Source organism: Curtobacterium sp. Csp2 (assembly GCF_013347165.1).
Window position 1 is genome coordinate 3,816,890 of the sequence record NZ_CP054593.1, and the last position, 56,701, is coordinate 3,873,590.

A 56,701-nucleotide genomic window follows, 5' to 3' on the forward strand; every position below is an offset into this window, starting at 1 on the left:
GCCGCGATCCTGTTCGGGTGAGCGGCGGGTGCCGTTCCGCGCGTGGGGTGCCGATCTGCGCATCGGAGGCCGTTCCGCGCATGGTGGGTCGTTCCTTCCGGCCCACCATGCGCGGATCGTCCTCCCATCGCGGACGCGATGGGTCGGAACGACGGACTGGAGGATCGGGGTAGCGTCCGACGCATGACGCGCGCAGTCCTCGTCTCCCGTTCCACCCCGCCCGCCGTCACGCAGGTCGACGTGCCCGAGCCCGACGAGGGCGAGGCCCTCGTCGACGTCACGTACTCGAGCGTCAACTACAAGGACGGCCTCGCCCTCGCCGGCAACCCCGGCGTCGCCCGGGTCGACCCGCTCGTCCCGGGCATCGACGTCGTCGGCACGGTGTCCGCGCTCGGCCCCGGGGTGCACGACGTCGCGATCGGCGACCGGGTCGTGTGCAACGGCGCGGGCCTCGGCGAGACGCGGCACGGCGGCTGGGCCGAGCGCGCGGTCGTCCCCAGCGACGCCCTCGTCGTGCTGCCGGACGGCATCGAGGACTCCTTCGCCGCCGCGATCGGCACGGCGGGCTTCACGGCGATGCTGTCGGTCCTCGCCCTCGAGCGGCTGGTCGCGCCGGACGACGGCCCGGTCCTGGTCACCGGCGCCTCGGGCGGGGTCGGCACGGTCGCGATCGCGCTGCTCGCGGCGCGTGGGTACCGGGCCACCGCCTCGACGGGGCGCACGACGAACGAGGCCTCGCTCCGCAGGCTCGGTGCGACCGAGGTCGTCGACCGGAGCACGCTCGCCGAGCTCGGGAAGCCCCTGCAACGGGCGACGTGGGCGGGCGCGGTGGACAGCGTCGGCGGCGCGACCCTGGCGAACGTCCTCGCCGCGACCCGGTGGGGCGGCGCCGTCACGGCGTGCGGTCTGGCGCAGGACTCGGCGCTCCCGACGACCGTGATGCCCTTCATCCTCCGCGCGGTGTCGCTCCTCGGCATCAACTCCGTCGAGGCCCCGCTGCCCCTGCGGCAGCGGGCGTGGGACCGGCTCGCGACCGACCTCGACCCGGCGCTCCTGGCGGACGTCACGCGCACGGTCGACCTCGAGCGTGCGATCGGCGTCGGCGCGGACGTCGTCGCCGGGCGGGTGCACGGCCGGACGGTGGTCGACCTCCGCGCCTGAGCAGCGGCGGCGCGGGTGAGAGTTCGGCTCGCGGGTGATTTGCCAAACGCTTGCACACTGACACGCTAGGTTTGGTACACGGCACACACCGGACCCGTGAGGAGCACCATGCCCGTCCCCAAGTCGACCGTCGACAACTCGCCCCGCAAGCTCCTGCGGGACGTGGTGCTCGAGAAGATGCTCGCCGCGATCCAGGACGGCACCCTGCAGGCCGGTGAACGCCTGAACGACGACGAGCTCGTCGCCTGGCTCGGCGTCAGTCGGACCCCGATCCGTGAAGCCATCGCGAAGCTCGTCGACTACGGCCTGGTCGAGATGGAGGCGAACCGCTACACCCGCGTCGCGTCACCGACCCGCGAGCAGTACGACGACGCGTTCCAGCTGCTCTTCGGTTTCGCCGAACTCGCCGCCCGCTGGGCCGTGCCCAACCTCGACGACGCCGCGGTCAAACAGCTCGGCAAGCTCCTCGACCAGGCCCGCAAGCACGCCGACGCCGAAGACCGCTCCCTGAACGACGACGTCGACGCGCTCATCGCGTTCCTCGTCGCGCACTCGGGCAACGAGCTGCTCATCAAGACCGCCGAGGGCATCGTCAACCGCGCGAAGTTCGTCCGCATCGGGCAGCCGGAGTTCGTCTTCTGGGACGTCAAGCACGGGCTCGACTCGTTCCGCGCAGCGGCGAAGGCCCGCGACGGCGAGGCCGCCGGAGCGGTGATCCGCAGCATGTCGCGCGCGATGGCCGAACACCTGGTGGAGATGCGCGCCGCGAACGCGAGCGCCTGACACCCGCGGACCGGGTCGCCCGACCGGGCAGACTGGTCGGGTGACCGACGTCCTGCTCCACGCCGAAGCCCTCCGTGTGACCCGGTCCGGGCGGGACCTGCTGCACGACGTGTCGTTGACCGTCCGCGGCGGGGAGCACTGGGCGCTGCTCGGGCCGAACGGCGCGGGCAAGTCGACGCTCCTCGCGGTCCTCGGGGCGACGAGCCACCCTTCCGCGGGCACCGTCGACGTGCTCGGCCGACGGCTCGGACGCGTCGACGTCCGGGAGCTCCGCGAGCACATCGGGCACGTCGACCCCCGCCACCGGGTGACGTCGCCGCTGACCGTGCTCGAGGTCGTGCTGACCGGCGCCACCGGGACGACCGACCTGATGATGCGGTGGTCACCCACCGCGGACCAGCTCGCCACCGCACGGGGTCACGTCGCGGACGTCGGCCTGGAGGCGCGGGTCGACGCCGCCTGGCCCGTCCTGTCCCAGGGCGAGCGCGGTCGTGCACTGATCGCCCGCGCGCTGATGTCCGAGCCCCGCCTGCTGCTCCTCGACGAGCCGGCCACGGGACTCGACGTCGCCGCACGGGAGCACCTGCTCGACACCGTCGACGCGCTCCGACTCCGGCGTCCCGGCCTCGGCAGCGTGATGGTCACCCACCACCTCGAGGACCTGCCGACGTCGACCTCGCACGCGATGCTGCTCCGGGACGGTGCCGTCGTGGCCCAGGGGCCGGCCGACCGGGTCATCACGTCCTCCGCCGTCTCGCACGCCTTCGACTTCCCGCTCGCCGTGGTGCGGACCGAGGGCCGCTGGCACGCACGCCGGGCGGCCTGACCACCGATCCCGCCCCGGGACCCCGCGAAACGCAACGTCGGCGAGTTCGCGCAGCGGTACGGCGCTGCGAGGAACCGCCGACGTTGCGTTCTGCGAACGCCGCCGTCGATCGGCCCCTACGCCGTCGCGGCAGCGGCCGCCTTCGCCGCTGCCGGCAGCGCCTCGAGCACGCGGCCGACTGCACGGTCGTCGTGGGCGGCCGTGACGAACCACGCCTCGAAGACACTCGGCGGCAGGGTGACCCCGGCGTCGAGCATCGCGTGGAAGAACGGCGCGTACCGGAATGCCTCCTGTGCCCGGACGTCGTCGTAGTTCCGCGGCGCCTCGTCCAGGAACGCGAACGAGAACAGGTTCCCCGCGTGCTGCACGGTGTGCGCCACCCCCTCGGCGGACAGCGCGGCGCTCGTGGCCTCGGCGATCGTCGCCGCGGTCCGGTCCAGGTGCGCGTACACCTCGGGCGTCGCGGCCCGGAGCGTCGCGGTGCCGGCGGCGACGGCGAGCGGGTTCCCGGACAGCGTGCCCGCCTGGTACACGGGGCCGAGCGGAGCGAGGAAGTCCATGACCTCCCGACGGCCGCCGAGGGCCGCGAGGGGCATGCCCCCGCCGATGACCTTGCCGAACGTGACGAGGTCCGGCTTCCACCCGATGCCGTCCGGCACGGTGTTGGACGCCTCGAGCCCCCACCAGCCGGCGGGGCCGACCCGGAAGCCGGTGAGGACCTCGTCGACGATCAGCAGCGCGCCGTTCGCCTTCGTGATCTGCGAGAGCGCCCGGTTGAAGCCGCGCTCCGGGGCGAGGACGCCCATGTTCGCGGCGGCGGCCTCGACGATCACGGCGGCGATGCGCTCGGAGTGCTCGTCGAACGCACGGCGCACGGCGTCCAGGTCGTTGTACGGCAGCACGAGGGTCTGCGCGGCGGTCTCCGCGGTGATGCCCGCGCTGCCGGGGAGCGCGAGCGTCGCGACGCCCGAGCCCGCCTCGGCGAGCAGGGAGTCCGAGTGCCCGTGGTAGTGCCCGGCGAACTTCACGAGGAGGTCGCGGCCGGTGTACCCGCGCGCCAGACGGATGGCGGTCATCGTCGCCTCGGTGCCCGTGGACACCATGCGGAGCTTCTCGATCGGCCCGTCGCCGTCGACCTGCACCCGCTGCTTGACGAGCTCGGCGAGCTCGGTCTCCCCCGGGGTGGACGCCCCGAAGGACAGCCCGCGGGACGCCGCCTGCTGCACGGCCTCGACCGTGCCGGGGTGCGCGTGCCCGAGGATCGCCGGGCCCCACGACGCGACGAGGTCGACGTACTCGCGCCCCTCGGCGTCGGTGACGTAGGCGCCCTTCGCGGCGGTCAGGAAGCGCGGGGTGCCCCCGACGGAGCCGTACGCGCGGACGGGCGAGTTCACGCCGCCGGGGATGCTGTTCTTCGCTCGAGCGAAGAGCTGGCCGTTCGCTCCGGACTGCGCTGCCGTGGTCGCCGTCGTGGTGGTCATTCGGGGGCCTTCCCGGTCGAGGCGACGCCGGACACCGCCGCGGTGCTGCCGGTCGTGCGCAGGCCGGCCTCCTGGTTGAGCTGGCGCGCGACGTCCACCGCGAAGTAGGTGAGGATCGCGTCAGCACCGGCACGCTTGATGCCGACGAGGGCCTCCATCGCCGCGGCGTCGCGGTCGATCCACCCGTTCTGGGCGGCTGCCGTGATCATCGCGTACTCGCCGGAGATCTGGTACGCCCACACGGGGACCTCAGAGACGTCGGCGGTGCGGGCGAGCACGTCGAGGTAGCTCATCGCGGGCTTCACCATGACGATGTCAGCGCCCTCCTCGATGTCGAGCAGGACCTCGCGGAGCCCCTGCCGACCGTCGGCGGCGTCGATCTGGTAGGTCCGGCGGTCGCCCTGCAGGGTCGACGCCACGGCCTCGCGGAACGGCCCGTAGAACGCGCTCGCGTACTTCGCCGAGTACGCCAGGAGCGCGGTGCCGCTGTGCCCGGCGCTGTCGAGGGCGTCGCGGGCGGCGGCGATCTGGCCGTCCATCATGCCGCTCATGCAGACGAGCTCGGCGCCGGCCTCGGCCTGGGCCACCGCCATGTCGCGGTAGCGCAGGAGCGTCGCGTCGTTGTCGACCGAGCCGTCGGCCGCGAGCACACCGCAGTGGCCGTGGTCGGTGAACTCGTCGAGGCACAGGTCGGACTGCACGACGAGTGCGTCGCCCACCTCTTCCTTCGCGATGCGGATCGCGACGTTGAGGATGCCGTCGGGGTCGGTCGCGCCGGACCCCTCGGCGTCCTTCGTCGTCGGCACGCCGAACAGGTTCACGCCGCCGACGCCCTGCTCCGCGGCCTCGTTCAGCGCGCGGCGGAACGAGTCGAGGGAGTGCTGCTGCACGCCCGGCATGCTCGAGATCGGGATCGCGGACGCCGTGCCCTCGCGGATGAACATCGGCAGCACGAGCTCGGCGGGGTGGAGCCGGGTCTCGGCGACGAGTCGTCGCATGGCGGGGGTGGCGCGGAGCCGACGGGGGCGGACCTGCGGGAAGCGTCCGGTCACGATGACCTTCCTGTTCTGGGGTTCGGGTGGAGGGTCTCGACGACGGCGTCGAGGAGGGCTGCTGCGGACCGACCGCGGGCGACGACCTGCACGGGCAGCCCGGCTGCACGGGCGGCGTCTGCGGTGGCGGGTCCGATGCACGCGACGAGCGTGCGGGGATCGAGCGGGGTCATCCGGCGGACGACCTGCTGGGCGACGCTCCCGCTCGTCACGAGCACGGCGTCTGGTGGCGGGACGAGCACGACCGGGTCGTCGCCCGTCCCCACGGTACGGTACGCGACCACGTCCGACACGTCGATGCCGCGGGCCCGCAGTCCGTCGACGACCGTGGGTGCGGCGATCTCGGAACGCGGGAACAGGACCGGCCCGGCGGTGTCCGGCAGTGCGGCCACCAGCCCCGCGGCGGACTCGTCGTCCGGCACCAGGTCGACGGGCCAGCCGGCCTCGCGGGCGGCGCGGGCGGTCGCCTCGCCGACGCAGGCCACGGCCACCCCGGCCGGGAGGCGCATGGTGCGTCCGGCGACCACACGGACGGCCGTCGCACTGGTCACCACGAGCCACGGGGCACCGGGCGCGACCCCGTCGTGACCGGTGCGGTCCGCGGGCCGCGCGCCGAGCCTCCTGTCTGGATCCGCCCCGAGGCGGGCGAGGGCCGCGTCGAGGGCTGCCGGGTCCGCCGGCGGTGCGTCCGTGATGAGCGGGACGACGACGGGCTCGAGCCCGCGTGCACGGGCCGCTGCGGCGACCTGGTCGCCCCACGCGCCCCCGCGCGGGACGAGGACGACCGGGGGCCGTGCCTCGTCCGCGACGGGGGTGCTGTCGTCCGTGGTGACCGCCTACTCCGCGGGGGTGGCCAGGCCGGGCCCGGCCGAGTGGTCGCCGTCGGCCGGCTCCCGTGAAACGGACGAGGCGAGGTCGGCCAGCTCGGCCGCACCGTTCTCGAGCAGCTCCGCGGCGACGCGACCGGCGACCGCGAGGGCCTCGTCGAGCCGGTCCTGCGCCGAGCCGTCGAGGTGGGCGGCGTGCGACGCCGTGCGGTACTCGGACCCGTCCGGGCGGTAGACCGTCGCGGAGACGAGCAGCAGCTCGGCGTCCACGACCGCCGTCGCACCGATCGGGGCGGAGCAGCCGGCCTCGAGCTTGGCGAGGACCTCGCGCTCCGCCGTCACCGTCAGGCGCGTCGGGGCGTGGTCGAGCTTCCGGAGTGCGGCGAGCAGGTTCTTGTCCGTCTTCGCCGTGCTGGTCAACACATCCGTCCGGATCTCGACCGCCAGCGCACCCTGTCCGGGCGCACTCGGCCAGAAGCCGAGGTCGAGGAGCTCCGTCGCGGCGTCCAGCCGGTCGATCCGACCGAGACCGGCGGCGGCGAGCACGACCGCGTCGAGGTCGTCCTCGACCCGGCCGAGCCGGGTGTCGATGTTGCCGCGGATGTCCACGACGTCCAGGTCCGGCCGCTTCGCCCGGAGCTGCGCGACCCGGCGGGGCGAGCCCGTGCCGACCTTCGCGCCCTCGGGCAGGGTGTCGATCGTCGCGGCGTTCCGGGCGACCAGGACGTCACGGGCGTCCGCACGCTTCGGCACCGACGCGATCGTCAGGCCGTCGTACGGCGCCGTCGGGAGGTCCTTGAGCGAGTGCACGAGCACGTCGACCTCGCCCGCGACGAGCGCCTCGCGCAGGGCGCTGGCGAACACGCCCGTCCCGCCGAGGCTCGCGAGCGACGCACGGTTCGTGTCGCCCTCGCTCGTCACCGTGACGAGCTCGACGGGCCGACCGGCGGCCTTCGCCAGCCGGTCGGCGACGTCCTGCGACTGCGCGACCGCGAGCCGGCTGGCGCGGGTGCCGAGCCGGATCGGGGCGGGGCCGTCGGACGCTGCCGAGCCGTCGGTCGTCGTCGGCGCGCTGTCCGCGTCCGTCACGGTGCGACGCCGGCCGCCGCGGGCTTGAACCCGGCGCGGACGTTCTCGCAGCAGCCCGGACGGCACACGTCGTACCAGGGGCCGATGTCGGTCAGGTGCGGGCGCTCGCTCGTCGGCGTGCCGTTGACGCGCTCGAGCACGAGGTCGACCAGGCCGGACACGTACGCCGGGTCCACACCGGGCGTCTGCGTGCGGAGCGACCAGAAGCCGAGCTCACCGGCGGTCTCGGTGGCCTCTTCGTCGAGGTCCCACATGACCTCCATGTGGTCGCTCACGAAGCCGAGCGGGACGATGAGCACGGCGCGGGTCGGGCCGCCCTGGAGCTCGTCGTTCATGTAGTCGTTGATGTCGGGCTCGAGCCACGGCTGCGACGGGGGGCCGGAGCGCGACTGGTAGACGAGCTTCCAGGCCGGCTTCGACGTGCCACGCAGGTGCGCGTGCTCGGGCTGCTCGAGCAGTTCGTTCCACGCCTGCTCGAGGACGACCTCGGCCACGGCGAGGTGCTGTGCCTCGTACGCGCCGTGGTCGTCGAACCCGCGGAAGTCCGGGCCGGACTTCGCGGCGTCCGAGGACGGGATGGAGTGCGTCGAGAACAGGACGTGCAGCTCGGTGGCGACGTCGAGTCCGTCGTTCTCGGCGATCGCGCGGGCCATGCCGTCGCGGACGCCGTCGACGAACGGCCGGACGAAGCCCGGGTGGTCGAAGAACTGGCGGACCTTGTCGACCTGGATCGTGTCGATCAGACCGGTCTCGGTGAGCACCCGGGCGTAGTCCTCGCGGTACTGGCGGCAGCTCGAGAACGACGAGTAGGCGCTCGTGGCGATCGCGATGAGCTTCGTGAAGCCCTTGTCGGCGGCCTCGGTGAAGGCCTCTTCGAGGTAGGGCGCCCAGTTCCGGTTGCCCCACAGCACGGGCAGGTCGATGCCACGCTGCGCGAGCTCGGCCTCGAGCGCCGCCTTGAGGGCACGGTTCTGCGCGTTGATCGGGCTGACACCGCCGAAGTGCCGGTAGTGGTGCGCGACCTCCTCCAGCCGCTCGTCCGGGATCCCGCGGCCGCGGGTGACGTTGCGGAGGAAGGGGATGACGTCGTCCTGGCCCTCGGGACCACCGAAGCCGGCCAGCAGGATCGCGTCGTACGGGGTCGGGACCTCGACGTGCTCCGGGCCGTCGGCCGCGGCGGGCGTCGCGGCGAGGACCGTGCCCCGCCCGTTCGAGATCTGACTGGTGTCGGTCACGACAGCACCTCCGGCAGTTCGGCGGTCGTCACCCGACGACCGGTGAAGAAGGGGACCTCTTCGCGCACGTGCAGGCGCGCCTCGGTGTAGCGCAGGTCGCGCATCAGGTCCACGAGGTCGACGAGCTCCGGGCTCTCGAGCGGCAGGATCCACTCGTAGTCGCTCAGGGCGAACGTCGCGATGGTGTTGGTGAGCACCCGGCGGTACTTCGCGCCGGCGATGCCGTGGTCGCGGAGCATCTTCGAGCGCTCTTCCTCCGGCAGGAGGTACCACTCGAACGACCGGACGAACGGGTACACCGTGATCCAGGCCTCGGGGTCCTTGCCGCGCAGGAAGGCGGGGGTGTGGCGCTTGTTGAACTCGGCCTCGCGGTGCATGGCCATGACGTGCCACACCGGCTCGGCGTCCTGGAACAGCCCCGTGCGACGGACCTCGCGCAGGACCGCCTGGATCGCCTGGGCGTCGTCACCGTGCAGCCAGATCATGACGTCGGCGTCCGCGCGGAAACCGGACACGTCGTAGAACCCGCGGATCGTGACACCGCGCTCGGCGGCCGCGGCCACCACGGCGTCGAGCTCGGCGACGGCGTCGTCACCCGGACGGTGGACCGGGCCGAGCGGACGGCGGAAGACCGCCCACAGGGCGTACGCCGTCAAGAGGTTCGGGTCGATGCCCGAGGAAGGGTCTGTCTCGTGTGCGGGGGACTGCACGTCGGAGCTCATGGGTCCTCGTCCTGTCGGTTGCCTGGGTCGTGGGTGCGCGCCGCGTCCGGAGGACCACCGATGGGGCGGTCTCACGCCGTCGGAGCACCGCTACGACGATACTCCCGACCACTGCCACACCGGCTGCGAGCCCCGCCAGGTAGGGCACGGGCTTCTCGTCGATCCCCCGCTTGACCTTCGACGCGGCGATGCCGAGCTGCTTCGGGACGTTGAGCTTGTCCTCGATCGCGTCGAGGGTCTCGAAGAGCTGGTCGCGGTCCGCCTGGACGCGCTTCGCCAGGTCGTCGTGCTGGTCCGTCACGGTTCCTCCGTCGGGGTGCTGGTCGCGGTCGTGCTCGTCAGGACCGGATGCCGGGTCGGCTCGAGGGCTTGTTGCCCATGCCCTTCACCGCGTTGATGTCGTCCTTGACGCTGTCGATCGTGCGCTTCGGGGTGAGCGGCAACGCCTTCTGGAAGCGCTTCCACCCGATCAGTCCGAGGATCGCGGCGACGATCAGCATGACGACGGCGACGATCAGCGCGGCGAGCCACGCCGGCATCACGACGGCCAGGCCCATCACGGCCGCTGTGAGCAGGACGCCGATCGCGTAGAGCAGGACGACCAGGGCGCCGACGAGGAGCCCGGCGGCGAGGCCGATGATCTTCGCCTTGCCGATGAGCTCGGCCTTGAGCAGGTCGATCTCGCCCTTGACCAGGTTCTTGACGAGCTTCGGGACGTCCCCGACCAGACCGAACAGCGAGCGGGACCCACGGGAGCGGGTGTCGCTCATGAGGTGTGGGCGTCCTTCTTCTGACCGACCTTGCGGACGACCTTCTTCGTCTGTTCGCCGACGAACTCGGCGACGTCCGGGGTCTTGTCCTGGATGAAGTCCTCGGCGACGTGCACGCCCTTCTGGACGCCGTTGCTGTTCCAGATCTTGCCGCTGACGGTCTTGATCTGCTCGTACCGCGCCCGTCCGGCTCGCGATCCCAGGACGTACCCGAGTGCGGCGCCGGCGACGAACAGGAGCTTGCCTCGCATGTGCGAATCCTCCGTGGTTTCGGTGTGCGGTGGTCATGCGCCGAACGGAATACGTCCGGCGTCCCACCACAGTAGCCCTCGAGGGGTCCCCGGTCCGCTCAGGATTCCAGGACGCGCTCAGCGGACGCCCGGGCCGCGGCCACGATGCCCGCGAGTCCGCGGCCGCTCGAGGCCTCGCCGATGCCCTCGACACCCTCGGCCAGACCGGCCGCCGTCAGATCCGGCCCGTACCAGCGGACGCGGGCTGCGCCGGCCACCCGGTCCGGGGTCACCGGCACGCCGAGCAGGGCGGTGGCGTCCCGGGTGGCGCGGGTCCCGACCGCGTCGTCCGGGTCGACCGGGAGGCTCGTGGCCACGCCCGCCGGGTCCGTCGCGTCGTCGTGCGGTGCGGTCGCGTAGCTGAGGCGCAGGACGTGGCGCCCGCCGGCCGCCTCGGCGAGCCACGGCCACTTCGCGGTCGCGTGCGTCAGGGCCTTCGCGCTGACGCCGTCGGCCTCCGGGTGCACGAGCATCCCGGTGCCGCGCGGCGCGGCGTCGAGCTCGGGCTGGTCGACGACGATCGTGACGAGCTCGATGCCGGTGCGGTCGGGAGCGGCGGTCCGCATCGGGTCGGCGGTGGACGACAGCACGACCTGCGCCGGGATCCGCTCGCGGGTGCCGCGGGCGGTGACGACCTCGACCGCGTGCCGCTCGACCGCGGTCGCCCGGGTGCGCATCCGGACCTCGACGCCGTACGTCTCGGTGTCCACCACGAGTTCGTCGACGAGCCGGACGATGCCGCCGCGGATGCCCTGGACCGCGGAGCCGGCGGCGGCGCGGGAGCGCAGGGCCAGCACGGCGCGGGCGAGGGACCCCTCGCGCTGCAGGGCCGCTCGGAGCCCGGGGGCGACGCGATCGGGGTCGAGCTGGTCCGGGTGGGTCGAGTACACGCCGCCCGCGACCGGCACCACCAGGTCGTCGAGCACGCGCTCGCCCATGCGCTTCCGGACGAGGCCGCCGAGCGACGTCGCCTTCGCGCCCACCGGGGACGGCAGCAGCGAGTCCATCTGCGCGCGGAAGCCCCCGCCCTGGCCGATCACCGCGGTGACGTCGGCGGCCATCGGGGTCCCGGGGATGCCGAGGAACCCGGTCTGCGGGATCGGGGCCGTGCGGCCGTCGCGGGTCATCAGCCAGGCGCCGCGGGGGTCGGGCGACACGATGTCGTTGCCCAGGCCGAGCTCGGTCGCGAGCCGCGCGACGGCGTCGGTCCGGGTCGCGAACGACTCCGCGCCCATGTCGAGGTCGAGTCCCGCGACCGTGTGCCTGCGGAGCATCCCGCCCAGTCGGTCCCCCGCCTCGACGAGCACCACGTGCGCGCCGCCCTTCGCGAGGTCCCGGGCGGCGACCAGGCCGGCGACCCCGCCGCCGACCACGACGACGTCGGTCACGCGGCGGTCTCCTCGCCGTCACCAGCGCCGTCGGCCGCGCCGCTCCCGAGCGAGTGGGCCAGCTCGACGACGCGGGTCAGCACGGACGGGTCGGTCTCCGGCGGGACGCCGTGCCCGAGGTTCACGACGTGCGCCCGGGCCGCCCCGCCGCGGCGCACGACGTCGCGGACGTGGGCCTCGAGCACCGGCCACGGGGCCGACAGCATGGCGGGGTCCACGTTGCCCTGCACGGTCACACCGGGGCCGACGCGGCGGACGGCCTCGTCCAGGGGCACGCGCCAGTCGACGCCGACCGCGTCCACCGCGAGCGTGTCCGCCGGGTCGCCCATCGTCGTCATCTCGTGCAGGACCTCGCCGCTGCCGACGCCGAAGTGGATCCGCGGGACCCCGAGGTCGGCAACGTGCGCCAGCGCCGTGGCGGAGTGCGGGGCGACCGAGGCGACGTAGTCCGCACGCGAGAGCGAACCGACCCACGAGTCGAACAGCTGCGCGGCGGACGCCCCGGCGGTGACCTGCGCCCGGAGGAACGCCCCGGAGACCCCCGCTGCCCAGTCGAGCAGCCGGGCCCAGGTCTCGGGCTCGGCGTGCATCATCGTGCGGGCGCGGATGTGGTCCTTCGACGGGCCGCCCTCCACCAGGTACGCGGCGAGCGTGAAGGGCGCACCGGCGAACCCGATGAGGGGCTTCTCGCCGAGCTCCGCCACGGTCCGCTGCACGGCTTCGGTGATCGGTGCGAGCGCCGCCGGGTCGAGCGGCTCGAGGGCGTCCACGTCGGCCGCGGTGCGGATCGGCGACCCGAGCACCGGCCCGCGACCGGGGACGATCTCGACGTCGACGCCCGCGAGCTTGATCGGCACGACGATGTCGCTGAAGAAGATGCCGGCGTCCACACCGTGACGGCGCACCGGCTGCAGGGTGATCTCGGACGCGAGCGCCGGGTCGAGGCACGCGTCGAGCATCGCGGTGCCGACCCGCAGCTCCCGGTACTCGGGCAGCGACCGACCGGCCTGCCGCATGAACCACACCGGGAGCGTCTCCGGCCGGTCCCCGCGGAGCGCCCGGACGAGCGGCGACCCCGAGGTCCGACCGGTCACGAGCGGGTGGGAATCGGGCAGCGCGGGGGTGGTGGCGTCGGTCACCGGACGATTCTGCCATCGGTCGCGGGGCTGTCCATGAGCACGCGGTCAGCGAACAGCCCGCGCAGCGATCGCGGGTTACGATGGAAGACGTGCTCATCTGTCTCACGGCGTCGCACCGCAACGCCAGCTTCGATCTCCTGGAGCGACTGAGCATCGGCGCACCGACCGCCGCGAGCCGTCTGGTGACGGACTCCGACGTGCTCGACGGAGCCGTCGTCCTCGCCACCTGCAACCGCTTCGAGGCCTACCTCGACATCGCGGGCGACGACCGCGACTCCGCCGTGTCGGCCACCGTCGACGCCGTCGCGACCGCGAGCGACCTCGTGCCCGCCGAGGTCGCCGAGTCCGTCCAGGTCCTGGGCGGCGGGGACGTCGTGCAGCACCTGTTCGCCGTGTCGAGCGGGCTGGAGTCCGTCGTCGTCGGCGAGACCGAGATCTCCGGCCAGGTCCGACGCGCGCTCGAGGACGCCCGCGCGAACGGCACCACGACCTCCGAGCTCGAGCGGCTCTTCCAGGAAGCCGCGCACACCTCCCGCGGCGTCAAGACCCGCACCCGCATCGGCGCCGCCGGACGCTCGCTCGTCCGCCTCGGCCTCGAGCTCGCCTCCTCGCGCATCACCGACTGGGCGCACACCCGCGTGCTGCTCGTCGGCACCGGCAGCTACGCCGCCACGACGATCGCCGCGCTGCGCGACCGCGGTGCCGCGAACATCCAGGTCTTCTCGCCGTCCGATCGCGCGCCGTGGTTCGCCGCCAAGCACGACCTGGTCGCCGCCACCGACCTGCGCGGGGCGATCGCCTCGAGCGACGTCGTCATCACGTGCACCTCGAGCGAGGTCCCGGTCGTCGAACCGGCCGACCTCGACGACGGACAGCGCCGGATCGTCATCGACCTCGGGCTCCCCCGCAACGTCGACCCCGACGCCGCGGACGTCGACGGCGTCGAGCTCCTCGACCTCGAGACGATCAGCATCCACGCGCCGATCGCCGAGCTGAACGCCGAGTCCGAGGCGCGCCAGATGGTGGACGACGCCGTGTCCCGCTTCCGTGCCCAGGCGCTCGAGCAGTCCACGACCCCGGCGCTCGTCGCGTTCCGGAAGCACGTCTTCGACATCCTCGACGACGAGATCGAGCGGGCGAAGCGCCGTGACGCCGACCCGGAGTCCGTCGAGCAGACCGAGCGCGCACTCCGGCACCTCGTCGGCGTCCTGCTGCACCGCCCGTCCGTCCGCGCCCGCGAGCTCGGCCGTGCCGGGCGCGGCGAGGAGTTCGTCGGCGCCCTCGACGCCCTCTACGGCGTCCACCCCGAACCCGAGGCCGAGCTGCCGTCCCCCGTCGTCCCGCTGGCCGACCGGACCGCACCCGTCGCGGACCGGACCGACGCGGCGGACGCGAGCTGAGCCTCCAGACCGGTCCCCCGACGCTGCGTGTCAGCGCCCTCCTGCTGGTCCGCGACCGGCGCGTCCTGATGGTGCGTGCGCGCGGACGAGACGTCCTCTACCTGCCCGGCGGAAAGGCGGAGCCGCACGAGACCGACGTCCAGGCCGCGCTGCGCGAGGCCGACGAGGAGATCGCGGTGCGGCTCACCGCCGCCGACGTCGAGCCCTTCGGGACGGTCACGGAACCGGCGCACGGACAGGCTCCAGGGACGATCGTCGCGATGGCGCTCTTCCTGGTCCGACCGGGAGGCGCGTCGGACACCGCCTCGCCGGTCGCCTCCGCAGAGGTGGACGAGGTGGAGTGGGTCACGTCCGGGGACGCGGACCGGTGCCCGCCGGCGGGCGTCGAGACGCTCCGCCGGCTGGTCGCCGCCGGTCTGGTCGACTGAGCCCGACCAGGCTGTGGGCTACTGGTCCTTGTCGGTGTAGTGCCCCGCGGCCTCGCCCAGGGTCGGCTCGGCCTCGCCCGGGATGTCCGACTCGACGTACTCGCCCTCGTCGCGGCCGTCACCGGCGCCCTCGGGTCGGGCCTCGCCGGGGATGTCGCTCGACACGAACTCGCCGGCGGGCTCGTTCGACGTGACGTGCTCGTCGCCGGGGATGTCGCTGTCGACGAACGCTCCGGCGCGGGGCTCGACGCCGTCCGCGCGGCCCTCGTCGCCGCGTGCCTGTTCGTGCTTGCCTGCCATGTCCGACCTCCGTCGCTCGTGTGGCGTGGCTGGTGCCTCGTCGTCGCGAGCATGCTCGGCGCGGCTGGGCGTGCGCCGAGACCCGTCCCCCGGGCCGGGTGTTGCGTTGCAGCATGCAGCGGAACGCGAAGACGATCGTCGTGTCCACCGCCACGGGCCTGCTCGCCGTGGTCGCCCTCGCCGGGTGCTCGTCGGGGCCGGCTCCGTCGGTGACCAGGACGGTCACCGCGTCGGCCACGCCCGGGTCCTCCGCGTCCGGGACGCCGTCCGCCGCCGGCCAGGCGGCACCGTCGCCCGGTGCCACGCCGACCGGGACCGGGGGCGCGGCCGACGGTTCCGGGACGACCTGCACGGTCTCCTCGCTCGCCGGCGGGACCGAGGCCGGCAGCGGTGGCGCCGCCGGGAGCACGATCATCCACCTGACCCTGCGGAACACCGGCTCGACGACGTGCACCCTCCAGGGCTGGCCCGGTGTCTCGTTCGTCGGGGACGGCGACGGGACGCAGATCGGTGCCGCCGCGACGCAGGACCGATCGTCGGCGCACCCGACCGTGACCCTCGGACCGGGACAGATCGCGGTGGCTCCGCTGAAGATCGCGAACGCGCAGAACTTCTCGAACGCCGCCTGCTCGCCGGTCGCCGCGGACGGCTTCCGCGTCTACCCGCCGGGGTCGACGGAGTCCCTGTTCGTCCGCGCGTCGGGCTACACCGCCTGCGCCGAGTCGAGCGCGGCGCTGCTCGACGTGCAGGGGCTCGTGCCCGAGGGGCAGGCGACCGACTGACCGCGGTCAGCGGTAGGACGGGGCGTGCACGACCTCGAGCACCTCGGTACCGAGTGTCCGGAGCGCCTCCACCACCCCGAGGCGTCGCTGGAGCGAGGCGTCGTCGAAGGTCACCGTGACGGCGTAGCTCACCGACGACCCCGGCCCGCGGAGGATCCCGGCCTCCGCCCGCACCCCCGTCGACGACCCCGTCACGACGACCGCCTGCAGACCGTGGTCGAGCGCCCGGTGCGCCAGGGGGTCGAGACCGAACGAGCCCGCGACGAGGGACAGGTCGCTCGCCAGGGACAGCCAGCCGAGCACCCGGTTCGACACGGCCTCGTCGACGACCTCGCCGAGCGCCAGACCCCGCATCAGCCAGGCGAGCTCGCCGGTGGGGGCCACCGAGGCGTCCGGGGCGTCGTCCGGCCCGCGGCGGTCCCGGACGCGGTCGATCAGGGCGGTCCGCTCGATCCCGAGCGCCTCCGCACGCTCCCGCACGGCGTCGATGCCGACCGTGGAGAGCAGCGCGTTCATCGCCCAGGAGTCGGCCGTCGCACCGACGAGCGTCGCGAGGTCGGGGACCTGCATGGTCGGTTCCTGCAGGAACTGCCACAGGCCGGCACCCGTCGCCGTGTCCCGCGCCATGCGCTGCAACCGGTCCCCGTGCAGGCGGCCGTCCTCGAGCTGCGCGGCGGTCTCGATGAGGAGCAGGACGCGTCCGAGGCTCGCCACGGGCTGCACGAGCGTGTCGTCCACCGCCAGCAGGGCCCTGCCGGTCGAGGTGTCGATGACGGACGCACTGACGGACGCACCGTCCCGGGCCAACGCACCCAGTGCCTCCAGGCCGGCCGTGAACCGCTCGTCCGCACCGCCGCGGTGCCGTCCGCGCGCACGGACGCCGTCCGCGGCGTCGACGTGCTGTCGACGCCGCGGACGGCGGGTGGAACCCGGTTCGGAGGACGCGGACGCGTCCGGTTCGGTCATCACCAGATCGCGACGCGCTCTGCCGGGTCGAGGTACATGGCGTCCTGCTCGGTCACGCCGAAGGCCTCGTAGAAGCCGTCGATGTTCCGCACGACCTGGTTGCAGCGGAACTCCGTCGGCGAGTGCGGGTCGATCGAGAGCAGGCGTGCTGCCTCTTCCGGGCGGATGGCCATCCGCCAGGCCTGGGCCCAGCTGAGGAAGAACCGCTCGGCGCCGCTGAGGCCGTCGACCACGGGCGGCTCCTGGCCGTCGAGGGACAGCAGGTACGCCTTCCACGCGATCGACAGACCGCCGAGGTCGCCGATGTTCTCGCCGATGGTGAGCGCGCCGTTGACGTGGCCGTCCGGGACCTCGGTCGGGACGAGGGCGTCGTACTGCGCGATGAGCGCCTTCGTGCGGTCCTCGAACGCGGCACGGTCGGCCTCGGTCCACCAGTTCTGCAGGCGGCCGTCCCCGTCGTACTGCGAGCCCTGGTCGTCGAAGCCGTGCCCGATCTCGTGCCCGATGACGGCGCCGATCGCGCCGTAGTTCGCGGCGGCGTTACGGCCTGCGTCGAAGAACGGGAACTGCAGGATCGCCGCGGGGAACACGATCTCGTTGAAGCCCGGGTTGTAGTACGCGTTGATCGTCTGCGGGGTCATGAACCACTCGTCGCGGTCGATCGGCTTGCCGATCTTGCCGAGCTCGCGGTCCACCTGGAAGGACGCGACCGCGCGGACGTTCCCGAGCAGGTCGGTCGGGTCGACGGACAGCGCCGAGTAGTCGCGCCACTTCACCGGGTAGCCGATCTTCGGCGTGAACTTGGCGAGCTTGTCGAGCGCGCGGGCGCGGGTCTCGTCGGTCATCCAGTCGAGCGCGGTGATGCTCTGCCGGTAGGCCTCGACCAGGTTGGCGACGAGGTCGTCCATCTTCGCCTTGGAGGTCTCGTCGAAGTGCTCCTGCACGTAGATCCGACCGACGGCCTCGCCCATCGCACCCTCGACCAGGGAGACGCCGCGCTTCCAGCGCTCGCGCTGCTTCGGCGCACCGGTCAGAGCCGTTCCGTAGAACGAGAAGTTCGTCGCGGACAGCGCGCTCGTCAGGTAGGCCGCGGATCCTCGGACGACCTGCCAGCGGAGCCAGTCCTTCCACGCCTCGACCGGCTCGCGGTGCAGCAGCGCGACCAGCCCCGTGATGAACGAGGGCTCCCGCACGACGACCGTCTCGAAGGCGCCGGCCGGGGCGTCGATGGCGTCCACCCAGTGCTGCAGGTCGGTGCCGCGGGCGAGTCCGGCGATCTCCGCCCAGGGCATCTTGTTGTAGGTCTTCTGGCTGTCGCGGGTCGTCACGTTGTCCCAGTGCTCCGCGGCGAGCGCCGTCTCGAGCGCGATCACGTGGTCGGTCCGCTCCGCCGCGTCGTCGAAGCCCGCGAGCGGGAACATCGCGGCGACGAACTCGCGGTACTTCGCGCGGATGTCGGCGAACCGGTCCTCGCGGTAGTACGACTCGTCGGGCAGCCCGAGGCCGGACTGCTCGAGGAACACGACGTACGACTCGGGGTCGCCCGGGTCGTTGTCGACGAAGAGCTGCAGGAACCCGGGAAGCCCGAGCCGTTCGAAGCGGCCGACCATGCGGACGACGTCCTCGACGGAGTCGACCGCGTCGACCTCGGCGAGCAGGGGCTCGATCGGCTCCGTGCCGAGCGACTCCAGGTGCTGCTCGTCCGTGAAGGACGTGTAGAGGTCGCCGACCTTCCGCTCCTCGGTCCCCGGAGCGGCCTGCTGGGAGCGCTCGACGATCGCGCGGACGGCTTCCTCGGCAGCCTCGGCCAGCACCGTGAACGAGCCGTACCGCGCCTTGTCGTCGGGGATGGGCGTCGCGTCGATCCACGAGCCGTTCACGTGCCGGTACAGGTCGTCCTGCGGTCGGACCGCGGGGTCGAGCTCGTCGGTCGTGATCCCGGAGCCGAGGGCTCCCGAGGTCTGCGTGGTCCCCGTGCTCGGGTTCCCTGGCGTGGGTGCGACGTCCGTCATGCGTCCACGATAGCCACCACCACCGGCTCGGCACCCGGTCAGTGGCCACCCCTGTGGACGACCCCACAGGGTGCCGGCGGCCCGGTACGGTCATCGCATGGGACTCGGCTGGAAGCTGCACGGGGACGGCGCGACCGTCTCCGCCTCGACGATCGTGGCGCCGGACGAGCGCCTGAGCTGGGGGCGGACGATCGGCCTCGGTGTCCAGCACGTCGTCGCGATGTTCGGCGCGACCTTCCTGGTCCCACTGCTGACCGGCTTCCCACCGTCCACCACGCTGCTCTTCAGCGGTGTCGGGACCCTCCTCTTCCTGCTCATCACGGGCAACCGGCTGCCGAGCTACCTCGGTTCCTCGTTCGCCTTCATCGCACCGATCGCGGCCGCGACGAAGATCGGCGGCATCCCCCTCGCCCTGTCCGGCATCATCGTCGTCGGCGCCCTGCTCGCGCTCGTCGGCCTCGTGGTGCACCTGGCCGGTGCGGGCTGGATCGACCGGCTCATGCCACCCGTGGTCTCCGGTGCGATCGTCGCCCTGATCGGGTTCAACCTGGCGCCGGCCGCCCGCGACAACTTCACGAAGGCACCCCTGACCGCGGTGGTCACCCTCGCGGCGATCATCCTGGTGACCGTCCTGTTCAAGGGGCTCGTCGGCCGCCTGTCCATCGTGATCGGTGTCGTCGTCGGCTACGTCGTGGCCGCACTGTCCGGGCAGGTCGACCTGTCGAAGGTGTCCGAGGTCCCCTGGGTCGGCCTGCCGACCTTCACGGCGCCGGCCTTCGACCCCGGGCAGCTCGCCGTGTACCTGGGCTTCGTGCCCGTCGTCCTCGCGCTCGTGGCCGAGAACGTGGGTCACGTGAAGGGCGTCGGGCAGCTGACCGGCCGCGACCTCACACCGCTGACCGGACGCGCACTCATGGCGGACGGCCTGTCGACGGTGCTCGCCGGCGCCGGGGGCGGTTCGGCCACCACGACCTACGGCGAGAACATCGGCGTCATGGCCGCCACACGGGTCTTCTCCACCGCCGCGTACTGGGTCGCGGGCATCGTCGCGATCCTGCTCGGGCTGTCGCCGAAGGTCGGGATGGTCATCTCGTCGGTCCCGGCCGGCGTGCTCGGCGGTGCGACCACGGCGCTGTACGGCCTGATCGGCGTCATCGGCATCCGCATCTGGGTCGAGAACAAGGTGGACTTCGCCAAGCCGAAGAACCAGCTGACCGCGGGCATCGCCCTGATCATGGGCATCGCCGACTTCACGTTCTCGTTCGGTGGCGCCACCTTCGGCGGCATCATCGTCGGCACCGTCGCGGCGATCGTCGTCTACCACCTGATGGACCTGGTCGGCCGGGCACGCGGTACGGAGCAGGCCGCACCGAAGGCCTCGGACGCGGCGCACGCCGCGACCGGTGCGGTCCCGGCGGAGCCGCGCGCGGACTGACGCACGGACTGCCGGACGGGAGGATCGTGGCCAGCCCGCCACGATCCTCCCGTCCGGCGTCCCGCCAGCCCGTCAGCCCACCTGCCCGCCTGCCCGCCTGCCGGGACCGGCCGGGTCAGCGGAGGCCGGTGAGGCCGACCACCAGCTGGACCACCGCCAGCACGACGAGCACCACCACCAGGCCGACGGTGCCCCACCGCTCGATGCCCACCCGCAGGGCGGACAGGGGCCGGTGCGCACGCGGACCGGCGGCAGCCGCGAGGACGACCGGCGCAGCGACCGTCGAGGCGGCGACGACCACGAACAGCACGGCCGCCACGACGGCCTGCCCCGGCGCGGGGTCAGCGTCGCCGAACGCCAGTCCCGCGGTGAGCGCGAGCACGAGCGCCTTGGGGTTGCAGAACAGGAGCAGGCCGAGGCCGAAGCCGTGACCGGTGCCGAGCCGCTCGACGGCGTCCGACCACCGGGCACTCGACGGACGCCCGTCGGGCAGGCGCCGTGTCGTCCACTGCCAGACGGCGAGTCCGGCGAGCACCGCGGCGGCGGCGAGCGCCACGACGGCCTGCACCGACGACCCGCCGGCGGTCTCGAGCGGGAGCCGCTCGCCGACGAGGACCGCGACCACGAGCGCCACGGCCACCGCCGTCGCCCACCCGACCACGCAGGCGATCGCGGGTCCGTACCCGCGGCGGTGTCCGAGCAGGAAGACGACCGACGCGATCGGCAGGGGGCTCAGGGCGATCCCGACGGCACCGGGCACGAGGGCGGTCAGGTCCACGGTCGGAGCGTACCGCCACCAGAATGGTGCGGTGCCCCGTCCTCCCGCGTCCGCCGAGCGCCCTGCTCGCTCCGAGCAGCGCGGGGTCGACCGGGACATCGTCCGGCTCGCGGTACCCGCCCTCGGCGCGCTCGTCGTCGAGCCGCTCTTCCTGCTGACGGACACCGCGCTCGTCGGGCACCTCGGGGCGACGTCCCTCGCGGCGGTCGGCCTGGCGGGCGCCGTACTGCAGACCGTGACGGGACTCCTCGTCTTCCTGGCGTACTCGACGACCCCGGCCGTCGCCCGGGCCCTCGGTGGTGGGGACCGTCGCGGCGCGGTGCACGCCGGTATCGACGGGATGTGGCTCGCGCTCGCGCTCGGCGTCGTGCTCGCGCTCGTCGGGTGGCCGCTGGCCGGGCCGCTCGTCGACCTGTTCGGCGCCTCGCCCGCGGTGTCGGCGGCGGCGACGGCGTACCTGACGGTGTCGCTGATCGGCCTGCCCGGGATCCTCGTCGTGACCGCCTCGACCGGACTGCTGCGCGGCCTGCAGGACACCAGGACCCCGCTCGTCGTCGCGACCGTCGGCTTCGTGGCGAACGGGCTGCTCAACGCCGTGCTCATCTACGGCGCGGGATGGGGCGTCGAGGGCTCGGCGGCCGGCACCGTCATCGTGCAGTGGGCCATGGCGGCGGTCTACGTCGGCATCGCGGTCCGCGCAGCCCGGGCGTCCGGTGCGCCGCTGCGGCCGGGAGCGTCCGGCGTCGCACGCGCGCTGCGGTCGGGGGCGTGGCTGTTCCTCCGCACCGCCTCGCTGCGCGTCGCGATGCTCGCGACCGTCGGGACCGCGGCAGCGCTCGGGACCACCGGGCTCGCGACGACGCAGGTCGGACTCACCGTCTTCTCGACCCTGGCGTTCGCGCTGGACGCCCTCGCCATCGCCGGGCAGGCCCTCGTCGGGCACGGCCTCGGCGCGCGCGATCCCGACCGGGTGCGGCTCGTCACCCGGCGGCTGGTGCTGCTCGGCATCGCCGGGGGCGTGCTCCTCGGGCTCGTGACCGTCGCGGTGAGCAGCCTGCTCGGACCGGTGTTCTCCGACTCCGCCGCGGTCCGGGACGCCCTGCCGCTCGTGCTCGTCCTCATCGCGGTCGGGATGCCCGTCGCGGGCTACGTCTTCGTGCTCGACGGCGTGCTCATCGGCGCGGGTGACGCCCGGTACCTGGCGATCGCCGGCGGGGTGAACCTGGTCGTGTACCTGCCGCTCCTCTGGTGGGCGGGCGGCACGCTCGCGGGACTCTGGGCGGCGTTCGCGCTCGAGTACATCGGGGTCCGGGCGGTGACGCTCGGGCTTCGGGCGCACCGACGAGGCTGGATCCAACAGGCGCTGGCCCGGTGACGCGCTCCGGGGAAGGGACCGCGGTCGCGTCCTCCGCGGTGCTCGCGACGGTCGGCATCGGGGTGCAGGGGGTCGCGAAGCTCCTGGTCACGGTCGTCGTCGGCCGGGTGTTCGGCACCGAGACGCTCGGGCACACCACGGCCCTGCTGTCCCTGTCGGTCTTCGCGGCGCTGCTCTGGCCGAACGCGGCGGGGAACACGGCGTCGCGGTACCTCGCGGTGGCGCTCCGGGCCGGCCGGTCGGACGCCGCGGTGAACCGACTGCTCGGGGCTGCGACGGCGGTGTCGAGCGTCCTGCTCGCCGCGTTGACCGTGCCGATCGCGATCGCGTGGGGCAACGGGCCGTGGACCGTCGTCGGCGGCGTCGCGGTGGTGGTGGCCTACGGCCTCTACTGCCACGCGCGGGGTGCGCAGCTCGGCTACGGTCGTGCGCCGCTGACCGCGCTGTGGGACACCGTCACGAGCGTGCTCGCGCTCGGGCTGCTCGTGGCCGTGTGCGTCGCCCGCCTCGAGCCCCTCGTGCTGCTCCCCCTGGCCGCCGGCTACACGGTGTTCGCGGTGGCGTGCTGGCCCCGGGGCAACCGTGCCGCCGGGCCGCCGGAGCCGACTACCGGGGTGCTCGGCTTCGCGCTGTGGAACGTCCTGGCCGTGACCACCGCGAACGGCCTGCTCCAGCTGACGATGATCGCGGCGCAGGTGAGCGTCTCCGCGCGCGAGGCCGGGGTCTACGCCGCCGCGTTCACGCTCGCGACGCCCGCCTCGATGCTCGGGCAGGCCCTGGGGCAGGTGCTCGTCCCGGCCTTCGCGCACCGGACGGACGGCGGGTCGCTGCGCTCCCGCGGCGCCGCCGTGCTCGTCGCGGGCTTCGCCGGCGGGACCGCGGTCGTGTTCGGACTCGTCGCGCTGCTCGCCGGGTGGTTCCTGCCCATCATCTACCCGGCCGAGGGGGCGGGAGCCGTGGCGGACCTGCGGTACCTGATGGTCGGCGTGTGGGTGTTCACGGTCGGGCTCGTGCCGGCGGCGCTCCTGCTCGCGGCCGGTCGGTCGCGGGCGGTGGCGCTGGCCTCGGTCGCGGGGTTCGTCGTGGGGGCGGTGCTGATGGCCGTGCTCGCGCCGGCCGCGGGGGTCGCGGGCGGGACGACCGGGTTCCTGGTCGGCAGCGCGGTGAACCTGGTCGCGGTGCTCGGACTCGGGTTGCGGCGGCGCTGAGCACGGCTGCCCCGTCAGGCGAACGTCGGCGTGGTCGCCGAGCACCGCACCGGCTCGCCCGGCGCACTCGAGGTGGCGGAGGCGATCTCGCGCCCGCCGTCGAGCAGGATGTGGCAGGTAGCGGTCGCCCCGGCGGCGGGCGTCGCCCGGACCGAGGCCCGGTCCTCCGCGAGCACGACGAGCTCGCGCGTCCAACGCGATCCGCCGTCCGACGCCTTCCGGGTCTTCCGGTCGCCGAGGTCGACCTCGCGAGGCGCGTCCCCGCGGCCGTCGGCGCCCTCGACGTGGACGTCCGCGAGCGTCGCGCCGACGGGCTGGTCGACCGTCACCTCGTACGTCACGGCCCACGCGTCGCCCAACTGCTGGTGGACGACGCTGCAGCCGGTCAGGAGCCCGATGGAGGCGGCTGCGGCGACGAGGGCGGCGGAACGACGGATGGTGGTGCGCGTACTGGTGCTCATGCTCCGAGCCTGTCCGGTCGGCGCCCGGGAATCGTCGGCCCGCGGTCTCGACGGGGTCGGCCGCCGGGTGGACCCTCGGTCATCCGGACGAGGGGGTCGACCACTGCCTGCAGCCGCCGGGGGACCTCGAGGGCATGGCGTCGGAGGTCACACCGGGGGAGGGAATTGCGCGGCAAATCCGCTCAACGCCATGGGGTCGGCGTCGATCTCCACCACTCGTCAGACCAGGCCTTCTTGGCCGGTCGCCCGGGACGGACGATCTCCGCTGCGGTCTACCCTCACCGGTCTCTCGGGTCTGATCGGGTGGTCACGCGTGCTCGGCACCTTCCAGCCAAGCAGAGATCTCCCTCGTCTGCTGTGCGGCACGGGTTGGGCCGCACAACGTCCCCAATGGACGGCGCAAGCGGACTGACCCCTCGTCATTCCTGATGCCGAAAGCCATCACCTTGAGGAATCGGCCACTTCCGTCGAGATTCCCGGCGTTCAAGAAGCCTTCGTAACTCACGGCCCGGCAGCTCGTTATCGCAGCACGATTCCATCGTGACGTACGGAACCAGCTCCGAACAACAAGGACCTGCCCGTTGATGTAGATACCCATGAACAGGCTCCTCACCAGGAAATACCCCATGGCGGACACCACAACACCGAGGATTATCCCGGCCGGAAGCGTGCGCGGCACCGCGGTGCCATTGAGGAGATTCAGAAGGATGACGGACAACGCAGCTGAGTAGATCGGCAACGCAATCCACCGAGCCGTGTTGCCTGAGTGAGCGACGCGTCGCACTACCTTCTCCATCCACGCCCCGGAAGCATCTTGCAGTCCCACACCGAAACGGACCCGCTTGATCTAGTTACCGAAATCCTCCTTCCCATGACCCCTGGTCAAAGTCGCGAACACTCACTCCGGCAACTCTTGTGCATGAGCAATCATCCACACGAACGGTAGTCAGTATCGAATCATGTCGTCTACCATATCTCCTGAATCCGTCGGAGCAACTCCGAGGGACACGCTTCAGCCAGGATCTGTTCGTCGATCACGTGGGTACGGCTTCTCGTTGCCTGAGACCTCAGGGCCAGTATGGCGGTCTCGCGCCAAGAGGATTCTTTTGCGTCTTCACTTCTGGAAGCAAATTCCACAACACCATCAGCCTCCGCAACTATGCTCACCTCCTCGAAATCAGAATCGAAGGCAATTTCCACCTCGAGCGCGAGCTCCCACTCGAAGGCACCCGTGGCGATGTCAGAAAACGCAACGCGGTAGGGGTGATAGTCCAGGTCAAACGCAATCAAGGGGTTTTGGATTATCAAAAGCGTCCCCCAAATTTTCCAGGCTTTTGCCACAGTCGATGCTGCCCAATGTTCCCACTTCCACGACGAGGATGATGGGGTAGATATCTCGGGATTCCACGATTGGAATTCACTGGAGATCCGTGAATGCAGTGCAGCCCGATCGATTTTTGCGGCAATGACCTGAAGATAGGTGCTGCGCAGCGCGAAGCTCGGCGTTCTACCGGAGCTCGCCGTCCGTCACATACACGGCTCCTCCTACCTGCGAGGACGGCTCCTACACTTCTCAAGTTCAACCAATGCTTCCATCGCGCCGCGTCGCGCCGACGCAGCAAGCGGACCCGGAGATACCCAAAAGGCAAAAAGCGGAGAGAAGCGTTTGCGGCCGTGTTGATTCCAGCCAATGAAGGGCAACGATACGACATCTTCAGATTGCGGCATGGCAAAAATTGTCGCATATGCAATTCGCCTATTCCGGATCAAGCCCCGTATGACAAGGTGGTCTCGTGCTACTTCCGCGCCGGTTCGTAGGGCGCGCCAAAACATGCAGCCTCCGACTGTCACGCTGATGGCGGAGAGAACTACCGTAACCCACTCGAGTCGAAGATGATCCCCAATCTGCCGCGCGAGCACGATACCGGCTAGTGCCGCCATTGCGTCACATGCTGCAAGTGAGTGGCGAGTGACAGCCGGGCCAAGAAGAACTATTGCGTCTTTTCTCATTTCCGTCAACGCTCTTTCTGGCATGTCGACTCTACCGATACTTGAGTCCGTCGCGCGCTTTGGCTCGGACCCAACTTGCGCTTTGATAGATACCGTAGCCGGTATCTGCATAATGATGAGGTCGAATCACGTAACGTTTGATCTTGTAAGCTCGCAGCCTCACGGCATGCCGCGCCACGCGATCAGCTGGTCGACCTCTCACGAATCGAGGAATTGGGGCGAGTGCTCGAGCGCGGTATATGCGATTCCCGACGGAGAGCGCCTTGCCAACCAGAAACGAAGCTGCTCCAGCGATATCCAGCCACCCTGAACGATCTCGGTGCGCGACCTTGTAGATACCGCGCCCAAGCGAGGAGCCTTGAGCGCCGCACATTTCACCCTCGGGGCCAGCTGCTCCCGGTCTCGGTCAGTCCGCCGTGCAGATCAGCTCGACTCCGGGAAGGCAGCGATTGCGCTAGCTCGTGACCGGCGTTCCTGTTCGACGCTGACAACCGCTGGCGCATTGATCAGATACTCATCCTGAAGCGCTCTTTCTGCGTGTTCGCGGTTGAAGTCGTCGGGATCGGCAGCAAGGAGTTGCAGAGCTTCACGAGGCCGGTCTACTCGGAAGATGACAGCCCACCGAACTGAGGAAGAGCGATCTGCCGCAAGTGTCATGAGCTGAGCCTCATCGGGGAAGCGCAAGCCGTTGCCGGCCACCGCAGTTCGAACCTCGGCCCTTCGGTCAGTTACGAGCCGCTGCATCTGCTCTCTATTGATCCGGGGATTGCTCGCGCAATAAGCCCGAACCTTCGTCGCAGCATCTTTAAGGAGGTTTTCAAAGATGTCGTTGTCATCGGTGGTTGCCGCTATCCGGCCACGCACTTCTGCCGACGCGTCCGTCGCTAATCGGTACTGAATGCGCGGTGGGAGGGAAAGCTCGAAGCGCTCGAGGAACATGCTCGCAAGAACTGTCCGAACATCTTCATCCAATGATTGGGCAACGACGCTGTAGAGGCGCGGCCTAAGCTCAAGATTTTCGGCCGCCGCCACCAGTCGCACAGTCGGGTCCTTATCCGAAAGCAAGACCTTCACTGCGGCATCGGACGCTGACCGATTGCTCGCCGCTGCGATACGCACGGTTCGCGAGTCATGACGTGACAGATCATCAACCACTTGTCGCTCCGAAGATCGTCGAGCAAGGTCAGCAGCTTCTGAAATCTTCATTGTGTCAGCACTCTTTCCGTCGGTCATCTGCAACTCATCCGCTGGCCAGGAGGGCAATGACCGTATCGCCGTTTGTAATTCTCGATTTAGGAGCTTCCGGTTTGGCGAGCTGAAACCCATCCTTGCGTCACCTTGACTCTCGCCCACGAGCACTGTTGGCCATTGGCCTGACATTTGCTCTTCTGCGCTCGCGGACGCCGCTCCCATGGACTTTGTCGCGTGATGCCATATTCCCGGACATCCTGGCCGCGGTACATAACATAGACAGAGTAAATATGATCCTTATACTTCTCCGCCGTCCGCGATTGCGTATTGACTCGAGGGATGCCGTGAGCGCCCGCTCCAGCAGCCGTACCCATGCCGAACGCTGCACCCGCTTTGCCGCGACCGCTTGGAATGCGGAGCCGTCCACCGCCATAGCTGTGCCCGCCATCAAGAGTCGACATACGCATCTGACCATCGACATCAGACTCATTGAGGGATCGTTGACGCACGTACCCCGCAGAGGTCGCGGGACGGCAGTGAGGAGACCGAGCAACACCACGGCGGCGGGCGCCCCGGACGCGATGGCGAGGGTGACCGCCGCATCGATCGGGTCCGTGGCGAGCTCGCTCGCTCCGCTGAGGGCGAGGACCGGGAAGCCGACGGCGGAGGCCACGATGCCCGCGCCGAACGGGGCGAACGCTCCTGGACGCTGCTCGTCGCCAGCAGTCACCCGCACTCCTCCCGTTGCATAGTGCCGAACTCATATGAGTTGGCAGAGTCCTCAGCGCTATCAACGCACATCTTGTGAAACGCGGTCCTCGCGGCGCGCAGAACCATTGTTCACGAACCTTCGCGAAGGCTCTCCTCCCTGCGCGTTGTAGCATTCCAAGCACGCTCTTGGTAGCACTGCGGATAGTGACCTGCCGACCGCATGATCACTGTATTCAGGGCATCCGCTTTGGGGGGCTGAAGTGCTTCCTGAGATACTTGAGAAATCGCCGCTCCTTGCGGGGAAGGCTAGCGCGTATCCGCTCGTCCATGTCGGCGAGCCACTTGTACGCCCGTTCTATGTCCTCCGCCTCTACCGACCAACGAAGAGGGAGGTCTCTCCGCATGATCTCAAGGACGTCTGCGCTCCCATCCGCCTGAGGAGAATGCTCAGCAGGGAGCAAGATCGGGGCCCCGTTGTCAAGCGATATAGGCAGATCTACCGCGATCACGCGATAGTGTTCCGGGTCCGCATCCCCATACATGGAATCGACGGCTTCAACGACCACCCAGTGGCCCCGAAAGGGGCCACTTTCGTACTGTGCGACAACAACGCCGTCAGGCCACTCACTCGGCATCGACGAACTCGCGAAGCTACTCAAAAAAATCTCCGAGTCCCGTGCATCACGTGCACGTTGCGCATCTGGGCACCCTGTCCATAACCATTCCTCCCTGACATGATGTTCGATTTCCACACACCGGCGTGCTTAACGGGCGCCCTGTATGCCAAGTCACCGGAGCGCGAAACCCGATACCACCCCCTTCCATTCTTCAGTGGCAATTTCGAAGTGCCTCGACCCAACGCTGCCCTCATGCCAATCCGCGTCCCCGATCGCCCGAGGAAGCCGCGCGCATAGAGCCCGAGCTGAGCCGTCCGTTCAGCAGCCTGCCCACCGGCTCGGATCACCTTCGCCGCCCGGTAGACAGCGAAAGCGGTTCGAGCCACTTTGTAACCGCTCGCAATGAGACCCAGGCCCGGAATCGGAATGAACATAGCCACGGTCGCTACTACATCAATTACCTGCCACCAGTTTACCTTTCGGTACCACGCCTTGTTTCCATCAAGGTCGGAGCCGTTGACCGGATCGTTGACATACGCGTAGTCGTTGTCGGTGCCGCCCTCGACGGGGTCGACCTGCAAGAACCGGCCGAGTGCTGCGACGTACTGGCGGGCGCCCATCTCGATGGTCGCGATCGAGCCGAGGTGTTCACTGAGTTTCTGGTGCTGCCCGAGCCACCCGTAGTCGGCGTAGCCCTGCTGCGTGTCCGGTCCCGCCTGATTGGCCGCCGTCGTGCCGAACAGGCCCGTTGTCTGGTCCATTACCTGCCCGAACGGGTCGTAGACCGGCAACGTCGTGCCAGCGAGCTGCCCGGCCGCGTCGGTCGTCGTGATGATGTCGCCGTGGATGTTCGGGTACGACCACACCGCGGTGCTGCCCCGGTACTCGACCGTGACGCCGCCGGCGAGCGGGAGGTCCCACTCGGTCAGCTTGCTGGCACCGTCGTAGACGAAGTCGGGGGTGTCGCCGTCGCCGGTGAACCCGTACCGGGTCACCGTCTTCGTCCCGTCTGGGATCTGTTCGGTGCGCTGCACGATCCGGTTCGACGCGTCACGCACGTAGACGACCTTCGACCCGTCGTCGAGGACGGTCTGCACGTGCCGGTCCTGCCCGTCGTACACGAGCGTCTCGTCGGCGAGCTTCGTGGTGTTCCCGTGCGCGTCGTACGCCAGCTGCGCGCCCGACAGGGACTGATTCACCGGCGTCGCACCCGCGACCGGGTTCGTCACCGTCGTGCCGATCAGGCGATCCGCGGCGTCGTAGCAAGACGCGACCTGCGTCGCCGCGCCCACCGGGTTCCCGGAAGCGTCGAGGAGCTGATCCGACGAAGACGTCCGGTTCCCGTTCTTCCCCGCCGCAGCGACCGCACCCGTCTGAGCGCACGCGGCCTGGCCGAACCCGTACGTCATCTGATGCCTGGGGATGGTCGCAGCCACGAGCCGTCCGGCCGTGTCGTACGAGTACGTCGACGTGTTGGACGTTGCGCCGAGCGTGGCGGTGTCCTTCAGGATGTCGCCGGACTGGGACCGGACGACCTGGTCGGTGAGCTGCGGCTGGTTGTTCGGGAACGACCACGCCAACCCGGTCAGCTGCCCAGCGCCGTCCTTGGACGCCGTCCCGGACGTGCCGTTGCCGGCGTTGCCGTCCCCGGACGGGTACGAAACCGACGTGACGTCACCCTGCTGGTAGGTGGGTACGGCGACGACCTTGCCGTCAGCGGTGAACTGCGTCACCTTCGAGTCGATGTCGTACGACTGCCCCGTCGAGTGCTGCACACCATCCGCCGTCACCGCCAGCGTCGAGGTGACGCGGCCCGCCTGGTCGTAGGACGTGGTCGTCGTCGTGCCCCACACGTCGACGTACTTCGTGACCTGGCCGAGCAGGTTCGACACGATGGTGATCTTGGATCCGTTCGGCGACCCGGCGACGGCGTCGTCGGTCACCACCGTGGTCAGACCATCCGCGGAGAACGACGTGATCGCGGTGGTTCCGGGCTGGCCATTGAATGCCGAGGTCGTGCTCTTCACCGCGCGGCCGCGGGCGTCGTAGACGGTGCAGGACCAGTCGTCGTCCCCGGACTGCTTGGTTCCTGCGGTACGACCCCAGATGTCGTAGAGGTACGAGGTCGTGACCGCGTTCCCGGTCGCCGGGGTGGCTCCGGTGGTGGTCTTCAGCTGTCCGTACTGCGGCGTCGACACGTCCACGCCGCAGATCTGCCCGTCCGTGGTGCCGTACGCGGCCTTGATCGTTTCCGTGTCACCGAAGTACGCGTTCGTCGAAGCTGCAGCTGCCTGGGCCGGAGCGTAAGGACAGTCGCGCTCAGCTGATCCATCGGTTCTGCCCCCCGTTCGGGTACGGTGGAACGACCGGGGTACGTCGCCGCTGGGCCGCGCCGTGCGGACAAACAACAGAGCCACGAGCACTACCGCCGCGGTACCGGTTTCGGGGTACGACCGCAGACTGAAGCTCCACTCAGACTGCGCTGCTCGTGCGCGCAGTCCCGGCGCCGGGGTCACGGACCGGGGGCCAGCCCGATCCGCGGCACGAGCCACGCCATCCCCGCCGCGATCGCCGCCCGCGCAGCGAGCCAGTTGTGCTTGACGCCCGGCACCACCCAGGTCGTGACGTGCATGCCCGCAGCTGCGGCGTGCGCGGCGACGACGGGCATCGCGGGCCCGTACCGCCCGTCGAGCTGCGCCGCGGTGAAGAACGCGGAGCTGTTGCGGTAGGGCCGGTGCGCCGCGAGCAGGGCCTCGGGCTGCGCGGCGCGGTACGCGGCGGCGTTGCCGGAGAAGCCGCGGGCGATCGACTCCCCGGGGCTGCCGAGCGTCGGGCCGAGCTCCCCGGACACGTCGATGATGTTGCCGAAGCGCCCGGGGTCACCGGCGCCGAGCTGGATCGCGCACGTGCCGCCCTGCGAGAACCCGCCGATCGTCCACGCGGACGCCCCCGTCTGGACGCGGAGGTGCGACGTGATCCACGCCGGGACGTCCTGCTCCAGGTACGTGCGGCTGTTGCCGAGCGGGCCGTCGATGCACATCGGGTTGCCGGAGTCGGGGCCGAGCTGGTCCGGGACGACGACGATCGGCGCGAGCCCGGCGTGCATCGCTGCGACCGCGTCCATCGTCTCGGTGAGGTGCCCGCCCGTCTCCAGGTCCTCGGGGCCGGAGCCGCGGGACTGACCGGGGAGCAGGACCACCACCGGGAGCGCCGGCGGGTCCGGCACCAGGGCGGCGGGCGGCAACCAGAGCAGCCCGGGCCGGGCGGTGAAGTGCGACCGCGTCGCCGGGATGGTCACGTGCAGGAGACGCCCGGCGGTCGGCAGGTCCGTCCGCGGGGCCCAGGTGTGCGCCAGGTCCAGGGTCGCCGGGCCCTGTGACGCCGACGGGTGCTCGGCGAGGGGGATGCCGTCGGACCCCGCCGGGTCGGGGAGGACGGTCGGTGTGGGCGTGACGGCCGGGGTGGGCGTGGCCGTCACCGTGACCGCGGCGGTGGGGTCGGCCGACGCCCGGCTCCACCAGGTCGCGCCGACCCCGACGTTCACGACGGTCAGGGCCAGGACCACGACGAGCACGGTCCAGACCGTCCTGCCGGGGCGTCGAGCGTGCTGCACGGCGCTGAGCGTACGGGCCGTCGCCTCGCGGCACGGCCGACATCGTGCCCGCGGTGCTGAGGGATTCCCCAGTCAGCTCCGAGCGGGGCCGGTCGTGTCGCCGATCCGCAGCTCGGACCGGAACGCCGCCGGGTGCGGCTCGCCGCCCTCGAGCATCGCGAGCGCCGCGCGGGCCGCGGCACGGCCCTTCTGCTCGAAGGGCTGCACGAGCGTGGTGAGCTGCCGGATCGGCGAGCGGTGGAGCAGGCTGTCGTCGACCGTGATGCCGTCGAAGCCGACGACGCTGACGTCCTCCGGCACTCGGAGTCCGGCGTCGAGTGCGGCCGAGATCACCCCGACGGCGAGCAGGTCGCTCTGCGCCACCACCGCGGTCGGGATCGCGGCCCCGGAGGCTGCGCCGGCGAACAGGGACTGCCCGGCGATGCGGCCCTCCTCGACCGAGCTGCCGGCGGCCTCCATCGCGGGGGCGTCCCCGTACACGCCGCGGACCCCGCGGAGCCGCTCGAGCGTGGTGTGGGCGACGCCCTCGGCCTCACGGTCGGCGTCGACGAGCCCGCGACGGCGGCTCCCGTCGAGGGGCAGCGTCACGATGGTCACGGCGGTGTGCCCGAGGTCGCGGAGGAACGCGGCGGCTCGGCGCGAGGCCTCGCGGTTGTCGAGGTGGATCGGGACCGCACCCTCGATCTCGTCCGCCTCGATCGCCACGACCGGGATCTGCCGGCGACGGAGCACGGCGACGGCGGGGTCGATCCGGACGTTGCAGCCGACCAGGACCACGGCGTCCATCGGCGCGTCGACGATCGGGCCGGTGCCGCGTTCGTCGTCGAGCGGGCTCCGGACGAGCAGCAGCGACGCCCCCGCCTCGCCGGCGACCTCGGCGATGCCGTCCAGGGTCAGGACGTTCACGGGATCGCGGAACGCGTCGCTCAGGCGCTCGTCCATCACGACGCCGATCACCCCGGACCGACCGCGGCGCAGCGAGCGCGCCCGCGGGTCCGGTCCGCCGTAGCCGAGCTCGGCGGCCGCGGCGAGCACGCGGGCCTTCGCGTCCTCGGAGACCGGTCCGGCACCGCTGAAGGCGAGCGACGCCGTGGACGGGGCGACCCCGGCCGCGCGGGCGACGGCGGCGAGGGTCGGGCGGGGTCCACGGCTCGCCCCACCGTCGGCGCCGGTCCGGGACGCTCCGGTCCCGGACGCGCCGGGTCCTGTTGCCGGTTCGTCCATCGCCCGTTAGCGTAGTCACCGAACGGGGTCGAATCGATTCGACACCACCGCGACACGCATCGCAGGACCCACGCAGCACCGGCACCAGCACCGATCAGCACCGACCCGGAAAGCCCGACATGACGACGACGTCCGCCCGCACCGCCCCGACCACCCGCGTCTGGATCGTCGCGGTCTTCGTGGCCTTCACGCTGTCGGGCCTGGCGATCGCGACCTGGCTCGGCCGCATCCCGAGCGTCCGCGACTCCCTCGGCGCGACGACCTTCGAGATGGGCCTGCTCGTCCTCGGCATGGCGGTGGGCTCGATCGGCGGCCTGACGTTCGCCGGGCACATCGTGTCGAAGCTCGGTGCGCGCCGCGGGGTCCAGGTGGCCTCGGTCTGCCTGGCCGTCGGGCTGACCTTCGCCGGCTTCGCGGTCACGTACGGGTGGGGCTTCGCCGCCATCTGGGTCGGTCTCATCGCGTTCGGCTTCGGCAACGGCCTGGTCGACGTGTCCATGAACGTGTCCGGTGCCGCCGCCGAGAAGGCCGGCGGGCGGACGATCATGCCGCTGTTCCACGCGGCGTTCAGCGTCGGCACGCTCGCCGGCGCCGGGCTCGGGGCGTTGACCGAGGCGCTCGAGGTGCCCGTCGTGCTGCACTTCACCGTCCTCGGCATCGTCACGTGCGTGGTCATGCTGGCGGCCGCGTCGCGCTTCGGCGACGAGCACCGGTTCGATGAGCACACCTCGACCGCGACCAGCCCGACCCCCGTGCAGCTCACCCGCTGGCAGGTCTGGGCACAGCCGTCGACCCTGCTGATCGGCGTGATCGTGCTCGGCATGGCGCTGGCCGAGGGGTCCGCGAACGACTGGCTGCCGCTCGCGATGATCGACGGTCACGGCCTCGACAACGCCGCGGGCTCGGCCGTGCTCACCGTGTTCCTGGCCGCGATGACCGCCGGGCGCATCGCCGGCAGCCCGCTCATCGACCGCTTCGGCCGCGTGCCGGTGCTCCGCGTGAGCGCCGCCGTCGCCGTCGTCGGCCTCGGGCTGCTCATCTTCGTCGACGTCATCCCGATCGCGATCGTCGGGGTCGTGCTCTGGGGCCTCGGCGCGAGCCTCGGGTTCCCGATGGGCATGTCCGCCGCGGCCGACGACCCACGCTCGGCCGCGCTCAAGGTCAGCGCCGTGGCGACGATCGGGTACGTGGCGTTCCTCGCCGGTCCGCCGCTCATCGGGTTCCTCGGCGAGCACATCGGCCTGCTCGGTGCGCTGCTCGTCGTCTTCGTGTTCATCATCGGCGCGGGCCTGGCGTCCGGGGCGGCGCGCGAGACGGGCACCGCGGCCGAGACGCTGCGCCGCCGACGTGCGCATTTGGCCGGGCGCGACCGGACGACGGGCCGCAGCGGGGACGACGGGGACGACCCGCGCCTCCAGGCCGGAACGCCCACCCCCGGAACGGAAGCCCGCACGCGCACCCCCGGGACGGAAGCCGCCGCACCGACCGCCGACCGGGCGGAGAGCGCGACGCGCGACCACCGTTAGGATCGCCGGGTGCGTCTCGTCATCGCCCGCTGCTCCGTCGACTACGCCGGACGCCTGTCGGCCCACCTGCCGCTCGCGACCCGTCTGCTCATGCTCAAGGCGGACGGCTCGCTGCTCGTCCACTCGGACGGCGGCAGCTACAAGCCGCTCAACTGGATGAGCCCGCCGTGCTCGATCGAGATCGGCGAGCCGGACGAGGAGCAGGCCACCGCCGGCATCACCCAGGTGTGGACGGTGACGCAGAAGAAGACGCAGGACAAGCTGATCGTCAGCCTGTACGAGGTCCTCGCGGACGAGTCGCACGACCTGGGCGTCGACCCCGGGCTCGTGAAGGACGGGGTCGAGGCGCACCTGCAGCAGCTCCTCGCGGAGCAGATCGAACTGCTCGGCGACGGCCACACGCTCGTCCGCCGCGAGTACATGACCGCGATCGGACCGGTGGACATCCTGGCCCGTGACGACGCGGGCGCGAGCGTGGCCGTCGAGATGAAGCGCAACGCGAACATCGACGCGGTCGAGCAGCTCACCCGGTACCTCGAGCTCCTGAACCGCGACCCGCTGCTGCGGCCGGTGCAGGGCGTCCTGGCGGCGCAGACGGTGGCACCGCAGGCGCGCACCCTCGCCGAGGACCGCGGGATCCGCGTCCTCGTGCTCGACTACGACGCGATGCGCGGCATCGAGGGCGGGCACACGCGCCTGTTCTGAGCGGAGCGACCGGGCGCCGCGGCCCACGTCCGTCATCGGGACGGCTCGCGCCCGTCGTCGGGACGGCTCCCGTCCGTCGTCGGTGCGGGCACCGGCCTGGAGGCACGGGTCGCCCCCGACACGCCGACTAGGCTGGGCAGGACATGACGCGCCCCTTCACCGCCATCCTGTTCGACCTCGACGGCACCATCAGCGACTCCGCTCCGGGGATCCTCGAGAGCATGACGCACACCTTCCGCACGGTCGGCGTGCCCGTCCCGGACCACGAGACGCTCATGTCGTTCGTCGGCCCGCCGATCATGGACACCTTCAAGACGGCGATGGGGATGGACGAGGCGCAGGCGGAGCACACGCTCGCCGTCTACCGCGAGCACTACCTGTCGCACGGGGCGCTCGACTCGGCGATGTTCCCCGGCATCGATGTCGTGCTGCGGACCCTGCACCAGGCCGGACTGCCGATCTCGACGGCCACGAGCAAGCCCGAGACCCCGGCGACGTACATCCTCGAGCACTACGGGCTCACCGGGGACATCGACGTCATCACGGGCGCGAGCGACGACGAGGTCCGGAGCGCCAAGGCCGACGTCGTCGCCGAGGCCCTCCGCCGCCTGGACGCCCGCGGCTTCGACGTGAGCCGGCCCGTCCTCGTCGGCGACCGCCTGCACGACGTCGAGGGTGCCGCGGCGAACGGCGTCCCCGTGGTCTTCGCCGAGTGGGGCTACGGCTCCCCGGCCGAGGCCACGGGCACCGTCGCACAGGCCGCCACCCCGCTCGACCTGCTGCCGATCCTGCTGCCGGACGCCGCGTGACGACCGCGGCCCGTCGGGGGCTCCGCGGCGCGGCCTGGGTGCTGCCCGCCGCGATCGTGCTGATCGCGCTGAACTTCCGCGGGCCGATCGTCGCCCCCGCGCCGGTGATCGGCGACGTCCGGGTCGACCTCGGGCTGACCGCGACGGTCGCCGGCCTGCTCACGACCATCCCCGTCCTGTGCTTCTCGCTCGCGACGCCGTTCGCCAGCTGGGTGATCGCCAAGGCCGACCCCGAGCGCGCGGTGTCCCTGTCGCTCGTCATCGTCCTCGCGGGCACGGTGCTCCGCTCGGTGCCCTCGGCGACGGCGCTGCTCGTCGGCACGGCGGTGATCGGCATCGGCATCACGATCGGCAACGTCGTCGTGCCCGTCGTCATCCGGCGGGACACCTCCCCGGAGCGCGTCGGCCTGGTCACGGGCGTGTACACGTCGGCGCTCAACGTCGGGTCGATGATCACGTCGCTCGGCACCGCACCGATCGCCGCCGCCTGGGGCTGGCCGGTCGCGATCGCGGTGTGGGCCGTGTTCGCCGTGGTCGCCGCCGCGGGGTGGACGTACGCCGTCGGCACCCGCGCGGCCTGGCTCCGACCGGAACGCACCGAGCCGGTCCCCGCGACCGGACCCGTCGAGCTGCTCACCGAGACGGGGTCGATCCGCACGGTGTCGACGGGCGGCGCTCCGACCGTCCGACCCGCTCGACGGCTGATCACCTGGGGGCTGACGCTCGCCTTCGGTGGACAGGCGTTCTCGTACTACGCGCTGACCGCGTGGATCCCGACGCTCCTGCACGACGAGATCGGGTTCTCGGCGGAGTCGTCCGGCGCGAGCTCGTCGGTGTTCCAGATCCTCGCGGTCGTCGGGGCGCTCGGGGTCCCGGTGCTCGCGACGCGCTGGCGGCCGCGGGCGATCGTCGCCCTCGTCGGCACGTTGTGGCTCGCGATGCCGCTCGGGCTGCTGTTCGCGCCGCAGCTCTGGCTGCTCTGGTCGGTCCTCGGCGGGGCGGCGCAGGGCGGCGGCATCACCGTGATCTTCATCATCATCGTGCGCATCGTCACGAGCGACGACGACGCCCGCCGGATGTCCGCGTTCGTGCAGGGCGGCGGCTACCTGATCGGCTCGGCCGGGCCGCTCGTCGCCGGGAGCCTGCACGGCGCGACCGGGGACTGGACGGCGCCGCTGCTGGTCGTGCTGGTGGCGGTGCTGACCCTCGGGGTGATCGGCACCCTCGCCGCCCGTCGCGTGACCTGACCCGCGCCGGACGGGACCCGTCGCGCCGGACGCACCACGAGCCTCCCGGCCGTCCGCGCGTCAGCGCGCCTCGAGCACCTCGCGCAGCGTCATCGGCCGGCGGCCGGTGACCCGCTCGACGTCCCCGGAGACCGGCGCGAGCACACCCTCCGCGATCGCCGTGTACGTGCTCACCCACGCGTCCGCCTGCCACGGCTCCGGCTGCCACTTCGCCCGCGACGCGTACGCCTCGTCCAGGGTCTCCTCGTGGTAGCTGACCGGGCGTCCGCGGACCTCGGAGACGATCGCCGCGGCCTCGGCCAGGGTGATCGCGACCGGCCCGGTCAGGTCGTAGGTGCGGTCGAGGTGCGCCGACGGGTGCAGCAGCACCTCGGTCGCGACGCGGGCGACGTCCGCGCGCGCCACCGCCGCCATCGCACCGTCGCCGGCCGGACCGCGGATCACGCCGTCCTCGCCGACCAGGTCCTCGACGAAGTCCAGGTAGAACGAGTCGCGCAGGAACGTGTGCGCCATCGAGGTCGCGCGGATCGCCTGCTCCGTGGCCCAGTGGTCGCGGCCCAGGGTGAAGGTCGCGTCGGCCGCGGCACCGGCGAACGAGGTGTACACGATGTGCTGCACGCCCGCCGTCGCGGCCGCGCCGACGAAGGCGCGGTGCTGGGCGAGCCGGTCCTCGGCCTCGGCGCCGGACACCATGAGCAGCAGGTCGACGCCCTCGAGGGCCCGGCGCGACGCGTCGACGTCCGCGAAGGACGCGACGGCGACCTCGGCGCCGGGCAGCTCCGGTGCGCGCGACGGGTCGCGGACGAGCATCCGGAACGGCGTGCCCGCCGCGGCGAGCGCGCGGGCGACCGCGCCCCCGATGTTGCCGGTGGCCCCGGTGATGGCGATGGTCATGGTCGCTCCCGTCGTGTCGGTGGTCGTGGGTGCCGGACTCAGGTCCGCACCGTCCTGGAGGCGCGTGGCAGCGTCGCCGCGACCCTCGCGGCGTTCACGCCGTCGACCTCGAGCGCCCAGGCGCGGGCTGCCGCGCGGTCGCGTCCGTGCCGCACGTGTCGTCCGACGAGGCGGTCGACGCGGACGTCGTCGTCGACGACGACCGCCCAGGTCTCGGTGAGCAGGGTCCGCAGCGCGGTCCACGGTGCCTGGTCGTCGAGCAGGTAGTTGCCCTCGGTGACGACGAGCCGGGTGGCGCGCGGGACGGCGATACTGCCGGCGACGGGCTCGTCGACGCGACGGTCGAAGTCCGGTGCCCAGACGACGTCCTCCTCCGCGGCGACGAGTCGGCGGACCAGGGCGACGTAGCCGTGCGCGTCGAAGGTGTCGATCGCGCCCTTGCGGTCGTGTCGGCCGAGGGCGTCGAGCGCGGCGTTCGCCAGGTGGAAGCCGTCCATCGGCACCTGCACGGCCGTGCCGGGGCCGTGTGCGGCGTCGACGGCCGAGACGACCCGGCGGGCGAGCGTCGACTTGCCGGCTCCGGGGGCGCCGACGATCCCGAGGACGACCCGGCCGGGTGCGGTGGCGAGCGTCACGGCGTGGTCGACGGCGGCGTCGGGGTTCGTCACCTGGTCATCATCGCAGCCGGGCGTCGCCTCGATCCGTGCTCGCGACGCGCGGTCAGTCACGGTCGCCGAACAGGCCCATGCCGTGCTTCGTCAGCACGTCGTAGGCGTCGCCGAAGGTCTCGGGCACGGGCGCGTCCGGCTCGTAGCGGGCGAGGAGCAGTCCGAGCAGCCCCTTCGCCGGCGCCGTGATCGGCCGGTCACGCTCGGCGCCGCGGGGACGACGACGGCGGGCGGCGGCCTCCGGGTTGGTGGGCACGTAGGGCGGGGTGACCTCGGGCCAGAGCTGCGGCTGCCGGGGCACCGTGCGGTTCAGGACGTTGTGAATCCCCTCGGCCTCGGCGTCCCGGTGGGTGAGTGGCTCGAGACCGTGCTGCTGACAAAGGGTGTGCGCGATCGACCCGTGGTGCATCGTGGCGTTCACGATGGTGCCGGGGTCGGTGTACGCCGAGACCACGAAGGTCGGGACCCGGCCGCCGAGCCGGTCGAACCCGAAGCCCATCTCCCCCGGCTCGGGATCGCCGGACGGCGGTGTGGCGGTGGGCGGCGGGACGTGGTCGTAGATGCCGCCGTGCTCGTCGAAGGTCACCACGAGCGCCGTGTTCACCGCGTTCGACCCGGTCGTCGAGCGAGCGTCCCGGATCGCGCCGTAGACCTCGGCGAGCAGGGCCTCGGCGGCGCGGACGTCGCTCATCGCACTGTCGAACGTCGCGCCGTCCGGTTCCGCGACGACCTTCGGACGCGAGACCGGCGGGTGCATGTCGTTGTGGTCGAACATCATCCGCGGCTCGACGAAGGCGTAGTCGGGCAGTGTGCCGTTCGCCGCGTCCTCGTGGAACTGCGCCATGCTCCGGAAGTTGGTCTTCCAGTACCGCTCGATCGACGGGGCGTGCAGGAAGCCGGTGAGCGAGACGACCTGGTCGGCGTCGAAGTACACGCGCCAGCGCTTGCCCGCGTCCTCGAGCCGGGTGAACAGCGTCGGGACGTCCGGGGCGTCGAGCCACTTCGCGGGGCCGTCGGGCTGTCCGTTCGTGACGAAGCCGTGCGAGGTGCTCGCGTGGAGGAACGAGCGGTTGCAGAAGGTCTGCGACGGGACGGCGCAGAACCAGTGGTCGTAGACGGCGAAGGACTTCGCCAGGGTCGAGAACACCGGGAGCATCGCGGGCGAGAAGCCGCCCATCACGCGCTCGTACTCGTCGCGGGTCGGCTCGACACCGCGCTCGAGCCGGTAGTTCACGACGTAGTCGCGGACGAAGCCGGACATGGTCGGGCGGCTCGTGTCCGCCGGGGCGTTGTACGGGGCCGCGTAGCCGTTCCGTCCGGGGTCGGCGTTGCCGGGCGGGTCGACCGTGCCGAACCACTGCGTGTTGACGTGCGGGTAGAACTCCCCCGGATCGGGGTCCGGCTGGCTCATCACGACGTCGGTGCTGCCCTCGTAGACGTGCGCGGGGACGACCGTGCCGTCCGGGGCGGTGTTCTCGTGGGTCCCCCGCTGCAGTCCGGCGAACGACTGGCCGGGTCGGAGCTCGGCGTCGGTGTACAGCCGCCCGAGCACGTGGTCGAAGCTCCGGTTCTCGAACATGAGCACGACGACGTGGTCGAACCCGGGCTCGGCGCGCTCGGGGAGCGGGGCGAACCCGTAGCGCTCGGCGTCGGTGCCCCGGGCGGCTGCCACGCCGGCACCGACCGCACCCGCACCGACGGCGGCACCCGCGGCGCCGATGCCCGCGCGGCGGAGGAACGCCCGGCGGCTCGTGCGGGCGTCGTCCGGGTCGTCGCGGTTCCCTGCGGCCATGCGACGTTCCTACCACCGGAGCGTGCGCGTCCGCGATGCGCGGCGGTGGTCGCGGTGGTTGCCTGGGCGCATGGTCGATGCGACGACGGCGTTCAGCGGGTTCTCGGTGCGGGACGTGCCCGAGGCCCGGGCGTTCTACGAGGGCGTGCTCGGCGTCCCGGTCAGCGAGGAGCACGGGATGCTCACGCTCCACCTCGGCGACGGGCACGGCGTGCTCGTCTACCCGAAGGGGCCTGCCCACGAGCCGGCGTCCTTCACGGTCCTGAACTTCCCGGTGCCCGACGTCGACGCCGCGGTCGACGAGCTCGCGGCGGCCGGGGTCCGGTTCCTGCAGTACGACGGGGTGACGGACGAGCGCGGGGTGAACCGGCAGGGCGGGCCGCTCATCGCGTGGTTCACCGACCCGTCGGGGAACGTGCTGAGCGTCATCGAGCAGTGACGCGGTCCCACCGCTCGCGGACCAGGCCGGGCGGCAGGACGGCATCGACCTCGTCGTGCAGGGTGGTGATCGCGGCGAGGTGGTCGGGCAGCAGCAGGTCCCACGGCACCGGGGCGACGTCGAGCAGCGCCGGCAGCGTGTGGTCGCGTCCCGGCGCTCCCCACTGCTCAGCAAGTGCGTGCACGAGGACGTCCCGCTCGAGCCGGACCGCGCCGAGCCGATCGAGCAGAACGGATCGGGCGGAGTCGTCGGTGGCGTCCCGGAGCTGCCCGAGGATCGCCCGCTCGTCCCAGAGCCGGGCGGACAGGTCGGTGGCTGCGCCGCTCACGTCCGCTCCCCTCGGTCGCCGTGCCCGAACGCTACCGGAGCAGTGCTCCGGCCCACCCGAGCGCGATCGGGACGACCAGGCCGTGCCGCCGGTGCGGGAGGTCGGCGATCGGGACCCAGGCTGCCTCGTCCGTCGTGCCGTCGGTCTCGTTGCGGAGCTCCCCACCCGTGATCGTCGCCCGGAAGACGACCTGCACGGCCTTCATGGGTCGCCCGGTGTCGTGGAACCGACGCTCCTTCGGCACGATGTGGTGCCGGATCCCGAGCAGGGCGCCGCACTCGGCGTGGTAGCCGGTCTCCTCGTGGATCTCGCGGACGACGGCCTGCTCGACGGTCTCGTCGAACTCGACACCGCCACCGGGGAGCGTCCACGTCCCGGCCTCGGGCACCCGGAGCCGGGCGAGGAGCACGCGGTCGCCGTCAGTGACCACGCCGTAGGCGGCGAGCCGGGTGTCGTAGTCGGTGTACTCCATCTGCCGACTGTGCCACCGACCCCGGACAGCCGGAGCGGGACGCGCCGCCGCATCGCCCGCGGGGACGGTCCGTCGTGGCCGCCCGGCCAGCGCACCACCGTCGGCCGACCACGCAGGGTGCGGGATGACTCAGGATCAGCCGCGAAGCCGCCGCAGACCGGGCGTCCGGTGCCCTCGGGGACACCTCGGGTCGCTACGGTGCCGGTGACCCCGCCGATCCCGCGGTCCGCCGTGTCGGCGCCGCGTGGAGCCTCCCGACCCACCGGACGACCCGATGACGACCCTCCCGCTGCTCTCCGCGCACCTGCTGCTGCCCCTGTACGCCGTCACGGTGCTCGTCGCCCTCGGGGTGGTCCTCCTGCTGCGGCGGTCCTGGCGACCGTTCGCGATCGCCCTCGTCGCCGGGGCACTGGCCGGGGCGCTGCTGTCGTGGTTGTTCGGCGACGTCCTCGACGTGCTCGGGATCGCGCCGACGTGGGTCGACCGGATCTGGACCGGGGTGGTCTGCGCGCTCGTCGGGGTCGCCGTCGTCGGGCTCGTCCGCGCCGGGACCCGGGCGCGCGGTCGGCTCGTCGTCCGGGTGCTCGCCGTGGTGCTCGTGCCGCTCGCGGTCCTGTCCGGCGCGCTCGCGATCAACCGCGACGCCGGACTGTTCCCGACGGTCGCGGACGCCCTGGGCGAGTCGCACGTGCCGCCGCTCCGACTGCCCGACGACCCCGCGCCGCGGTCGGGGACGATCGACGCCACCGACTGGCACGCCCCGGCCGACCTGCCGGAGCACGGCCGCTACGGATCGGTCCGCATCCCCGGGGACGTCTCGCACTTCCGGGCCCGCCCGGCAGTCGTGTACCTGCCCCCGGCCGCGCTCGTCGACCACGCCCCGGAGCTGCCGGTCGTCGTGATGCTGTCCGGGCAGGGCCCCGGTGCGGCTCCCGCGAACATCATCGAGGCCGGCCGGATGGTCGAGCGGCTCGACCGGATCGCGGCTCGGCACCACGGGCTGGCCCCGATCGTCGTCATGCCCGACCAGCTCGAGGCGGCGTCGAACAACCCGATGTGCCTCGACGGCCCTCTCGGCAACAGCGCGACCTACCTGACCCAGGACGTGCCGGAGTGGGTCAGGGCGAACCTGCACGCGTCGACCCGCGCGTCGGACTGGGCGATCGCGGGCTTCTCGCAGGGCGGCACCTGTGCGCTCCAGCTCGGGGCGACCTTCCCCGACCGGTTCGGCTCGTGGATCGACGTCTCCGGGCAGCGCGGGCCGACGCTCGGCGACGAAGGTGACACCATCAAGCGGGGTTTCAAGGGTGACCGAGCGGCGTACGAGGCCGCGCAGCCGCTCCGGATCCTGGCCGGCCGGGCGCCCTACACCGCGTCCGCCGCCTTCATCGCGGCGGGGGCGGACGACAGCCGGTACGGACCGATCGTGCCGGTCGTCGCGCAGGCCGCACGGGCCGCCGGGGTCGCCGTGACCCAGCGCCTGGTCGAGGACGGCGGGCACGACTGGCACACCGCGGGGACCGCCCTGGCCGAGGGCGTCGAGTGGTTCATGCGGCGGACCCACCTGGCCCGCTGATGCCGTTCACCGTCAGCCACGCGGTCGTCGCCCTGGCCGCCCGGCGCCTGCCGGTCCCGGTCGCCGCGGTCGCCGTCGGGTCGATGGCACCCGACGCCGTGCTCTTCGCGCCGGTCCTCCCGCCGTACGAGGCCGCGCACTCCTGGTGGGGCATCCCGACGATCGACCTCGCGGTGTCCCTCGTGGTGCTCGCCACGTGGTGGTTCCTGGTCCGTCCGGCCTGGGCGCCGGTCGTGCCGGGCGTGCGCGACCGCGTGCCCCGCGCCTGGTGGTCGCGCCCGACGCTCGACGTCCGCACGGTGCTGGTCGTCGTGCTCGCGTGCGTCGCCGGCAGCGTGACCCACGTGGTGTGGGACGGCTTCACGCACGGACACGGCTTCGTCGTCCAGACGTGGCCGGCGCTCCGCGAGACGTCGATCGGCGGGTACTGGCTGCCGTTCTTCCTGCAGGACGCGTCGAGCGTGCTCGGACTCGCCGCCCTGCTCGTGGCCGCGGCGGTCTGGTGGCGGCGGACCGCTGCGGTGCCGACGGCCGTGCCCAGCCGGGCGGAACGGGTGGTGGTCATCGTGGTCGCGGCGGCGGTACTTGCGGCAACGGCGGCCCAGGCGTGGAAGGTCCTGCTGCAGGGCGGCGGTGTCGGGGACGTCGTCGTCGCACTGTCGTTCCGCGTGCCCGTCTTCGTCGCGCTCGGACTCGTGTTCGGCGCCGTCGTCCTGCTCGTGGTCCGTCACCGCGTCGGGCCGCACACCGGACGCGGTGCCCTTGGCGACCGGACGGCACCCTGACCGCTCCCCGATCGCTCCCCCGGACTGGGGAGCGGGCGAGCCGTCGGGTGCGTGCCAGCATGGCGTGTGCCCGAGCAGACCCACCCCGTCCCGATCGTCCACGCACCGACCGTCGGACCCGTCACGGCGCGGCTCGTGTTCGGGGCCGGGACGTGTGACGAACCCGTGTTGCTCGCCGGAGTCGCACACCTCGTCGAGCACCTGGTCGTCCGTGCCGCGCTCCCGATCGCCGCGCCGCACAACGCCGTCACCCAGGACCGGATCACCGTGTTCGAGGTCGTGACGACCACCACGGAGGAGGCCCTGGACCTGGTGCGTGGTCTCGCCGCTGCCGTCCGGGCCGTGCTCGACGTGTCGGAGGAGACCGTCGAGCGCGAGCGCCGGATCGTCGCCCGCGAGGACCCCCTCCGCGCCGACGAGATGGTCCCGTCCGTGCACACCGCGCGTTTCGGTCCCGCCGGGCCGGGGCGATCGGGTGCCGGTGCCGCTCCCGTCGCGGGGATCACGCCTGCCGAGGTCCGGCGCTGGGTGGAGCACCACCTCGTCGCCGGGAACGCCATCGTGTCGGTCGCCGGCGGAGCCGTGCCGCCCGCCACCGTCGACCTCGCGCTGCCGCCCGGACCGCCGGCCGCACCGCTGCAGCCGTGGACGGGCCCGATGCGGACGGGTGCCCTCGTGGAGTCCCCGCTCGGTGGCATCGCAGCGTCGGTCGTCGTCCCGGCCCGCGTCGCGCCGCTGCTCGAGGCCGTCCTCGAGCACGAGGTGTTCGACGCGCTCCGGATGGAGGCCGGCCTCGCGTACGCGATCGACTCCCACTCGGTCGCGCTCGACGGCGAGCGCTCCGTGGTCGTCGTCACCGCGGACCCGGTCGAGGCGGACACCGAGGCGGCGGCGACTGTCGTCGTCGAGACCCTCCGACGCCTGGCGGCGAGCGGGCCGAGCACGTCGACGACCGCGCGCATCGACGCGGCCCGCGCGGTCAACGCGACCGATGCGGCGTTCCGCGCGGACCTCCGGGTCTCGGCCGAGGTGCTCATGCGGCTCCGCGGCCTGCCGACTCTTCAGCAGGTGGACGGTCCGGTCACCCCGGCCGAGCTCAGCAACCTCCGGAGCGCCCTCGCGGACGCCCTCGGGACCCTCGTCGTGTGCGTCGACCAGGACGCCGACACGGACTTCGCGGCCCTGGCGGAGCGACACGGCCTGGAGCACATCGACGCTTCGCCGGGTGTGCCGGTGCCCGAGCGGGTGTGGTTCCCCCCGCGTCCGGGTGCTGGTCGGAGCGTCCACCGCACCGCGCTCCTGCCCGCGTTCGCCGACGCGCACCTCGAGGTCGACGGCACCCGGGTCACGCTGCGACCACGGGGACTGCCCGCGCGGATGGTCGACCTCGCCGAGGCCTCGGTCGTGGGCCGACGCGGTGACCTCGGCGTGACGGTGGTCGACGGCGCGGGCAACACCCTGCACCTCCGTGCGGACGAGTGGTGGCGCGGCCGTCGCATGGTCGACGCCGTCGTGCGGGCGACACCACCGCACCTGCTCCGGGCCTTCTCGGCCTGACGCCAGCAGGACCGACACCCGCAGGCCCGACACCAGCAGGCCCGACGCCCGCACCGACGCCGCGACCGCGCTCACGCCGCGACGTCGACCGCCCACCCCGCCCGCATCCGCGCGACCGCCCGGTCCCACCCGCCGAGCAGGTCAGCGTCCTCGCGCAGCATCGCCTGCAGCTGCAGCCCCTCGTAGAGCGCCACGAGCTGTTCCGCAGCGTGTCTCGGGGACGCACCACGAGCCTCCCGGCCGGCGACCACGTCGCGCACCAGCGCGAGCGTGACGTCCTCGAACGACCGCGTGTACTGCGTCCGGAACCACCCCGACGCCGGATGGCGGGGCCCGGAGGCGGCGCTCAGCAGCGCGATCCGGAGTCGCACGAGTCCTGGCTCGCGCTGCCCGGCCTCGAGCCGGGCGCGCAGGTAGGCGACGGCGCCCTCCTGCTCGGCGACGGGCCAGAGCGCCCGTTCGGTGGCCGCGGCCCAGCGATCCACGACCGCGACGACGAGCAGGTCCCAGGTGGGGAAGGCCCGGTGCACCTCGGCGACGTCGACGCCGGCGTGGCGGGCGACCTCGTCAGGACCGACGGCGTGGAAGTCGTTCGTGCGGAAGGCCTCGACCGCGGCCGTGACGATGCGGGCGCGGAGGTCAGCGGTCATGCGTCGATCCTGCCCACGGTCGGCCCGGGACGCGACCGCCCGTTCGGGGGCGGACCGAGCGGCCAGCACCGAGCGGCTCCGCCTACCCCCGGTCGAACGCGATCGTCACGTCGTCGGCCGCCGTCACCCGCCCGCTCCGCGCGAACTCCGCCCACACCGCACGGAGCGCCCGACCGCGACGGTCGACCTCCGGCCAGTCCCGCTCCGGCACGAACCGGCTCCCGGCCCAGGCCTCGCGTCCGCCGAGCAGCATCGGCACGTCGCTCATGTGCACCGCCCCGGTCGGCGCCGCCGTGGCCCCGCGGAGCAGTCGGTACGCGACGGCGTTCCCACCGGCGGCCCGGTGTCGCGCCGCGAACCGGCGGACGTCCCGGCCGTAGACGACCTCGGACAGCGGTCGGACGACGAGCCATCGCAGCAGCGACCGCGCGGGCCGCCACCGTGCGAGCGTCCGGACGCCGGGGATCATCGGCACGTACATGCCGGTCTCGTCGGTCCCGGAGCCGATGAGCACGTCGACCTCTGGGGCGACCGCCCGCCACGCCCGGTCCGTGTCGCGCTCGGCGGGCAGCGGCGCGTAGCCGTACTGCGTCCCGAACGGCATCGCTCCGGCCAGGCCGAAGACCCCGCCGGCCCGTTCACCGCGGACCTGTCGGTCGAGCACTTCGTCGAGGGGCGTGTCCGGCCCGACGGTCCCGACGGCCCGGAGCACCGCCCGGGTCATGCGCGCGCGACCCCGGGACAGCCCGAGCGGGGCGCTCTGCACGATCGCCCGGCGGAACAGCCCGCGTGCGCCCTCGCTGATCATCAGGTGCGCTGTCGCGTCGCCACCGGCGGACTGCCCGAACACCGTCACGGCGTCCGGGTCGCCGCCGAAGGCGGCGATGTTCTCGTGCACCCAGCGCAGGGCGGCGACCAGGTCGAGCAGCCCGAGGTTCGCGGGGACGGTCTCGCCGTCGCCGAGGAACCCGAGGACGCCGAGCCGGTAGGTCACCGTCACCACGACGACGCGCTGTTCGGTCACCAGGTCCCGGGGGTCGTGGATGGGCAGGTCGCCACCGCCGATCACGTAGGACCCGCCGTGGATCCAGACCATCACGGGGAGTCGCTCGTCGGGTCGGACGTCGCTCGGCACCGTGACGCTCAGCCGCTGGCAGTGCTCGTCCACCTGCAGGTCCATCGGCGGCAGCAGCTGGTCGACGGCCGGCGAGCTCCGCTGCGGTGCGACGGGCGCGGGCGTGGTCGCCGGGTACGGCTCGGTGGTCGCCGGGACCGGCTCCGGCGGCGCGAAGCGCTCGGCCCGCGCGTAGGGGATCCCGAGCGCACGGGTCACGTCGCCGTCGACGACGGCGGTGAGCGGTCCGGCAGGGGGGTCGAAGGAGCGTGTTGCGGGAGACGGCACCGGCTCACGCTACCGACGTGACCGGGGGACGCAACGGGAGGCACGGTGCCNGCTGGCACCGTGCCTCCCGTCCGCGGAGTGGTCGCGTGTCGCGACGGGCGCTACCGGACCCGCTTGATCGGGATGACCACGAGCGCACCCAGCAGGGCGACCGCTCCGGCGGCCCAGCACATGAGCGTGTAGTTGTCGGCGTGCGTGCTGCCGATGGACAGGAAGAACAGCGAGAGCGCGGGGGCGAGCGACTGCGGCAGCGCGTTCGCGATGTTGATCACGCCGAGGTCCTTGCCGGGGCGGTCCGCGTTCGGCAGGACGTCCACGACCAGGGCCGTGTCGATGGCCGAGTAGATCCCGTACGCGAAGCCCATGACGACCTCGGCGACGTAGAAGCCGGTGACGGTCTCGGCGTGCGCGAGCACGACCAGCCCGACCGCGAACAGCGCCGTCGACCCGCCGACGAACACCTTGCGGCGACCGAGCCGGTCCGAGGCCCAACCGGAGAGCGCCGCGCTGACGAGCAGGGCGACCGTGTAGAGCAGCACGCCGAAGGCGACGGCCTCCGTCGCGGCCTTCGCGTCCGCGATGCCCAGGTGCTCCTGCATGTAGAGCAGCCGGTAGGTCGTGAACATGAACGTCGCGAGGATGATGAGGAACCGCGACCACCACGCGAACGCGAAGTCCGGGTTCTTGATCGGGTTCGTCCAGAACGACGACACCAGGTTGAGCCAGGTGAACTTCTTGAGCGGGTACGTCGGCAGGTCGTCCCGCGCGACGAACGCGTAGACGAGGACGAGGAAGATCGCCAGGATGCCGGGCGCGATGAACAGCACCGGCAGGTTCGCGACGAAGAACACCGAGAGGTAGGTGCCGGCGAGCACGGCGGTGTTCTGGGCGAGCGCGATGATGCTCGACGACCGGCCGCGCTGCACCTGCGGGACGTTGTCCGCGAAGCTCGCGAGGAGCGTGGCGAGCGTCGCGTTCGCGGCGATCTGCGCGAGCAGCCAGCCGAGCGTCAGGTTGAGGACGTCGGGCGCGTAGGCGATCCAGACGAGGGCGACCGCGAAGAGGACCACACCACCGACGAGCCACGGCCGACGGCGGCCCCAGCGCGTGCGGGTGCGGTCGGACAGGGCACCGGCGAGCGGGTTCATGAGGAGCGCGCCGAACGCACCGATCGGCAGGACGGAACCGATCACGGTGGCGGCGTCCTCGCCCACCAGGGCCTGCGCCTTGAGCTGCATGCTGACGTAGACCGGGGCCATGAGCGCCACGAAGAGGCCGAACTGCCCGAGGAACAGGGCGATCTGGTAGCCGATCCCCACCCGCACGGTGCTGACCGGTTGGGTGATGCCCTCGTCCAGGTCCAACAGGGCCGGACCGCCGGGTTCGGGTGTGCTCATGACGCCTCCTTGAGTCGATGCAAAAACCTTGTCGTGCAAGGTTTTACCTCGACGAGCATACAACGACACGTGTCGGCTTGTCGCCCCGTGCCGAGGAAAACTACACAGCGGGTGGTTTTTGGGGTAGCGTCGGGATCGGTCTCGCCGGGGAGCATCGCTCCTCGACGGGCTGCGACACCCGATGCCGCGACACCCAGACAGGATCGAAGGAGCCCTCTGCCATGCCCACCACCTCTGTGCAGCTCTACTCGCTGCGCGACGCAATCGCCGAAGACCTCGACAAGGCCATCGCCCGGGTGCGCGAGATCGGTTACGAGAACGTCGAGCCGTACGCGTTCGTCGAGCGTGCCGCGGACCTCGAGAAGGCCTTCGCCGCCACGGGCCTCAAGGCCCCGTCCGGTCACGTCGCCGTGATCGACGCCGAGGACACCGCCCCGATCTGGGACGCCGCCGAGCGCCTCGGCATCCAGACCGTCATCGACCCGTTCATCCCGACCGACCGCTGGCAGACCGCCGACGACGTCGCGAGGATCGCCGAGCGCGTCAACGTCCTGACCGCCGAGGCCGCGTCGCGTGGCCTGCGGTTCGGCTACCACAACCACCAGTGGGAGTTCACGAACAAGGTCGACGGCAAGAGCGTCTACGAGCACTTCGTGTCGCAGCTCGCGCCGGAGACCGTGCTCGAGGTCGACACCTTCTGGGCGACCGTCGGCGGCGCGGACGCCCCGGCCGTGCTCCGCTCGCTCGGGGACCGCGTCGTCGCGATCCACGTCAAGGACGGCAAGGTCGACGGTGACATCCTCACCGCGCTGCCGTCGTCGGAGAGCGCCCTCGTCGTGCCCGAGGCCCTGCAGCGCGCCTTCGAGAACCAGACCCCCGCCGGCCAGGGTGACGTCGACGTCGTGGGCATCCTCGCCGCCGCGCCGCAGGCGATCCGCGTCGTCGAGTTCGACGCCTACTCCGGCGACGTCTTCCAGGGCATCACCGAGTCGCTCGAGTGGCTGAAGGCGAACGACACCGCCGGGAGCGCCGCGTGAGCCGCGTCGGGATCGGCATCATCGGTGCCGGCAACATCTCGACCCAGTACCTCGAGAACCTGACGCAGTTCGCCGACGTCGAGGTCCGCTTCGTCGCCGACGTGCTGCTCGACCGCGCCGCCGCCCAGGCGGAGGCCTACGGCGTCGCCGCGTCGGGCACCGTCGAGGAGCTCCTGGCACGCGACGACGTCTCGATCGTGATCAACCTGACGATCCCGGCGGCGCACGCCGAGGTCGACCAGCAGATCATCGACGCCGGCAAGCACGTCTGGAGCGAGAAGCCGATCGCGACCGACCACGACTCGGCCGCCGCGGTCCTGGCATCGGCGAAGGCGAAGGGGCTGCGCGTCGCGACGGCGCCGGACACCGTGCTCGGCGCCGGCATCCAGACGGCGCTCCGGGCCATCGCCCGCGGCGACATCGGCGAGCCGCTCACCGCGACGACGCTGTTCCACGTGCCGGGACCCGAGGCGTGGCACCCGAACCCGGACTTCCTGTTCGCGAAGGGCGCCGGCCCGCTGTTCGACATGGGCCCGTACTACGTCACCACGCTCGTGCACGCCTTCGGCGCCGCGTCGCGCGTGCAGGCCGTGTCGTCGAAGTCGCTCGACCGCCGCACCATCGCGTCCGGTGACCGTGCCGGCGAGACGTTCCCGGTCGAGGTCCCCACGCACCACGCCGCGCTCATCGAGTTCGCCGGCGGGCAGTCCGCCCAGTCGACGTTCTCGTTCCAGCACGCGCTCCCCCGCATGGGCTTCGTCGAGATCAACGGCACGCTCGGCACCATCTCGCTCCCCGACCCGAACACGTTCGAGGGCTCGTCGCAGCTCTGGCGCTACGGGCAGGAGGAGCCGGAGACGCTCGAGGCCGTCGGCTCGACCTGGGGCCGGGGCACCGGCGTCGTCGAGCTCGCCCGCGCGATCGCCGAGGACCGCCCCGAGCGTGCCTCGGGCGAGGTCGCGCTGCACGTGCTCGACGTGCTGCTCGGCATCCGCGACGCCGCCGAGTCCGGGTCCGCCGTCACGATCGAGTCGTCCGTCGAGCGGGTCGCTCCGCTGCCCGAGGACTTCGACCCCGCCGCCGCGGTCCTCACCGCCTCGGTGGACGCCTAGGCACCACCCACACCACCACGACGGCCGGTCCCCTGTCGGGACCGGCCGTCCGTGCGCCAGGATGGGACCGTGACCGGGGAACAGCACGAGGGACCACACGTCGTCGCGGTGAGCAGGGACGACGAGCACCGCTTCAGCAAGCCCGTCGTCGACGAGGTCGTCCTCGTCGCCGGCTGGGGCATCGAGGGGGACGCGCACGCCGGCACCACCGTGCAGCACCGCTCCCGGGTGGCGCGGGACCCCTCGCAGCCGAACCTCCGTCAGGTGCACCTCGTGCACGCCGAGCTGTTCGACGAGCTCGAGCCGACCGGGCACCACGTGGCACCCGGGGAGCTCGGCGAGAACGTGACCACCCGCGGCGTCGACCTGCTCGGGCTGCCGGCCGGCACGGTCCTGCACCTCGGCGCGGACGCCCGGGTGCGGGTGACCGGACTGCGCAACCCCTGCCAGCAGATCAACGACCACGACCCGGGACTGCTCCGCCGGGTGCTCGGACGGGCCGAGGACGGCACGGTCGAGCGGAAGGGCGGCGTGATGGGCGTCGTGCTGGCGGGCGGCGTCGTGCGTGCCGGTGACCCCGTCGTCGTCGAGCTGCCCGAGGGCGACCAGGAGCCGCTGCAGCCGGTCTGATCCCGCCGTCGACGCGGGCGGGCAGTCACGAGGTCCGGGCCGGGGTCAGTCGCCCGACATCGCGATCGCCGACAACTTCGCCATCAGGGACCGCGGCACGAACCGGTGCACGTTCGCCACCGCCGCGTTCGCCCCGCCGGAGACCACCGTCGGACCGCCGGCGCGACCGAACGCCCGGAGCCCGGCCGCCGCGACCTGCGCCGCCGTCTGCCGGCCCCGTTCGAGGAACCGCCCCTGGGCGCCGCCGCGCGTCGCCGCGTCGAAGAACCCGGTCGACGTCGGTCCCGGGCAGAGCGCCAGGATGCGCACGCCGGACCCGCGGGACTCCTGCCAGAGCGCCTCGGTGAACGACAGCATGAACGCCTTCGTCGCGCCGTAGACCGCCATCGACGGGGTCGGCTGGAACGCGGCGGTCGACGCGACGGTCATCACCCCGCCGACCCGGCGCGCGAGCATCGGCGGCAGGAACGCGTGCACGAGCCGGACGACGGCCGTGCAGTTCAGGTCGACCTGGGTGCGGAGCCGCTCGTCGGTGGCGTCGACGAATGCGCCGTGGTCACCGACCCCGGCGTTCGCCACGAGGACGTCGACCCGCACGTCGGCGAGCGCCGCCACGACCCGGTCGACGCCGTCCGCCTGCGCCAGGTCAGCGGGCACCGTGGTCGCCTCGACGCCGTGCTCCGCGCGGATCCGGGACGCGAGCGCGTCCAGCCGGTCGGCGGACCGGGCGACGAGCACGACGTCGGCACCGGCGGCGGCCAGGCCGAGTGCGAGCTCCTCGCCGATCCCGCCGCTCGCGCCGGTGACGAGGGCACGGAGGCCGTGGAAGGGGCTGCGAGATCGGGGCATGCTCCATGGGTACACCCGGTGGGTGCGACCGGACGGGAGGCGCGGGGCGGGCCGGGCACGTGCCTCCCGTCCGCCCGTGGCCGGCACCGCGACCGTGGTGACGCCTACGGGGCGGGCTGCGCTCCGGGCGGGACGATCGACTCGAGCAGCCGCAGCACCCGCTCGCCGTCCACCGCGTCGGGGTCGAGCAACCACTGCACCTGCAGGCCGTCGGACGCCGCGATGCTCAGGCTCGCCAGGTCGATCGGGTCCAGGTCTGCCCGGATCCGCCCGGCAGCCTGGTCCGCCGCGATGAGCTCCGCCAGGTCCGCCCGGAGGCGGGTGAACCGCTCCCGCATGAAGTCCCGCGTCGTCGGGTGTCCCTCCTGCACGGCGTCGGCCGCGAGGGTCGTGTAGAGCTGCACGAGCCCCGGCACCCCGCGGTTGCGCGAGGCGCTCTCCCGCATGTCGCCGATCGCCGACTTCAGCCGGTCGGGGGCGCCCTGCTCGCGGACCTCGTGCTCCCGGTACACCGCGAGCAGCAGGTCGTCGCGGCTCGGGAAGTAGTGCCGGAGTGCGGCGTGCGTGATGCCGAGCGCATCGGCGACGGAGCGCAGGGAGGATGCGTCGACGCCCTGCTCGGCGACCATCCGGATCATCTCGTCGAGGATCTGCGCACGTCGCTCGGCACCCTTGCGGTACCCACCGCGCCGGGGTGGGGTCGCGTCGTCGTCGACCTCGTGCGTCATCCCCCCAACTTACCGCTGGAAGGTTTTCGCGCCACCCCGCGCGGCTCGATCGGGGAACGCCCGGGTCAGGCCGGTTCGGCCGTGTACTCGTCGACCGGTGCGGGTCGCCCGCCGACCAGGGCGTCGGTGACCTGGTCGAGGCACCGCGTGAGCACGGCGTTGTCCTCGGTCGACAGGTGGTCCATCACCTCGACCACGGCCTCGTGGAAGCGCGCGTACGACGAGTCGATCTTCTCGGCGGCCTGCACCGTCGGCTCGAGCACCTGGGCCCGGCGGTCCGTGGGGTGCGGCGCACGGACCAGGTCGCCCTTCGCGACGAGTCCGTCGACGATCTTCGTGACCGACGCGTTCGAGACGCTGAGCATGACAGCGAGGTCCTTCGGTCCCATCGACCGTCCGTCGCGGTGCGCCTGGAGCAGGTAGCGGACGGCCAGGAACTCGTTCTTCGTCAGGCCGCTCTCGGTCCGCGCCTGCTCGAGCTGCTGCTCCTCGGCGTGCTGGAGCCGGAGGAGGGCGTCCACGGCGACCTTGGCCGCACGCGAACGGGGCTCACGGGCGTAGAGGTGCGTGTGCTCTCGGCGGACGACGGTCAGCGGCATCGGCTCGTGCGGTCTCTCTGTCGGGTGGTCGGCCGACGCGGCGGGTCAGACCGCGGTGGCCGTGAAGAAGTCAGCGTACGACGGTTCGGAGCGGCGCGACAGGAGCGACGGGTCCTGGATCCGGCGCTCGACGTAGGCGTCGATGACCGCGGGGTCGGTCAGACCGACGCGGGTGTGCGTCGCGCCGGCTCGTGTGGTGTGCGGCATCCCGGTGTACGTGCTGTGCATTGTGATCCCGCCTTCCCGTGTCGTGGTCGTCCTCGTCCGGACGCGAGAACTGTTTCACGACGCGAACTACTTGTGCAACGAACTGTTCGATTTCTGTACATTCCGCGCGGGAGCAGCGACGCCACCAGCGGCGACAGCGACGACCGCAGCCGTCTGTGAACACCTCGTGAACGCATGTTTCACAGTCGTCAAAACTCGTGAACCGATCGTCCATCCGGCCCTACGCTGCCCGATGTGTCCTCCGCCACCACCCCCCGCCCCGTGCTCGTCCTCGACTTCGACGGCACGGTGTGCACGGGCGACGCCCCGGTGTGGGCGTACGCGGACGAGGTCGCGGCCGCGCTCCGGGGACGCGGGTCGGAGACCGCTGCCGACACGGTCCGCGACGGCCTCCGCGCCTTCCTCGACGGTGCGCCGGACGCCCCCGCGTGGGCGGACGGGTACGAGGCCGTCGCCGAGCTCGCCGTCGCCGCCGACCCCGCCGCCGCACCGCTGCTCGAGGACGCCTACCGCCGCAGCCGGTCGGCCCTCGCGGACGGACGCCTCGCCGTCACCGCCCCCGAGGGACTCGCCGCACACCTCGCCGAGATCGGCGAGCACGCGGACCGGGTGCTCGTGACGAACGCGCCCCTCGCCGGCGTGCTCGAGACGCTCGCCGTCCTCGGACTCTCCGAGGTCGTCGACGCCGTGCACGCCGAGGCCCGGAAGCCCGGGGGCTGGGACCTCCTGCTCCCCCGACTGCTCGAGGGCCGCCGCCCGGGCGACCTGCTGTCCATCGGCGACATCTGGGCGAACGACCTCGCCGCGCCACGCGCCGCCGGGTGCCGGACCGCCCTGATCGACCGGTTCGGGCACGCCGCCGGGCCCGCCGACCTGGTCGCCCGGTCGTTCCCCGAGCTCTACGCCGACATCGCCGCATGGTCCCGGGACCCCGCCGCGGTCCCCGTGCCCGCCGCCTCCTGACCGCACCACACCACACCCGCTCAGCCCCACACCAGAACGGAATCGTCATGCCCCTCCGCACGACCACGCTCGCGACCGCCACCGGCGTCGCCCTCCTCGCCACGCTGGCGCTCTCCGGCTGCGGTGCCTCGCAGCAGACCGCCTCCGCCGGATCCTCCGGCACCGCCGCGGCCGCGTGCACCGGCCGCTCCGACGACTCGGCCGCCGCGCCGAAGTCCCTCACGCTGGCACTCGTGCCGTCCGGCGACGCGAAGAAGCTCGTCGAGACCGTGAAGCCCCTCGAGGAGGCCCTCACGAAGCGCCTCGGCATCCCCGTGAAGGGCGTCATCACCCAGGACTACCAGGCGTCGGTGGAGGCGATCGGCAGCGACCAGGCCCAGATCGGCATGCTCCCGAGCCTGCAGATGAGCCAGGCGTGCGACAAGTACGGCGCGGTCCCGGCCCTGCAGACCGAGCGGAACGGCAAGCACAGCTACGCCGCGCAGTTCTTCACGAACGACCCCGACAAGTACTGCTCGGACACGCCCGTCGCCGGCACGAACGGGATGCTGTACTGCAACAGCACCCAGTCGGGCACGGGTCCCGCCGGGCTCGACGCGCTGAAGAAGCTCAAGGGTGCGAAGATCTCGCTCCTGCAGGCCGCCTCGCCCGCCGGCTACATCTTCCCGGTCGCCGCGATGAAGGCCGCCGGCCTCGACGTCGACGAGGACGTCTCGGTCACCCAGGTCACCGCGAACGACGCGAGCGTCCTGTCCGTGTACAACGGCGACACCGAGGTCGGCACGAGCTACTGGGACGCCCGCAGCGTCGTCGCGACGGACACCCCCGACGTCGGGAAGAAGGTCGTCGTGTTCGCGCTGACCGACGAGATCCCGAACGACGGCGTCTCGCTGTCCTCCGGCCTGAGCAAGCAGTGGCAGCAGAAGATCACGACGGCCATGAAGGACTACGCCGGCACCGCGGAGGGCAAGCAGGCGCTCACCGCGATCTACCAGATCACCGGGCTGACCGACGCCGACCCGGAGGCGCTGACG

The 56,701-nt window shown here is 72.1% G+C and carries 54 protein-coding genes (1 of these 54 only partly in view); 22 read left to right on the forward strand and 32 right to left on the reverse strand.

What is annotated here, in order from left to right; translation table 11 throughout:
- Nucleotides 1-183 precede the first annotated feature (183 nt).
- The 3 genes from HUN59_RS18555 (at nt 184) to HUN59_RS18565 (ending at nt 2,770) form a co-directional block, all read left to right on the forward strand.
- The gene (locus HUN59_RS18555; RefSeq protein ID WP_174779219.1) at nt 184-1,161 is read left to right on the forward strand and encodes an MDR family oxidoreductase; all 978 of its coding nucleotides are present in this window, start codon (nt 184-186) and stop codon (nt 1,159-1,161) included.
- 108 nt (nt 1,162-1,269) lie between these two features.
- Nucleotides 1,270-1,944 carry a GntR family transcriptional regulator gene (locus HUN59_RS18560; protein WP_174779220.1) on the forward strand — a complete coding sequence of 225 codons (675 nt, stop codon included), beginning with the start codon at nt 1,270-1,272 and terminating at the stop codon, nt 1,942-1,944.
- 40 nt (nt 1,945-1,984) lie between these two features.
- Nucleotides 1,985-2,770, forward strand: coding sequence for an ABC transporter ATP-binding protein (locus HUN59_RS18565; protein ID WP_174779221.1), 786 nt, complete (start codon nt 1,985-1,987; stop codon nt 2,768-2,770).
- 116 nt (nt 2,771-2,886) lie between these two features.
- Here HUN59_RS18565 and hemL read toward each other — a convergent pair whose 3' ends face one another.
- From hemL to hemE, 10 genes are all read right to left on the reverse strand, one after another.
- Nucleotides 2,887-4,251, reverse strand: a complete 1,365-nt coding sequence (gene hemL, locus HUN59_RS18570) for a glutamate-1-semialdehyde 2,1-aminomutase (RefSeq protein WP_174779222.1) — start codon at nt 4,249-4,251, stop codon at nt 2,887-2,889.
- Nucleotides 4,248-5,303, reverse strand: a complete 1,056-nt coding sequence (gene hemB, locus HUN59_RS18575) for a porphobilinogen synthase (RefSeq protein ID WP_174779223.1) — start codon at nt 5,301-5,303, stop codon at nt 4,248-4,250. The genes hemL and hemB overlap by 4 nt, the downstream gene beginning before the upstream one ends.
- Nucleotides 5,300-5,998: a uroporphyrinogen-III synthase gene (locus HUN59_RS18580; protein ID WP_083519901.1), complete on the reverse strand. Its 699-nt coding sequence runs from the start codon at nt 5,996-5,998 to the stop codon at nt 5,300-5,302. The genes hemB and HUN59_RS18580 overlap by 4 nt, the downstream gene beginning before the upstream one ends.
- Before the next feature lie 141 nt (nt 5,999-6,139).
- Entirely contained in the window at nt 6,140-7,219 is a 1,080-nt protein-coding gene (hemC, locus tag HUN59_RS18585; protein ID WP_441307024.1) for a hydroxymethylbilane synthase, read from the reverse strand.
- Nucleotides 7,216-8,454 (reverse strand): ferrochelatase, encoded by a 1,239-nt coding sequence (locus HUN59_RS18590; RefSeq protein WP_174779224.1) that lies wholly within the window; start codon nt 8,452-8,454, stop codon nt 7,216-7,218. Before HUN59_RS18590 ends, hemC begins: the two co-directional genes overlap by 4 nt.
- Nucleotides 8,451-9,176, reverse strand: coding sequence for a hydrogen peroxide-dependent heme synthase (gene hemQ, locus HUN59_RS18595; protein WP_058741589.1), 726 nt, complete (start codon nt 9,174-9,176; stop codon nt 8,451-8,453). The genes HUN59_RS18590 and hemQ overlap by 4 nt, the downstream gene beginning before the upstream one ends.
- 338 nt (nt 9,177-9,514) lie before the next feature.
- On the reverse strand, nt 9,515-9,946 hold the full coding sequence (locus HUN59_RS18600; RefSeq protein WP_174779225.1) for a phage holin family protein: 432 nt from the start codon (nt 9,944-9,946) through the stop codon (nt 9,515-9,517).
- On the reverse strand, nt 9,943-10,197 hold the full coding sequence (locus HUN59_RS18605) for a hypothetical protein (protein ID WP_058741586.1): 255 nt from the start codon (nt 10,195-10,197) through the stop codon (nt 9,943-9,945). Before HUN59_RS18605 ends, HUN59_RS18600 begins: the two co-directional genes overlap by 4 nt.
- A 98-nt stretch (nt 10,198-10,295) precedes the next feature.
- Entirely contained in the window at nt 10,296-11,624 is a 1,329-nt protein-coding gene (locus HUN59_RS18610) for a protoporphyrinogen/coproporphyrinogen oxidase (RefSeq protein WP_174779226.1), read from the reverse strand.
- Nucleotides 11,621-12,763, reverse strand: a complete 1,143-nt coding sequence (gene hemE, locus HUN59_RS18615; protein ID WP_254629944.1) for a uroporphyrinogen decarboxylase — start codon at nt 12,761-12,763, stop codon at nt 11,621-11,623. Before hemE ends, HUN59_RS18610 begins: the two co-directional genes overlap by 4 nt.
- A gap of 89 nt (nt 12,764-12,852) precedes the next feature.
- Here hemE and HUN59_RS18620 point away from each other — a divergent pair, with 89 nt between their 5' ends.
- The gene (locus tag HUN59_RS18620) at nt 12,853-14,163 is read left to right on the forward strand and encodes a glutamyl-tRNA reductase (protein WP_174779227.1); all 1,311 of its coding nucleotides are present in this window, start codon (nt 12,853-12,855) and stop codon (nt 14,161-14,163) included.
- A 68-nt stretch (nt 14,164-14,231) separates the two neighbouring features.
- Nucleotides 14,232-14,591, forward strand: coding sequence for an NUDIX hydrolase (locus HUN59_RS18625; protein WP_083519900.1), 360 nt, complete (start codon nt 14,232-14,234; stop codon nt 14,589-14,591).
- Nucleotides 14,592-14,609: 18 nt separating this feature from the next.
- On the opposite strand, the gene HUN59_RS18630 is transcribed toward HUN59_RS18625, so the two are convergent.
- Nucleotides 14,610-14,891, reverse strand: coding sequence for a hypothetical protein (locus tag HUN59_RS18630; protein WP_058741583.1), 282 nt, complete (start codon nt 14,889-14,891; stop codon nt 14,610-14,612).
- Nucleotides 14,892-15,004: 113 nt separating this feature from the next.
- On the opposite strand from HUN59_RS18630, the gene HUN59_RS18635 reads away from it, so the two are divergent.
- Nucleotides 15,005-15,673 (forward strand): DUF4232 domain-containing protein, encoded by a 669-nt coding sequence (locus HUN59_RS18635; RefSeq protein ID WP_174779228.1) that lies wholly within the window; start codon nt 15,005-15,007, stop codon nt 15,671-15,673.
- Between the two features lie 6 nt (nt 15,674-15,679).
- Here HUN59_RS18635 and HUN59_RS18640 read toward each other — a convergent pair whose 3' ends face one another.
- Entirely contained in the window at nt 15,680-16,639 is a 960-nt protein-coding gene (locus HUN59_RS18640) for a serine hydrolase (protein WP_231049799.1), read from the reverse strand.
- Nucleotides 16,639-18,651, reverse strand: coding sequence for a M13 family metallopeptidase (locus tag HUN59_RS18645; RefSeq protein ID WP_174779229.1), 2,013 nt, complete (start codon nt 18,649-18,651; stop codon nt 16,639-16,641). Before HUN59_RS18645 ends, HUN59_RS18640 begins: the two co-directional genes overlap by 1 nt.
- 97 nt (nt 18,652-18,748) lie before the next feature.
- On the opposite strand from HUN59_RS18645, the gene HUN59_RS18650 reads away from it, so the two are divergent.
- Nucleotides 18,749-20,086 carry a uracil-xanthine permease family protein gene (locus tag HUN59_RS18650; protein WP_174779230.1) on the forward strand — a complete coding sequence of 446 codons (1,338 nt, stop codon included), beginning with the start codon at nt 18,749-18,751 and terminating at the stop codon, nt 20,084-20,086.
- A 115-nt stretch (nt 20,087-20,201) separates the two neighbouring features.
- Here HUN59_RS18650 and HUN59_RS18655 read toward each other — a convergent pair whose 3' ends face one another.
- Entirely contained in the window at nt 20,202-20,864 is a 663-nt protein-coding gene (locus HUN59_RS18655; protein ID WP_174779231.1) for a GAP family protein, read from the reverse strand.
- Nucleotides 20,865-20,895: 31 nt separating this feature from the next.
- Here HUN59_RS18655 and HUN59_RS18660 point away from each other — a divergent pair, with 31 nt between their 5' ends.
- Nucleotides 20,896-22,239: an MATE family efflux transporter gene (locus HUN59_RS18660; protein ID WP_174779232.1), complete on the forward strand. Its 1,344-nt coding sequence runs from the start codon at nt 20,896-20,898 to the stop codon at nt 22,237-22,239.
- Complete coding sequence (locus HUN59_RS18665) at nt 22,236-23,447, forward strand: lipopolysaccharide biosynthesis protein (protein WP_174779233.1); 1,212 nt, start codon at nt 22,236-22,238, stop codon at nt 23,445-23,447. The genes HUN59_RS18660 and HUN59_RS18665 overlap by 4 nt, the downstream gene beginning before the upstream one ends.
- Nucleotides 23,448-23,461: 14 nt before the next feature.
- On the opposite strand, the gene HUN59_RS18670 is transcribed toward HUN59_RS18665, so the two are convergent.
- From HUN59_RS18670 to HUN59_RS18695, 6 genes are all read right to left on the reverse strand, one after another.
- Complete coding sequence (locus tag HUN59_RS18670; protein ID WP_174779234.1) at nt 23,462-23,908, reverse strand: hypothetical protein; 447 nt, start codon at nt 23,906-23,908, stop codon at nt 23,462-23,464.
- 966 nt (nt 23,909-24,874) lie between these two features.
- Complete coding sequence (locus tag HUN59_RS18675; RefSeq protein ID WP_174779235.1) at nt 24,875-25,249, reverse strand: hypothetical protein; 375 nt, start codon at nt 25,247-25,249, stop codon at nt 24,875-24,877.
- A gap of 1,092 nt (nt 25,250-26,341) precedes the next feature.
- Nucleotides 26,342-27,151 (reverse strand): hypothetical protein, encoded by an 810-nt coding sequence (locus HUN59_RS18680; protein ID WP_174779236.1) that lies wholly within the window; start codon nt 27,149-27,151, stop codon nt 26,342-26,344.
- Nucleotides 27,152-28,475: 1,324 nt separating this feature from the next.
- Nucleotides 28,476-30,641: an RHS repeat-associated core domain-containing protein gene (locus HUN59_RS18685; RefSeq protein WP_217483589.1), complete on the reverse strand. Its 2,166-nt coding sequence runs from the start codon at nt 30,639-30,641 to the stop codon at nt 28,476-28,478.
- 308 nt (nt 30,642-30,949) lie between these two features.
- The gene (locus HUN59_RS18690; protein WP_174779238.1) at nt 30,950-32,050 is read right to left on the reverse strand and encodes an alpha/beta hydrolase; all 1,101 of its coding nucleotides are present in this window, start codon (nt 32,048-32,050) and stop codon (nt 30,950-30,952) included.
- A 72-nt stretch (nt 32,051-32,122) separates the two neighbouring features.
- Nucleotides 32,123-33,274, reverse strand: coding sequence for a LacI family DNA-binding transcriptional regulator (locus tag HUN59_RS18695; RefSeq protein WP_174779239.1), 1,152 nt, complete (start codon nt 33,272-33,274; stop codon nt 32,123-32,125).
- A gap of 119 nt (nt 33,275-33,393) precedes the next feature.
- Here HUN59_RS18695 and HUN59_RS18700 point away from each other — a divergent pair, with 119 nt between their 5' ends.
- The 4 genes from HUN59_RS18700 to HUN59_RS18715 all read left to right on the forward strand — a co-directional run bounded on the left by HUN59_RS18700 (nt 33,394) and on the right by HUN59_RS18715 (nt 37,561).
- The gene (locus HUN59_RS18700) at nt 33,394-34,800 is read left to right on the forward strand and encodes an MFS transporter (RefSeq protein ID WP_254629945.1); all 1,407 of its coding nucleotides are present in this window, start codon (nt 33,394-33,396) and stop codon (nt 34,798-34,800) included.
- 9 nt (nt 34,801-34,809) lie between these two features.
- On the forward strand, nt 34,810-35,505 hold the full coding sequence (nucS, locus tag HUN59_RS18705; protein ID WP_174779240.1) for an endonuclease NucS: 696 nt from the start codon (nt 34,810-34,812) through the stop codon (nt 35,503-35,505).
- Nucleotides 35,506-35,648: 143 nt separating this feature from the next.
- Entirely contained in the window at nt 35,649-36,314 is a 666-nt protein-coding gene (locus HUN59_RS18710) for an HAD hydrolase-like protein (RefSeq protein WP_174779241.1), read from the forward strand.
- On the forward strand, nt 36,311-37,561 hold the full coding sequence (locus HUN59_RS18715; RefSeq protein WP_174779242.1) for an MFS transporter: 1,251 nt from the start codon (nt 36,311-36,313) through the stop codon (nt 37,559-37,561). The genes HUN59_RS18710 and HUN59_RS18715 overlap by 4 nt, the downstream gene beginning before the upstream one ends.
- 60 nt (nt 37,562-37,621) lie before the next feature.
- On the opposite strand, the gene HUN59_RS18720 is transcribed toward HUN59_RS18715, so the two are convergent.
- From HUN59_RS18720 to HUN59_RS18730, 3 genes are read right to left on the reverse strand one after another with little or no spacing between them, the layout of a single operon-like run.
- Complete coding sequence (locus HUN59_RS18720) at nt 37,622-38,455, reverse strand: SDR family oxidoreductase (protein WP_174779243.1); 834 nt, start codon at nt 38,453-38,455, stop codon at nt 37,622-37,624.
- Nucleotides 38,456-38,493: 38 nt separating this feature from the next.
- Nucleotides 38,494-39,123, reverse strand: a complete 630-nt coding sequence (locus HUN59_RS18725; RefSeq protein WP_174779244.1) for a nucleoside/nucleotide kinase family protein — start codon at nt 39,121-39,123, stop codon at nt 38,494-38,496.
- A 52-nt stretch (nt 39,124-39,175) separates the two neighbouring features.
- The gene (locus HUN59_RS18730; protein ID WP_174779245.1) at nt 39,176-40,915 is read right to left on the reverse strand and encodes an alkaline phosphatase family protein; all 1,740 of its coding nucleotides are present in this window, start codon (nt 40,913-40,915) and stop codon (nt 39,176-39,178) included.
- Nucleotides 40,916-40,985: 70 nt separating this feature from the next.
- On the opposite strand from HUN59_RS18730, the gene HUN59_RS18735 reads away from it, so the two are divergent.
- Nucleotides 40,986-41,354, forward strand: a complete 369-nt coding sequence (locus HUN59_RS18735) for a VOC family protein (protein ID WP_058741566.1) — start codon at nt 40,986-40,988, stop codon at nt 41,352-41,354.
- On the opposite strand, the gene HUN59_RS18740 is transcribed toward HUN59_RS18735, so the two are convergent.
- Both HUN59_RS18740 and HUN59_RS18745 read right to left on the reverse strand, forming a co-directional pair.
- Complete coding sequence (locus HUN59_RS18740; protein WP_174779246.1) at nt 41,341-41,682, reverse strand: hypothetical protein; 342 nt, start codon at nt 41,680-41,682, stop codon at nt 41,341-41,343. The genes HUN59_RS18735 and HUN59_RS18740 overlap by 14 nt on opposite strands.
- A 31-nt stretch (nt 41,683-41,713) precedes the next feature.
- Nucleotides 41,714-42,154, reverse strand: a complete 441-nt coding sequence (locus tag HUN59_RS18745) for an NUDIX hydrolase (protein ID WP_114851263.1) — start codon at nt 42,152-42,154, stop codon at nt 41,714-41,716.
- A gap of 274 nt (nt 42,155-42,428) precedes the next feature.
- Here HUN59_RS18745 and HUN59_RS18750 point away from each other — a divergent pair, with 274 nt between their 5' ends.
- The 3 genes from HUN59_RS18750 to HUN59_RS18760 all read left to right on the forward strand — a co-directional run bounded on the left by HUN59_RS18750 (nt 42,429) and on the right by HUN59_RS18760 (nt 46,072).
- Nucleotides 42,429-43,730, forward strand: coding sequence for an alpha/beta hydrolase (locus tag HUN59_RS18750; RefSeq protein ID WP_174779247.1), 1,302 nt, complete (start codon nt 42,429-42,431; stop codon nt 43,728-43,730).
- On the forward strand, nt 43,730-44,515 hold the full coding sequence (locus tag HUN59_RS18755; protein WP_174779248.1) for a DUF4184 family protein: 786 nt from the start codon (nt 43,730-43,732) through the stop codon (nt 44,513-44,515). The genes HUN59_RS18750 and HUN59_RS18755 overlap by 1 nt, the downstream gene beginning before the upstream one ends.
- A 66-nt stretch (nt 44,516-44,581) precedes the next feature.
- Nucleotides 44,582-46,072, forward strand: coding sequence for an insulinase family protein (locus tag HUN59_RS18760; RefSeq protein WP_174779249.1), 1,491 nt, complete (start codon nt 44,582-44,584; stop codon nt 46,070-46,072).
- Nucleotides 46,073-46,143: 71 nt separating this feature from the next.
- On the opposite strand, the gene HUN59_RS18765 is transcribed toward HUN59_RS18760, so the two are convergent.
- The 3 genes from HUN59_RS18765 to HUN59_RS18775 all read right to left on the reverse strand — a co-directional run bounded on the left by HUN59_RS18765 (nt 46,144) and on the right by HUN59_RS18775 (nt 49,521).
- Nucleotides 46,144-46,722 carry a TetR/AcrR family transcriptional regulator gene (locus tag HUN59_RS18765; RefSeq protein ID WP_144803594.1) on the reverse strand — a complete coding sequence of 193 codons (579 nt, stop codon included), beginning with the start codon at nt 46,720-46,722 and terminating at the stop codon, nt 46,144-46,146.
- A gap of 82 nt (nt 46,723-46,804) precedes the next feature.
- Entirely contained in the window at nt 46,805-48,124 is a 1,320-nt protein-coding gene (locus HUN59_RS18770) for a carboxylesterase family protein (protein ID WP_174779250.1), read from the reverse strand.
- Between the two features lie 101 nt (nt 48,125-48,225).
- On the reverse strand, nt 48,226-49,521 hold the full coding sequence (locus HUN59_RS18775) for an MFS transporter (RefSeq protein ID WP_174779251.1): 1,296 nt from the start codon (nt 49,519-49,521) through the stop codon (nt 48,226-48,228).
- 221 nt (nt 49,522-49,742) lie between these two features.
- Between HUN59_RS18775 and HUN59_RS18780 the strand changes: the two genes are divergently transcribed.
- The 3 genes from HUN59_RS18780 to HUN59_RS18790 all read left to right on the forward strand — a co-directional run bounded on the left by HUN59_RS18780 (nt 49,743) and on the right by HUN59_RS18790 (nt 52,300).
- Nucleotides 49,743-50,558, forward strand: coding sequence for a sugar phosphate isomerase/epimerase family protein (locus tag HUN59_RS18780; RefSeq protein ID WP_174779252.1), 816 nt, complete (start codon nt 49,743-49,745; stop codon nt 50,556-50,558).
- Complete coding sequence (locus tag HUN59_RS18785) at nt 50,555-51,670, forward strand: Gfo/Idh/MocA family protein (protein ID WP_058741071.1); 1,116 nt, start codon at nt 50,555-50,557, stop codon at nt 51,668-51,670. Before HUN59_RS18780 ends, HUN59_RS18785 begins: the two co-directional genes overlap by 4 nt.
- Nucleotides 51,671-51,739: 69 nt before the next feature.
- Entirely contained in the window at nt 51,740-52,300 is a 561-nt protein-coding gene (locus tag HUN59_RS18790; RefSeq protein WP_174779253.1) for an MOSC domain-containing protein, read from the forward strand.
- A 45-nt stretch (nt 52,301-52,345) separates the two neighbouring features.
- Here the strand turns inward: HUN59_RS18790 and HUN59_RS18795 are convergent, their stop codons facing one another.
- The 4 genes from HUN59_RS18795 to HUN59_RS18810 all read right to left on the reverse strand — a co-directional run bounded on the left by HUN59_RS18795 (nt 52,346) and on the right by HUN59_RS18810 (nt 54,704).
- Nucleotides 52,346-53,149 carry an SDR family NAD(P)-dependent oxidoreductase gene (locus HUN59_RS18795; RefSeq protein WP_174779254.1) on the reverse strand — a complete coding sequence of 268 codons (804 nt, stop codon included), beginning with the start codon at nt 53,147-53,149 and terminating at the stop codon, nt 52,346-52,348.
- A 104-nt stretch (nt 53,150-53,253) separates the two neighbouring features.
- Nucleotides 53,254-53,877, reverse strand: coding sequence for a TetR/AcrR family transcriptional regulator (locus HUN59_RS18800; RefSeq protein ID WP_058741068.1), 624 nt, complete (start codon nt 53,875-53,877; stop codon nt 53,254-53,256).
- A gap of 65 nt (nt 53,878-53,942) precedes the next feature.
- Nucleotides 53,943-54,476 carry a MarR family winged helix-turn-helix transcriptional regulator gene (locus tag HUN59_RS18805; RefSeq protein WP_174779255.1) on the reverse strand — a complete coding sequence of 178 codons (534 nt, stop codon included), beginning with the start codon at nt 54,474-54,476 and terminating at the stop codon, nt 53,943-53,945.
- Between the two features lie 45 nt (nt 54,477-54,521).
- Nucleotides 54,522-54,704 (reverse strand): hypothetical protein, encoded by a 183-nt coding sequence (locus HUN59_RS18810; RefSeq protein WP_058741066.1) that lies wholly within the window; start codon nt 54,702-54,704, stop codon nt 54,522-54,524.
- A gap of 234 nt (nt 54,705-54,938) precedes the next feature.
- Here HUN59_RS18810 and HUN59_RS18815 point away from each other — a divergent pair, with 234 nt between their 5' ends.
- Entirely contained in the window at nt 54,939-55,667 is a 729-nt protein-coding gene (locus HUN59_RS18815; RefSeq protein ID WP_174779256.1) for an HAD family hydrolase, read from the forward strand.
- Nucleotides 55,668-55,714: 47 nt separating this feature from the next.
- Nucleotides 55,715-56,701, forward strand: partial view of a phosphate/phosphite/phosphonate ABC transporter substrate-binding protein gene (phnD, locus tag HUN59_RS18820; protein ID WP_174779257.1) — the 5' portion only. The gene runs 39 nt beyond the window's last position; 987 of the gene's 1,026 nt are visible here — the first part of the coding sequence; its start codon is at nt 55,715-55,717; the stop codon falls past the right edge of the window.

Excerpts from the sequence above, each read along its gene's own strand:
- HUN59_RS18555 (WP_174779219.1), top strand. The coding sequence starts at position 184 with ATGACGCGCGCAGTCCTCGTCTCCCGTTCCACCCCGCCCGCCGTCACG.
- HUN59_RS18560 (WP_174779220.1), top strand. The coding sequence starts at position 1,270 with ATGCCCGTCCCCAAGTCGACCGTCGACAACTCGCCCCGCAAGCTCCTG.
- hemL (WP_174779222.1), bottom strand. The coding sequence starts at position 4,251 with ATGACCACCACGACGGCGACCACGGCAGCGCAGTCCGGAGCGAACGGC.
- hemQ (WP_058741589.1), bottom strand. The coding sequence starts at position 9,176 with ATGAGCTCCGACGTGCAGTCCCCCGCACACGAGACAGACCCTTCCTCG.
- HUN59_RS18600 (WP_174779225.1), bottom strand. The coding sequence starts at position 9,946 with ATGAGCGACACCCGCTCCCGTGGGTCCCGCTCGCTGTTCGGTCTGGTC.
- HUN59_RS18605 (WP_058741586.1), bottom strand. The coding sequence starts at position 10,197 with ATGCGAGGCAAGCTCCTGTTCGTCGCCGGCGCCGCACTCGGGTACGTC.
- HUN59_RS18625 (WP_083519900.1), top strand. The coding sequence starts at position 14,232 with ATGGTGCGTGCGCGCGGACGAGACGTCCTCTACCTGCCCGGCGGAAAG.
- HUN59_RS18630 (WP_058741583.1), bottom strand. The coding sequence starts at position 14,891 with ATGGCAGGCAAGCACGAACAGGCACGCGGCGACGAGGGCCGCGCGGAC.
- HUN59_RS18635 (WP_174779228.1), top strand. The coding sequence starts at position 15,005 with ATGCAGCGGAACGCGAAGACGATCGTCGTGTCCACCGCCACGGGCCTG.
- HUN59_RS18640 (WP_231049799.1), bottom strand. The coding sequence starts at position 16,639 with ATGACCGAACCGGACGCGTCCGCGTCCTCCGAACCGGGTTCCACCCGC.
- HUN59_RS18645 (WP_174779229.1), bottom strand. The coding sequence starts at position 18,651 with ATGACGGACGTCGCACCCACGCCAGGGAACCCGAGCACGGGGACCACG.
- HUN59_RS18650 (WP_174779230.1), top strand. The coding sequence starts at position 18,749 with ATGGGACTCGGCTGGAAGCTGCACGGGGACGGCGCGACCGTCTCCGCC.
- HUN59_RS18670 (WP_174779234.1), bottom strand. The coding sequence starts at position 23,908 with ATGAGCACCAGTACGCGCACCACCATCCGTCGTTCCGCCGCCCTCGTC.
- HUN59_RS18680 (WP_174779236.1), bottom strand. The coding sequence starts at position 27,151 with ATGACCGACGGAAAGAGTGCTGACACAATGAAGATTTCAGAAGCTGCT.
- HUN59_RS18695 (WP_174779239.1), bottom strand. The coding sequence starts at position 33,274 with ATGGACGAACCGGCAACAGGACCCGGCGCGTCCGGGACCGGAGCGTCC.
- HUN59_RS18700 (WP_254629945.1), top strand. The coding sequence starts at position 33,394 with ATGACGACGACGTCCGCCCGCACCGCCCCGACCACCCGCGTCTGGATC.
- HUN59_RS18710 (WP_174779241.1), top strand. The coding sequence starts at position 35,649 with ATGACGCGCCCCTTCACCGCCATCCTGTTCGACCTCGACGGCACCATC.
- HUN59_RS18720 (WP_174779243.1), bottom strand. The coding sequence starts at position 38,455 with ATGACCATCGCCATCACCGGGGCCACCGGCAACATCGGGGGCGCGGTC.
- HUN59_RS18730 (WP_174779245.1), bottom strand. The coding sequence starts at position 40,915 with ATGGCCGCAGGGAACCGCGACGACCCGGACGACGCCCGCACGAGCCGC.
- HUN59_RS18735 (WP_058741566.1), top strand. The coding sequence starts at position 40,986 with ATGGTCGATGCGACGACGGCGTTCAGCGGGTTCTCGGTGCGGGACGTG.
- HUN59_RS18745 (WP_114851263.1), bottom strand. The coding sequence starts at position 42,154 with ATGGAGTACACCGACTACGACACCCGGCTCGCCGCCTACGGCGTGGTC.
- HUN59_RS18750 (WP_174779247.1), top strand. The coding sequence starts at position 42,429 with ATGACGACCCTCCCGCTGCTCTCCGCGCACCTGCTGCTGCCCCTGTAC.
- HUN59_RS18755 (WP_174779248.1), top strand. The coding sequence starts at position 43,730 with ATGCCGTTCACCGTCAGCCACGCGGTCGTCGCCCTGGCCGCCCGGCGC.
- HUN59_RS18765 (WP_144803594.1), bottom strand. The coding sequence starts at position 46,722 with ATGACCGCTGACCTCCGCGCCCGCATCGTCACGGCCGCGGTCGAGGCC.
- HUN59_RS18775 (WP_174779251.1), bottom strand. The coding sequence starts at position 49,521 with ATGAGCACACCCGAACCCGGCGGTCCGGCCCTGTTGGACCTGGACGAG.
- HUN59_RS18780 (WP_174779252.1), top strand. The coding sequence starts at position 49,743 with ATGCCCACCACCTCTGTGCAGCTCTACTCGCTGCGCGACGCAATCGCC.
- HUN59_RS18795 (WP_174779254.1), bottom strand. The coding sequence starts at position 53,149 with ATGCCCCGATCTCGCAGCCCCTTCCACGGCCTCCGTGCCCTCGTCACC.
- HUN59_RS18800 (WP_058741068.1), bottom strand. The coding sequence starts at position 53,877 with ATGACGCACGAGGTCGACGACGACGCGACCCCACCCCGGCGCGGTGGG.
- HUN59_RS18805 (WP_174779255.1), bottom strand. The coding sequence starts at position 54,476 with ATGCCGCTGACCGTCGTCCGCCGAGAGCACACGCACCTCTACGCCCGT.
- HUN59_RS18810 (WP_058741066.1), bottom strand. The coding sequence starts at position 54,704 with ATGCACAGCACGTACACCGGGATGCCGCACACCACACGAGCCGGCGCG.